At 63.7% G+C, this 55,360-nt stretch carries 57 protein-coding genes and 1 pseudogene (1 of these 58 cut by a window edge); 17 read left to right on the top strand and 41 right to left on the bottom strand.

What is annotated here, in order from left to right; translation table 11 throughout:
- Positions 1-538: the 3' end of a Rieske 2Fe-2S domain-containing protein gene (locus HYH08_RS09180; protein ID WP_228747689.1), read on the top strand. It extends 569 nt beyond the left edge of the window; only the last 538 of its 1,107 coding nucleotides appear in the window; its start codon lies beyond the left edge, outside the window; it ends in the stop codon at positions 536-538.
- Between the two features lie 285 nt (positions 539-823).
- Here the strand turns inward: HYH08_RS09180 and HYH08_RS09175 are convergent, their stop codons facing one another.
- The 15 genes from HYH08_RS09175 to HYH08_RS09105 all read right to left on the bottom strand — a co-directional run bounded on the left by HYH08_RS09175 (position 824) and on the right by HYH08_RS09105 (position 16,529).
- Positions 824-1,891 (bottom strand): UDP-glucuronic acid decarboxylase family protein, encoded by a 1,068-nt coding sequence (locus HYH08_RS09175; RefSeq protein ID WP_220009453.1) that lies wholly within the window; start codon positions 1,889-1,891, stop codon positions 824-826.
- A gap of 11 nt (positions 1,892-1,902) precedes the next feature.
- The gene (locus HYH08_RS09170) at positions 1,903-3,027 is read right to left on the bottom strand and encodes a CgeB family protein (RefSeq protein ID WP_220009452.1); all 1,125 of its coding nucleotides are present in this window, start codon (positions 3,025-3,027) and stop codon (positions 1,903-1,905) included.
- On the bottom strand, positions 3,024-4,112 hold the full coding sequence (locus HYH08_RS09165; protein WP_220009451.1) for a CgeB family protein: 1,089 nt from the start codon (positions 4,110-4,112) through the stop codon (positions 3,024-3,026). Before HYH08_RS09165 ends, HYH08_RS09170 begins: the two co-directional genes overlap by 4 nt.
- Positions 4,109-5,239, bottom strand: coding sequence for a CgeB family protein (locus HYH08_RS09160; protein WP_220009450.1), 1,131 nt, complete (start codon positions 5,237-5,239; stop codon positions 4,109-4,111). The genes HYH08_RS09165 and HYH08_RS09160 overlap by 4 nt, the downstream gene beginning before the upstream one ends.
- Entirely contained in the window at positions 5,236-6,348 is a 1,113-nt protein-coding gene (locus HYH08_RS09155) for a glycosyltransferase family 4 protein (protein WP_220009449.1), read from the bottom strand. The genes HYH08_RS09160 and HYH08_RS09155 overlap by 4 nt, the downstream gene beginning before the upstream one ends.
- Positions 6,345-7,631 (bottom strand): TIGR04295 family B12-binding domain-containing radical SAM protein, encoded by a 1,287-nt coding sequence (locus HYH08_RS09150; RefSeq protein WP_220009448.1) that lies wholly within the window; start codon positions 7,629-7,631, stop codon positions 6,345-6,347. Before HYH08_RS09150 ends, HYH08_RS09155 begins: the two co-directional genes overlap by 4 nt.
- Complete coding sequence (locus tag HYH08_RS09145; protein ID WP_220009447.1) at positions 7,628-8,692, bottom strand: NAD-dependent epimerase/dehydratase family protein; 1,065 nt, start codon at positions 8,690-8,692, stop codon at positions 7,628-7,630. The genes HYH08_RS09150 and HYH08_RS09145 overlap by 4 nt, the downstream gene beginning before the upstream one ends.
- On the bottom strand, positions 8,692-9,804 hold the full coding sequence (locus HYH08_RS09140; RefSeq protein ID WP_220009446.1) for an NAD-dependent epimerase/dehydratase family protein: 1,113 nt from the start codon (positions 9,802-9,804) through the stop codon (positions 8,692-8,694). The genes HYH08_RS09145 and HYH08_RS09140 overlap by 1 nt, the downstream gene beginning before the upstream one ends.
- A gap of 210 nt (positions 9,805-10,014) precedes the next feature.
- Positions 10,015-11,220: a phosphopentomutase gene (locus HYH08_RS09135; RefSeq protein ID WP_220009445.1), complete on the bottom strand. Its 1,206-nt coding sequence runs from the start codon at positions 11,218-11,220 to the stop codon at positions 10,015-10,017.
- Positions 11,208-12,161: a glycoside hydrolase 5 family protein gene (locus HYH08_RS09130; RefSeq protein ID WP_220009444.1), complete on the bottom strand. Its 954-nt coding sequence runs from the start codon at positions 12,159-12,161 to the stop codon at positions 11,208-11,210. The genes HYH08_RS09135 and HYH08_RS09130 overlap by 13 nt, the downstream gene beginning before the upstream one ends.
- A complete protein-coding gene (locus HYH08_RS09125) occupies positions 12,161-12,925 on the bottom strand; it encodes a TIGR04290 family methyltransferase (protein WP_220009443.1) in 765 nt (254 codons plus the stop codon). The genes HYH08_RS09130 and HYH08_RS09125 overlap by 1 nt, the downstream gene beginning before the upstream one ends.
- On the bottom strand, positions 12,922-13,731 hold the full coding sequence (locus HYH08_RS09120; protein ID WP_220009442.1) for a nucleotidyltransferase family protein: 810 nt from the start codon (positions 13,729-13,731) through the stop codon (positions 12,922-12,924). The genes HYH08_RS09125 and HYH08_RS09120 overlap by 4 nt, the downstream gene beginning before the upstream one ends.
- A 1-nt stretch (position 13,732) precedes the next feature.
- Entirely contained in the window at positions 13,733-14,836 is a 1,104-nt protein-coding gene (locus HYH08_RS09115) for a CgeB family protein (RefSeq protein WP_220009441.1), read from the bottom strand.
- Complete coding sequence (locus HYH08_RS09110; protein ID WP_220009440.1) at positions 14,833-15,429, bottom strand: histidine phosphatase family protein; 597 nt, start codon at positions 15,427-15,429, stop codon at positions 14,833-14,835. Before HYH08_RS09110 ends, HYH08_RS09115 begins: the two co-directional genes overlap by 4 nt.
- On the bottom strand, positions 15,429-16,529 hold the full coding sequence (locus tag HYH08_RS09105; RefSeq protein WP_220009439.1) for an inositol-3-phosphate synthase: 1,101 nt from the start codon (positions 16,527-16,529) through the stop codon (positions 15,429-15,431). The genes HYH08_RS09110 and HYH08_RS09105 overlap by 1 nt, the downstream gene beginning before the upstream one ends.
- A 333-nt stretch (positions 16,530-16,862) precedes the next feature.
- Between HYH08_RS09105 and HYH08_RS09100 the strand changes: the two genes are divergently transcribed.
- Positions 16,863-17,150 (top strand): hypothetical protein, encoded by a 288-nt coding sequence (locus HYH08_RS09100; protein ID WP_220009438.1) that lies wholly within the window; start codon positions 16,863-16,865, stop codon positions 17,148-17,150.
- Positions 17,151-17,164: 14 nt separating this feature from the next.
- Positions 17,165-18,079 (top strand): glycosyltransferase family 9 protein, encoded by a 915-nt coding sequence (locus HYH08_RS09095; protein WP_349631408.1) that lies wholly within the window; start codon positions 17,165-17,167, stop codon positions 18,077-18,079.
- A gap of 6 nt (positions 18,080-18,085) precedes the next feature.
- Here the strand turns inward: HYH08_RS09095 and HYH08_RS09090 are convergent, their stop codons facing one another.
- The 3 genes from HYH08_RS09090 to HYH08_RS09080 form a co-directional block, all read right to left on the bottom strand.
- The gene (locus HYH08_RS09090; protein WP_220009437.1) at positions 18,086-18,868 is read right to left on the bottom strand and encodes a Crp/Fnr family transcriptional regulator; all 783 of its coding nucleotides are present in this window, start codon (positions 18,866-18,868) and stop codon (positions 18,086-18,088) included.
- A gap of 179 nt (positions 18,869-19,047) precedes the next feature.
- Positions 19,048-19,215: a CsbD family protein gene (locus HYH08_RS09085; protein ID WP_228747686.1), complete on the bottom strand. Its 168-nt coding sequence runs from the start codon at positions 19,213-19,215 to the stop codon at positions 19,048-19,050.
- A gap of 143 nt (positions 19,216-19,358) precedes the next feature.
- Positions 19,359-20,993 carry an alpha-amylase family glycosyl hydrolase gene (locus HYH08_RS09080; RefSeq protein ID WP_502787592.1) on the bottom strand — a complete coding sequence of 545 codons (1,635 nt, stop codon included), beginning with the start codon at positions 20,991-20,993 and terminating at the stop codon, positions 19,359-19,361.
- A 484-nt stretch (positions 20,994-21,477) separates the two neighbouring features.
- Between HYH08_RS09080 and HYH08_RS09075 the strand changes: the two genes are divergently transcribed.
- Together HYH08_RS09075 and HYH08_RS09070 are read left to right on the top strand one after the other, a co-directional pair.
- Positions 21,478-21,693 (top strand): hypothetical protein, encoded by a 216-nt coding sequence (locus tag HYH08_RS09075; RefSeq protein WP_220009436.1) that lies wholly within the window; start codon positions 21,478-21,480, stop codon positions 21,691-21,693.
- Positions 21,694-21,789: 96 nt separating this feature from the next.
- The gene (locus tag HYH08_RS09070; RefSeq protein WP_220009435.1) at positions 21,790-23,556 is read left to right on the top strand and encodes an SDR family oxidoreductase; all 1,767 of its coding nucleotides are present in this window, start codon (positions 21,790-21,792) and stop codon (positions 23,554-23,556) included.
- A gap of 20 nt (positions 23,557-23,576) precedes the next feature.
- Here the strand turns inward: HYH08_RS09070 and HYH08_RS09065 are convergent, their stop codons facing one another.
- From HYH08_RS09065 to HYH08_RS09010, 13 genes are all read right to left on the bottom strand, one after another.
- A complete protein-coding gene (locus tag HYH08_RS09065; RefSeq protein WP_220009434.1) occupies positions 23,577-25,967 on the bottom strand; it encodes a membrane-bound PQQ-dependent dehydrogenase, glucose/quinate/shikimate family in 2,391 nt (796 codons plus the stop codon).
- Positions 25,968-25,972: 5 nt separating this feature from the next.
- On the bottom strand, positions 25,973-26,350 hold the full coding sequence (locus HYH08_RS09060; protein ID WP_220009433.1) for a c-type cytochrome: 378 nt from the start codon (positions 26,348-26,350) through the stop codon (positions 25,973-25,975).
- A gap of 18 nt (positions 26,351-26,368) precedes the next feature.
- Entirely contained in the window at positions 26,369-27,007 is a 639-nt protein-coding gene (locus tag HYH08_RS09055; protein WP_228747684.1) for a c-type cytochrome, read from the bottom strand.
- Entirely contained in the window at positions 27,004-27,843 is an 840-nt protein-coding gene (locus tag HYH08_RS09050; protein WP_220009432.1) for a substrate-binding domain-containing protein, read from the bottom strand. The genes HYH08_RS09055 and HYH08_RS09050 overlap by 4 nt, the downstream gene beginning before the upstream one ends.
- Complete coding sequence (locus tag HYH08_RS09045) at positions 27,827-29,674, bottom strand: methanol/ethanol family PQQ-dependent dehydrogenase (RefSeq protein ID WP_220009431.1); 1,848 nt, start codon at positions 29,672-29,674, stop codon at positions 27,827-27,829. The genes HYH08_RS09050 and HYH08_RS09045 overlap by 17 nt, the downstream gene beginning before the upstream one ends.
- A 107-nt stretch (positions 29,675-29,781) precedes the next feature.
- Entirely contained in the window at positions 29,782-30,570 is a 789-nt protein-coding gene (locus tag HYH08_RS09040; protein ID WP_502787587.1) for a heme-binding protein, read from the bottom strand.
- A 57-nt stretch (positions 30,571-30,627) separates the two neighbouring features.
- Entirely contained in the window at positions 30,628-31,557 is a 930-nt protein-coding gene (locus HYH08_RS09035) for a cytochrome c oxidase assembly protein (RefSeq protein WP_220009430.1), read from the bottom strand.
- Positions 31,545-31,898, bottom strand: coding sequence for a hypothetical protein (locus tag HYH08_RS09030; protein ID WP_220009429.1), 354 nt, complete (start codon positions 31,896-31,898; stop codon positions 31,545-31,547). The genes HYH08_RS09035 and HYH08_RS09030 overlap by 13 nt, the downstream gene beginning before the upstream one ends.
- Positions 31,895-32,494: a cytochrome c oxidase subunit 3 gene (locus tag HYH08_RS09025; RefSeq protein ID WP_220009428.1), complete on the bottom strand. Its 600-nt coding sequence runs from the start codon at positions 32,492-32,494 to the stop codon at positions 31,895-31,897. The genes HYH08_RS09030 and HYH08_RS09025 overlap by 4 nt, the downstream gene beginning before the upstream one ends.
- Positions 32,491-34,395: a cytochrome c oxidase subunit I gene (ctaD, locus tag HYH08_RS09020; protein ID WP_220009427.1), complete on the bottom strand. Its 1,905-nt coding sequence runs from the start codon at positions 34,393-34,395 to the stop codon at positions 32,491-32,493. The genes HYH08_RS09025 and ctaD overlap by 4 nt, the downstream gene beginning before the upstream one ends.
- 5 nt (positions 34,396-34,400) lie before the next feature.
- Positions 34,401-35,399 carry a cytochrome c oxidase subunit II gene (gene coxB, locus HYH08_RS09015; RefSeq protein ID WP_228747680.1) on the bottom strand — a complete coding sequence of 333 codons (999 nt, stop codon included), beginning with the start codon at positions 35,397-35,399 and terminating at the stop codon, positions 34,401-34,403.
- Positions 35,400-35,501: 102 nt separating this feature from the next.
- On the bottom strand, positions 35,502-35,624 hold the full coding sequence (locus HYH08_RS37665; protein WP_283844111.1) for a hypothetical protein: 123 nt from the start codon (positions 35,622-35,624) through the stop codon (positions 35,502-35,504).
- 25 nt (positions 35,625-35,649) lie between these two features.
- Complete coding sequence (locus HYH08_RS09010) at positions 35,650-35,859, bottom strand: hypothetical protein (RefSeq protein ID WP_220009425.1); 210 nt, start codon at positions 35,857-35,859, stop codon at positions 35,650-35,652.
- Between the two features lie 89 nt (positions 35,860-35,948).
- Between HYH08_RS09010 and HYH08_RS09005 the strand changes: the two genes are divergently transcribed.
- Both HYH08_RS09005 and HYH08_RS09000 read left to right on the top strand, forming a co-directional pair.
- Positions 35,949-36,407, top strand: coding sequence for a metallophosphoesterase family protein (locus HYH08_RS09005; protein WP_349631407.1), 459 nt, complete (start codon positions 35,949-35,951; stop codon positions 36,405-36,407).
- A 225-nt stretch (positions 36,408-36,632) separates the two neighbouring features.
- Positions 36,633-37,361 carry a Crp/Fnr family transcriptional regulator gene (locus HYH08_RS09000; RefSeq protein WP_220009423.1) on the top strand — a complete coding sequence of 243 codons (729 nt, stop codon included), beginning with the start codon at positions 36,633-36,635 and terminating at the stop codon, positions 37,359-37,361.
- Here the strand turns inward: HYH08_RS09000 and HYH08_RS08995 are convergent.
- Positions 37,358-37,570: a DUF6894 family protein gene (locus HYH08_RS08995; protein ID WP_220009422.1), complete on the bottom strand. Its 213-nt coding sequence runs from the start codon at positions 37,568-37,570 to the stop codon at positions 37,358-37,360. The genes HYH08_RS09000 and HYH08_RS08995 overlap by 4 nt on opposite strands.
- 164 nt (positions 37,571-37,734) lie before the next feature.
- Here HYH08_RS08995 and HYH08_RS08990 point away from each other — a divergent pair, with 164 nt between their 5' ends.
- The 4 genes from HYH08_RS08990 to HYH08_RS08975 all read left to right on the top strand — a co-directional run bounded on the left by HYH08_RS08990 (position 37,735) and on the right by HYH08_RS08975 (position 39,926).
- Positions 37,735-38,592: a glucose 1-dehydrogenase gene (locus HYH08_RS08990; RefSeq protein WP_220009421.1), complete on the top strand. Its 858-nt coding sequence runs from the start codon at positions 37,735-37,737 to the stop codon at positions 38,590-38,592.
- 206 nt (positions 38,593-38,798) lie between these two features.
- Positions 38,799-38,996: a hypothetical protein gene (locus HYH08_RS08985; RefSeq protein WP_220009420.1), complete on the top strand. Its 198-nt coding sequence runs from the start codon at positions 38,799-38,801 to the stop codon at positions 38,994-38,996.
- A gap of 122 nt (positions 38,997-39,118) precedes the next feature.
- A complete protein-coding gene (locus HYH08_RS08980; RefSeq protein ID WP_220009419.1) occupies positions 39,119-39,616 on the top strand; it encodes a ferritin-like domain-containing protein in 498 nt (165 codons plus the stop codon).
- Between the two features lie 76 nt (positions 39,617-39,692).
- A complete protein-coding gene (locus tag HYH08_RS08975) occupies positions 39,693-39,926 on the top strand; it encodes a hypothetical protein (protein WP_220009418.1) in 234 nt (77 codons plus the stop codon).
- 50 nt (positions 39,927-39,976) lie between these two features.
- Here HYH08_RS08975 and HYH08_RS08970 read toward each other — a convergent pair whose 3' ends face one another.
- The 3 genes from HYH08_RS08970 to HYH08_RS08960 are packed head-to-tail and all read right to left on the bottom strand — an operon-like array spanning position 39,977 to position 42,831.
- On the bottom strand, positions 39,977-41,113 hold the full coding sequence (locus HYH08_RS08970; RefSeq protein WP_220009417.1) for a DUF305 domain-containing protein: 1,137 nt from the start codon (positions 41,111-41,113) through the stop codon (positions 39,977-39,979).
- On the bottom strand, positions 41,100-41,645 hold the full coding sequence (locus HYH08_RS08965) for a hypothetical protein (protein WP_220009416.1): 546 nt from the start codon (positions 41,643-41,645) through the stop codon (positions 41,100-41,102). Before HYH08_RS08965 ends, HYH08_RS08970 begins: the two co-directional genes overlap by 14 nt.
- A gap of 10 nt (positions 41,646-41,655) precedes the next feature.
- Entirely contained in the window at positions 41,656-42,831 is a 1,176-nt protein-coding gene (locus HYH08_RS08960) for a zinc-dependent alcohol dehydrogenase (protein ID WP_220009415.1), read from the bottom strand.
- A gap of 157 nt (positions 42,832-42,988) precedes the next feature.
- On the opposite strand from HYH08_RS08960, the gene HYH08_RS08955 reads away from it, so the two are divergent.
- Together HYH08_RS08955 and dusA are read left to right on the top strand one after the other, a co-directional pair.
- Positions 42,989-43,786, top strand: a complete 798-nt coding sequence (locus tag HYH08_RS08955) for an SDR family NAD(P)-dependent oxidoreductase (RefSeq protein WP_220009414.1) — start codon at positions 42,989-42,991, stop codon at positions 43,784-43,786.
- 299 nt (positions 43,787-44,085) lie between these two features.
- Positions 44,086-45,081: a tRNA dihydrouridine(20/20a) synthase DusA gene (dusA, locus tag HYH08_RS08950; protein WP_220009413.1), complete on the top strand. Its 996-nt coding sequence runs from the start codon at positions 44,086-44,088 to the stop codon at positions 45,079-45,081.
- 32 nt (positions 45,082-45,113) lie between these two features.
- Here the strand turns inward: dusA and HYH08_RS08945 are convergent, their stop codons facing one another.
- On the bottom strand, positions 45,114-46,052 hold the full coding sequence (locus HYH08_RS08945) for a polysaccharide deacetylase family protein (protein ID WP_220009412.1): 939 nt from the start codon (positions 46,050-46,052) through the stop codon (positions 45,114-45,116).
- A 166-nt stretch (positions 46,053-46,218) separates the two neighbouring features.
- On the opposite strand from HYH08_RS08945, the gene speB reads away from it, so the two are divergent.
- On the top strand, positions 46,219-47,181 hold the full coding sequence (speB, locus tag HYH08_RS08940; protein ID WP_220009411.1) for an agmatinase: 963 nt from the start codon (positions 46,219-46,221) through the stop codon (positions 47,179-47,181).
- A 4-nt stretch (positions 47,182-47,185) separates the two neighbouring features.
- Here speB and HYH08_RS08935 read toward each other — a convergent pair whose 3' ends face one another.
- The 5 genes and pseudogenes from HYH08_RS08935 to HYH08_RS08915 form a co-directional block, all read right to left on the bottom strand.
- Entirely contained in the window at positions 47,186-47,740 is a 555-nt protein-coding gene (locus HYH08_RS08935; protein WP_220009410.1) for a TIGR02281 family clan AA aspartic protease, read from the bottom strand.
- Between the two features lie 28 nt (positions 47,741-47,768).
- The gene (locus HYH08_RS08930; protein WP_220009409.1) at positions 47,769-47,972 is read right to left on the bottom strand and encodes a DUF1289 domain-containing protein; all 204 of its coding nucleotides are present in this window, start codon (positions 47,970-47,972) and stop codon (positions 47,769-47,771) included.
- A 45-nt stretch (positions 47,973-48,017) separates the two neighbouring features.
- A complete protein-coding gene (locus HYH08_RS08925) occupies positions 48,018-49,604 on the bottom strand; it encodes a sensor histidine kinase (protein WP_220009408.1) in 1,587 nt (528 codons plus the stop codon).
- Positions 49,605-49,737: 133 nt separating this feature from the next.
- Complete coding sequence (gene nhaD / locus HYH08_RS08920; RefSeq protein ID WP_220009407.1) at positions 49,738-51,015, bottom strand: sodium:proton antiporter NhaD; 1,278 nt, start codon at positions 51,013-51,015, stop codon at positions 49,738-49,740.
- 21 nt (positions 51,016-51,036) lie between these two features.
- Positions 51,037-51,933 (bottom strand): annotated as a pseudogene (locus tag HYH08_RS08915) (NAD(P)-dependent oxidoreductase); the annotation flags it as partial.
- A gap of 165 nt (positions 51,934-52,098) precedes the next feature.
- Here HYH08_RS08915 and HYH08_RS08910 point away from each other — a divergent pair.
- The 3 genes from HYH08_RS08910 to HYH08_RS08900 all read left to right on the top strand — a co-directional run bounded on the left by HYH08_RS08910 (position 52,099) and on the right by HYH08_RS08900 (position 55,083).
- Positions 52,099-52,536: a VOC family protein gene (locus HYH08_RS08910; protein WP_220009405.1), complete on the top strand. Its 438-nt coding sequence runs from the start codon at positions 52,099-52,101 to the stop codon at positions 52,534-52,536.
- Positions 52,537-52,644: 108 nt separating this feature from the next.
- Positions 52,645-53,787, top strand: coding sequence for an Mrp/NBP35 family ATP-binding protein (locus HYH08_RS08905; RefSeq protein ID WP_220009404.1), 1,143 nt, complete (start codon positions 52,645-52,647; stop codon positions 53,785-53,787).
- A 204-nt stretch (positions 53,788-53,991) separates the two neighbouring features.
- The gene (locus HYH08_RS08900; RefSeq protein WP_220009403.1) at positions 53,992-55,083 is read left to right on the top strand and encodes a TRAP transporter substrate-binding protein; all 1,092 of its coding nucleotides are present in this window, start codon (positions 53,992-53,994) and stop codon (positions 55,081-55,083) included.
- Positions 55,084-55,360: the final 277 nt, after the last annotated feature.

Genomic DNA, 55,360 nt, shown 5'->3' with positions numbered 1-55,360 from the left:
CTTCCCGTTCGTGCACGCCAATCTCAATGGCAACCCGGATGATCCCGACGAACTCGTCGATTACGATGTCGTGTTGACGGATGAAGGCCTGCGCACGAGCGAGATCAACTTGTTTCAGCCCTACGGCGACCATCGCGGCATTCCCATCAATGCGGTCTATCGCTATTACTGCTTCCGTCCCACGACGGCCTATTTCAACAAGGAGACCGGCGAAGTCGAGCGCTTCTGCACGTTCATGGCCGTCACGCCGGTCGATCTGGAAAATTGCGTGCTGCATCTGACCGCGGCCATCAACTATGGCTTTGAAGTCCCCGTCGAGCAGATCGTGACACGCCTGGACAAGGTGTACGAGCAGGACCGCGTGATCGTCGAGTCGCAACGCCCGAAAACCCTGCCGCTTCATCCCAAGGACGAGATACATCTGAGAAGCGATCTTCTCGGCGTGGAGTATCGCCGTTGGATTCGTGCATTGGCAGGTGACGGACCGATGCCGGATCGTGCGCAGGACTCGGCCGCCGAGGACGCGGTCGCAAACTGAGGGACGGGGACAAAACGCGGCGCGCGCTCAACGCTCGTTGCGCCTTGTGGCTGTGAGGGTCGCGCCCATTGCCGCGCCGAACCGGCGTGACGCCCGTGGCTATCGCGCAACCTGCGGCTTCCAGGGAAGCTGACCGAAGTCGATTGCGATGTATGCATCGACGCCTCGTCCGGCTTGACGAGCAGTCTCATTTTTGAATGTTGCGGCGCGGATGAATTCGCGGTGCAACAGTGAAAGATCAATCCAGCGGGACGAATTGAGCAGCTCCCGCGTCCGGTTGCTACGTCATCCGCCCGGATCGGTTGCTTTCAACCGGCTTCGGGTCGAATGCCCCGTCCGGCGTGATGCAATAGCTGGCACCAGCGTCGGAGACTCACCTGCGATCCGCAACGCGAAATAGGCGATCGTGGCCTGAAGACCGTCCTGCAGTGCGACGCGAGGGCGCCATCCCAACAGGCACGCGGCGGTGTCGATCACCGGCTTGCGGCGTTTCGGATCGTCCTTCGGCAGCGCCTCGAAGCGGAGAGGCGAGGCCGATTCCGTGTACGACAGGACCTCGCGGGCTATGGTCTCGATGGTGACCTCGTGCGGATTACCGAGGTTGCAGGGACCGGTCACCGAGGCTGGACTCTCCATCAGCAGCTGGAGGCCCCGCACGAGATCATCGACGAAGCAGAAGCTCCTCGTCTGTGTTCCCCTGCCGTATATCGTGACCGGCTTGCCGCGGAGCGCCTGCACGATGAAATTCGACACGACGCGGCCGTCGTTCTCCAGCATGCGCGGGCCGTAGGTGTTGAAGATTCGCGCAACCTTGATCTCTGTGCCGTACATGCGATGGTAATCGAACATCAGCGTCTCGGCGGCGCGCTTGCCCTCGTCGTAGCAGGCACGGGGCCCAATCGGGTTGACGTTGCCGAGATAGGATTCCGGCTGCGGATGCACCTCCGGATCGCCGTAGACTTCGCTCGTGGAAGCCTGCAGGACGCGGGCGCCCTTCCGGCACGCGAGTTCGAGCAGGTTGATGGTGCCGACCACGCACGTCTTCATCGTGCCGACCGGATCCGTCTGGTAGTGCGAGGGCGAGGCGGGGCATGCCAGGTTGTAGATCCGGTCGATCTCGCCGCCGATCTCGATCTCCTCGCGCACATCGTGCTCGATAAAGCGGAAATTCGGATGATTCAGCAGCGGCCTGATATTGTCGATGCGGCCCGTGAACAGGTTGTCGAGACAGATCACCGCGTTGCCGCGCTGCAGGAGCGAATCGCAGAGGTGAGAACCGATGAAGCCGGCGCCGCCGGCGATCAGCACGGTCGGCGGGCGGTGAAGCGTGGGGATGCGAGTCTGCAGTGTCATGGCATGCACCTTCAGAGTTCGGCGACCTGAACCGGGCGGCCGGCGGGAAGCCGCGCGGATTTCCGGCGGCGTCGCGCGGTGGCTTCGGCGTAGTAGGTCTCCAGCTGGCGAGCCCGGTGATCGGCGGTGTGATCCGTCAGAACCCGCCGACGCGCGCGCTCCGCGATCGAACGTCGGCGTTCCTCGGGCATGTCGCGCAGGATCTCGATAACGTCGCGCGCCGTTGAGGCCAGCAGGATTTCCTGCGTCGGCTCGAAGATCGTCTCGATGCCCGGCCATCGGTCGGAAATCACGGGCGTGCCACAGGCGGCTGCTTCGAACAGTCGGACGCTCGGTGAGAAGCCCAGCGCGCGCATGTCGGCGCGAGTCGCATTCAACGCGAACCTCTGCTCCGCGTAGAACGTCGGATGCTGATGGGGCGCGAGATGCTCGATCCGCATGACATTGTCAGGCCAGCCGATATAGTCGGGATATTGCGCGCCGGCGACAGCGAACTGCTCGGACGACAATGTCCGTGCCGGGGATAGCAGCAATTGTTCGAGGACGGGTTGCCGGTCCTCGCTGTAGGTTCCGAGATAGCCGAGCGCCCATTTTGTCTGCGCCTGTTGCGGCGCGTATGTGCCGGCGTCGGCGCTGCAATAGAGAACTCGCGCCAGCGGGCTGCCGTAGCGCTGCTCGATCATTTCCGGCACCGGACCGCCGGCGAAGGACAGATAGAGGTCGAAACGCGGGATCATCGCGGCGGACAAATAATCGAGGCCCTGGTCGATCCGGGCCAGGGTCACCGGCGTGTCGATGTCGTAGAAGGCGGTGACCCCTCGCGCTTGGCTCGTGATCCATTCGGAGATGGCGATACCGTCAGGCACATAGGAGCCGATGATGACGAGGTCGGCGTCCCGGATCAGCTTTCCGAAGCGGCGAGGGACATCCTTCAGCGACTGATAGAGCTCGACCCTCCACTCTGACGGCTTGGTGAGATCGCGATGCTCGCGATACCAGGCGACGTCGCGCTCCAGGAACGTAATTTGGTGGCCTCGTCGCGCCAGGCCCTCGATCAGGGCGCGATAGGTCGTGGCGTGACCGTTGCCCCATGACGATGTGACCGAGAGACCGACGATGACGATGCTGAGGTTCATTCTGCTGCCTCGATGCGCGAGCTGCTTCCGACGAAGATTTGGTTGAACTGGTTGGCGCGATGCCGATAGGTATGGTGGCTCAGGATGCGAGCGCGGGCACGGCTCGCAATCGCTGCGGCGCGATCAATGCTGAGGGCGTCGAGGTGGCTGGCAGCCTCCGCTCCATTTGCCGCCACCAGCACTTCGCGACCCGGCTCGAGGAAGTGGTCGATACCGTCCCACTGGTCGGTGATCAGACAGGCGCCGGCGCCGATCGCTTCGAACACCCGCGTCGGCGGCGAGAAGCCGTAGCGCGCCATGCTGTCGCGATTGACGTTGAGCGTGGCAAGGCCTGAGCCGAAGAATGCATTGTGCTCGCCGGTTCCGACATGCCCGATCTTGCGGATATTGCTCGCAGTGTCCTTGGTCTCCCAGCCGGAGCCGCCGAGGACGAAGGTCTTGTCCGGCAGTTCGCGCGCGACGTCGAGAAAGAAGCGTTCGACGCGCTGTTCACGATCGGGCAGACGATTTGCCAGCAGGCTGAGATCGCAGGCGAAGCCCGGTTTGGGCGGGGACGGAAAATGCGTCTCGGGATCGAGCGCGTTGTAGATCGGCACGCAATCGCGGGCACCAATCGCGCGGTATGCCGATACGACGCCATCGCCGCCGCCGTAGGTCAGGACCATGTCGTAGGAGGAAATCGCGCGCCGGAGATGGTGCTCGGGGTCTCCTGCCATCGCTTCCAGCGTGGCGGGAGCATCGACATCCCAGTAGATCCGCACGGTCCGGGAGGGCAGAGCCGCCACTGCGAGCTCCAGCTCGGAATCGAAGACGCCGACGCCGCTGGCCTTGATCAGCATATCGGCCGATCGCGCGGCGACATCGAGCGCGCCGCGCCAGCCCTCGGTCGTCGCGGGGTAGACGACCACCCTGGCCCAGTCGGGATCGGCAATGTCGCGATGGGCCTGCCGCTCGAAGGCGTCGGGCTCGAAGAATGTAATGTCGTGCCCGAGCGCCGCAATCTGCTTGAGCATGCCGCGATAGTAGGTGGCGGCACCGTTCCAGTAGGACGAGACGAGACTGGATCCGAAGAAGCAGATCTTCATGCGGAAGCTCCGATGTATCGCGGCAGTGGCGACGATGAGCATGTCGCACGGATGTCCTCCGCGATGCCGACAAGCTGTTGTGCGCGATGACGACAGGTATGACGCTCGCGGATTGTCCGGAGGCCGGTCTCGATCATTGCGGAAGACAGCGCTTGATCGTCGAGAACGTCTCGGAGCACGCGCTTCATCTCAGTGCCATTCGCAGCCTGGAGATAAGCGCCATCCGGAAACAGCCTTTCCGCATCGGACCAGGGGGCCGATACCAGGGGAATGCCGCAGGCGAGCGCCTCGAACACGCGGATGGTGGGAATTCCCGGAAGCAACCGCACATAGGGCCCACGCGGAACATGGATGGTCGCGCGGGCGCCGGCGAAGGCGACCGGTGCCCAATGTGCCGGCAGCCAGCCGCCGTAGCGGATGCCCGCGGCTCGAATGGTCTCGAGCGCCGCACCGGAATAGCGCACGCCATATATGCTTGTGCGCAGCTTCAGCTCGGCGACGGGGTCGACGAGAAATTCGCTCAGCTCGGCGCTGCGTTCGCCGTCACCCCAATTGCCGATCCAGACCAGATCGTCGGTACGTTCGACATTCGGCAGAGGGCGGTACATCGCGACATCGGCACCCTCGTGCCATGTGTAGGCCCGATTGCCCCAACCGAGCTTCGCGTAGATTTGGCGAAGCACCTCGCCGAAGGCCAGCACGCCGTCGAATGCGTCGAGGTCGAACTGTGCGAGCTCGTCCGGGGCGGTAACCGCGCGGTGATGGGTGTCGTGGAACAGCAGTGTGAAGGGGGCACCGTGCGCGCGCCTTTGTCCGATCTTCTCGATCACGTCAGGCGAATTCCACTCATGCACGACGACGATATCGGCGCCATCCAGCGCTTCGTCGAAATCGAGCGAGGCGTCATAGCGACGAATGGAGATGCCAGGGAATAGCTGGCCGACGTCTTGCAACGCCTGACTGCCGGCCTCCCGGATGGCATTCAGGCGGCTCCAGCCGTCGATCGGCTCGAACACCACGACCTCGTGTCCGAGTGCGTGCAACTCGCGGGCATAGCCGCGCAGGAAATGCGCATTGCCGTTGTTCCAGCAGGAGGTGAACGCGTGATAGAACAGGACGCATTTCATGCGCGCACCTCGATCTGGCCCAGTGGTGATTTTGCGCGATTGGGCGCGAGGAGCCCCTCGTAGAGCTTCAGATAAGCGCTGGTTGTGCGCGCCAGCGAATAGGTCAGGGAGTGCTCATAGGCGGCGTGTTGCAGACTGGCTCGTCCGGTCTCATCGGCGCAGAGCGCGGTGAGGGTTTGGTGCAACGCTTGACCGTCGCGCGGATCGAAGAACAGCGCGGCGCCGGTCCACAACTCTCTGAACGTCGGAATGTCTGACAGCACGAGCGCGCACCCGGCGGCGGCGGCCTCCAAAACCGTGAGGCCGAACGGCTCGTACAGCGCCGGGCTGACGAAGATCGCTGCGTGCGCGAGATGTCCGCGCAACGCGCTGTGCGGCAATTGTCCAAGCCAGGTGACGTCTGTCGATGCATCCGCATTGGCAGGGCCTGCGACCTGAACCGGCCAATCCAGGCCCCGTGCAGCCGCGGACAGAACTTCGATGTTCTTGGCACGATCCCAGAGCCGGCCGGCTGCGAAGATGACCTCCCGCTTACGACTTGGCAGAGTCCCAGCGGAAGTGCCGTTCCAGATCACCGCTCCGGGCGAGCGGGGATGATAGATCTCCATGATGTCGTCGTGGAAGGACTGGCTCGGGCACACCCAGACCTGCGTGCCGTCGAGCGCTGCGGCAACCCGTTCGGTATATCGGGCCCAACGGGGCTCGCCGAGCCAGGCTGTATCCCGGCAGGCCAGCGCCCACGAGTTGACGCAGGAGTGTGCCACGACAACGGTCGGCGCGCGCCACGGCAGGGTCGCTTCGCGGAAGCTATTGAGATGGACGATATCGGGCTTGAGGCGCGCTTCGAGGCTCGGGAGGACGCGTCTTGCCTTGGGCAGGTCGCGGCCCTCCGGGTCTTGCCATTCGAGAGCGAGGTCGGTCTCGATGAGGTCGACTTGCGAGTCGCTCAGCATCTCGCGCTGGTCGGCGCGCGCGGGCGGCCCTATCGTCACAAGAGTAACGTCGGCGCCCGACGCGGCTAGGCTCGAAGCGAGGGCGCAGGAATAGGTCCACACGCCGCCGACGGTGTCGGTCGTCATCAATACCCTGATATTCGCATCTCTGCTCATAACGCCACCGGATGTTCGAGGGCATCAAGCGGGACAGGACGATCGTTCTGCACGTCGCTGAACTGATCGAACATCCCGAGGTAATGCCGGTGCGCGCGCTCCCAGGCGAAATCGTCCGCCTCGCCCCACAGTTTTCGGTAGTCAGGCGAGCCGGGATAGGGGTAGAGCGGAACCGGATCGTTCGCCCAGATGCCGGCATCCTGCATCTTGCGCCGCCAGCGCTGAACGACGGGATCATCGTCCTCGGGCACCTCGATCAGATTGGCCTGCACGAAGGGGACGTGGCGGCGGGCTTCGACCAGCCGGTCGGCAAGCTGGTCGGTGGTCATCCGGCAGTTCTTGGCGAGCGCGGCGCGACCCTCCACGGTGAGACTTTCGATCCCGGCCTCGATCGAGACGCAGCCGGCGCGGCCAAGCAAAGCGAGCATGTCCGGCTTCCACAGATCGATGCGCGTCTGCACGCCGAACTTGAGGCCCCGCGTGCTCAGCCCGGTCAACAGCTCGGGGTTCGGCAGGAAGATTTCGTCGATGAAGTAGACATATTCGACGCCTTGTCCACGCAGCCGATCGATCTCGTCAAGAATGACCGCCGGTGGACGCTTGCGATAGCTATTACGAAAATTCTCCTTGGCGCAGAACGTACAGTTATAGGGGCATCCCCGCGACGCCTCGACCTCTGCGCCGGGTCCTGCCGGCTCGGCCTCGAAACGGTGATGATGATGATGATGACGCCGGATCATCTCATCCGGCCAGTCGAGGGCCGGCTGATCCCTGAAGTCGACAGCCTGCGGACCGCCATTGATCCGGACCGAGTCGCCGTCCGCAAAGCACAGGCCGGAAAAATCGCGCTCCCCGTTTGCAAGGCGCAGCAGGGATGCCTCGCACTCGCCCATCACGATGATGTCGACGGCAAGCTTCTTGAGAGCCGCCCGCGGCGTCGTCGAGCCGTGCGGGCCGATAGCGATCAGGGTCGGTGCAAGATCCCGCACCGCCAGTGCAAGCTCCTGCGGAACGCGCAGTTCAGGCGGTGCACAGCGCCAGAACAGATAGGTCGGCGCTGTCGTGATGACGATCAGATCGGGTCCGAACGCGCGCAGCTCGGCTGCGATGTCCCGAAACGACAGATCGAACATGTGTGCGTCGAGCAGCAGCGACCGATGCCCGGCCGCCTTGAGGTAATGCTCGGAGATCCCGAGCTCGAGCGGAAGGTGGGGGGACCGGCAGCCGAAATAGATGCTGCCGCCGAAATCCCAATTCGGGTTGATCAGGGCGACGCGCGTCATGCGAGAGCCTCGCGGCTGCCGTGAGCTGCTCCGAAGCGAGTGTCCAGCCAGGTGTGAAGAGAGCGGAGGCCCTCGGCGAAGGGAACCTGCGGTGACCATCCGAGCGCGGTTGACAGCGCGCGCGTGTCGGTGACGTACCAGGGCTGATCGCCAGGTCGCCAATCGGCAAAGCGGCAATTGACTTCGCGGCCGGTCAATCGTGCAATGTGGTCGATGAGCTCGCGAAGGCTGACCGCATTTGCGGGGCCGCCACCGAGATTGAACACGCGTCCGCGCGCGAGTGCGATCCGATCAAGCACTGCGAGCCACGCAGCCGTCGCATCCGACACGTGCAGGGCGTCGCGAACCTGATGGCCGTCGCCGTAGATCGTCAGCGGCGTGCCGCGGAGCGCGCTCAGCAGGAAATGCGCGATCCAGCCCTGGTCCTCGGTGCCGAACTGGCGCGGCCCGTAGATGCAGCTCATGCGCATCACCACGGTCTGAAGGCCGTAGACCCGTGCATAGTCGTGGACGTACTGGTCGGCGGTTCCCTTGGAGCAGCCATACGGACTGTAGAAATCGAGCGGAGCGTTCTCGGAGATGCCATCCGCCAGCAGGGGGCTGGTGGGCGTATAACGGCGGCCGGTGAGCACGATCTCGCTGTCCTCGATCAGGCGGCCATAAACCTTGTTGGTGGAGGCGAACACGACCGGTGCGGTGCTGTTGTGCAGCCGGACCGCTTCGAGCACGTTGAGGGTCCCGCGTGCGTTGATCTCGAAATCGGCCGCCGGGTCGCTGACGCTGTCGGTGACGGCGACCTGGGCAGCCAGATGCAGTACGGCGCGAGCCTCGCGCACGGCATCGATCACGGGAATGGGCTCGCGAATGTCGGCCACCGTGATGGTGATCAGATCGCCATGTCTGGATTTCAGCCATTGTGCGTTCTCGCGCACGCCGGCACGGGACAGATTGTCCATCACCAGGACGCGCTCGCCGCGGTTTGCCAGCCGGTCGGCCAGATTGCAGCCGATGAAGCCGCAGCCACCGGTGATCAGGACGGGCCTGTTGTCTCGCTCGTTCATCACGCAACCAATCCTCGCTGCAGCAATTCCTGGGTCGCCCGCTCGGCCTGATCGTCCGCGATCTGGTCTGCGAGATAGTCCGCGAGTTCCTCAAGACCGTCCCTGAAGGCGACGTGCGGCTCGAAACCGAGCAGATCGCGTGATTTGCCGATATCGGCGAAGCAGTGCCTGATATCGCCGGCGCGATATTTCCGCGTGACTTCGGGCGCGATATCACTGCGTCCCATGACCTCGGCGAGGTCCTCGGCGACCGACAGGATGGACCGGCTTTGGCCCGAGCCGACGTTGAAGACGTCTTGCGCATGCCCCGCCTCCAGCGCGATGCGACAGGCGCGGGCGACGTCGTGCACGTGAACGAAGTCGCGCCGCTGCTCGCCGTCCTCGAACACGAGCGGCGGCCGCCCGTTGAGCAGCCGTGCGGCAAAGATCGCGAGCACGCCGGTGTAAGGATTTGACAGCGCCTGGCGCGGGCCGAACACGTTGAAGAAGCGCAGCGCCACGGTGGGAATGCCGTAGGCCTTGCCTGTGATCAGGCACATGCGCTCCTGCGCAAACTTGTTCAGTGCATACACAGAGCTGAGTGAGGGCAGTTTGCTCTCCGGCGTGGCCACGGGCGCGAGGGGATGGCCAGCCGTGTCGTGAAGTTCCCATTCGCCTCGGCGAAGCTGCTCGATCGACCGTTCGTCGCAGGCGACGACGCTCTGGTCGGCCCGGCGATAGAGACCTTCACCGTAGATGCTCATGGAGGAGGCGACCACCAGGCGCGCGACCGGGCGCCTGGACAGCGCCTGGAGGAGGACGGCGGTGCCGAGTTCGTTCGTCCGCACGTAGGGCTCGATGTCGTACATGCTCTGGCCGACGCCGACCGCGGACGCAAGGTGCAGGACCATGTCGGCGCCGCGCAGCGCATGCTCGACGGCGAGGCCGTCAGTGACGTCACCGACGATGAGTTCGGCATCGTCGGCGAGATAGGAGGGGCGTTGCCGGTTGCCGCCGTGGACCTGCGGCGAAAGGTTGTCGAGCAGACGAACCTCGTAGCCCGCGGCGAGCAGCACATCCGCCGCATGAGAGCCGATGAAGCCCGCGCCCCCTGTAATCAATACCCGCGTCATTCACCGCTCCGTACAGCCGCAAGACCGATCCAGTCCGGATCGGTCGATGATGTCTGGTGAAGCGCGCTTTCTGGGTGGTCGGACGACCCGCGCGCCGGTCACGTTTGGAGTCAGAAGCGATGCAAGGAATGTTCGTTCCTCCAAATTGTACAAACGAATATTTCTCTAACCTGGATCAATAACCCATGTGAATCGGCGCACCGTCGGCGACTAGAAGGACGCGCCGTGGATGGGTTCTGGCAGGCCAAGATGCCGGATCGCGGTTGCGCCAATATCGGCGAAGCCGGCGCGACGGCCGATGGAGGAAGATGATTGCGTCGACCAGGTCAGGATCGGTACCTGCTCGCGGGTGTGGTCGGTGCCGCTCCAGGTCGGATCGCAGCCGTGATCCGCGGTGAGGATCAGAAGATCATTGCTGCGCAGGCGGGACAATAACTCCGGGAGGCGATCGTCGAAGGCTTCGAGTGCCGCGGCATAACCGGCGACATCACGGCGATGACCATAGAGCGTGTCGAAATCGATGAAGTTGGCGAACAGCAATCCTCCGTCCGCCAGGCTCGCCAGCCCTTTCAGTGTGGCATCGAACAACGCCATATTGCCGTCGCCGCGCATGTTTCGCCCGGTCGCGCGATGGGCGAAGATGTCGTCGATCTTGCCGACCGTCACGATGTCGCGACCGCCGCTTGCGGCGAGGTCAAGTATTGTGCTCCCGGGCGGCGGGACCGAAAAATCGCGGCGGTGAGCAGTCCGCTTGAAATCGCGCGCGTTTGTGCCGGCAAATGGCCTGGCGATGACGCGGCCGATATTGAGGGGATCGATCAGCCGCCTCGCAGTCGCGCAGATGCCATAGAGACGTTCGAGCCCGAAGGTCTCCTCATGTGCCGCGATCTGGAACACGCTGTCGGCGGACGTGTAGCAGATCGGCATTCCGGTCTGCATGTGACGCTCGCCGAGCTCGGCGATGATCTCGGTCCCCGAGGCGTGGCAATCTCCGAGGATGCCGGGTACGCCGGCTTGCTCGCAGAAGTCTCTTGTCAATTCTGCGGGAAAGCACGGCCGCGTGCGCGGGAAATAGCCCCAGTCGAACGGGACGGGGACCCCGGCGATCTCCCAATGGCCCGAAGGCGTGTCCTTGCCCTTCGAAATTTCGCTGGCGCATCCGAATTGCCCGTGCTGCGGCTGACCTTCCAGGCCGGGCGGCAGGCGCCCCGTGGCGAGGCGGCAGGCTTCGCCGAGGCCGAGCGCCACGAGATTGGGAATCCGGAGCGGCCCCTCTCGGACGTTGCTGTCGGCGTGTCCGGCCGTGCAGGCTTCCGCGATGTGACCGACAGTGTCGGCGCCTTCGTCACCGTAGCGGGCGGCGTCCGGCGCGCCGCCGATGCCGACCGAATCCATCACCAGGATCAGGGCACGCATGTTGGCTCTCTAATGGGAGGATCGGCCGAGGCCGGAAGGGAGGCCAGACCGGTTCTGCTGCAGTAGCGATCGGTCATCGCTGCGCAAAAGTCGGCGAATTCATTGACGTCGAGCGGCGGGCTGGTGTGATGCGGCTCGACGCCCCGATGTTCGGGCGTGAAGCAGAACGTCACTGTAACCTGGAATTCTGCCAACGCCTCCATTTGCCGGTCAAACCAGTCGAGCGCATTGGGACGGAAGCTGTCGGCCCATGACAGACCGGTCCGCAAGCAAGTCACGCCGAGACGGCGCATCCAATGCACCGAGTCGTGCAAGCGGTGATCCTCGAAATGGAACCACTGGCACAGGCCCATGGCGGGCGCATAGGCGCCGAACAGATCGGCGGCTGCCTTCGGCGTGCCGTCCTCGCGCAGCAGGCCCATATGGAAATGCCTGTAATAGGATGAGCCTTCGGCCTCCTTGTGCCGTGTCGTTGCTTCCCAGGCCGAGGGCAGGTCGTACAGGCTGTACCAATGGATACGCGGAGCCCGGCCAATCAGCAGTTCGGCGGTGCGCGACAGGCCCCAGGCTTGTACCTCTTCGGCGCCGAACGAGGAGACGCCGACCTCCGTCACCCACACGGGCAGGGTGGTGACCGCCTTGATCTCCTCGAGCTTGGCCGGCCACTCGCCGATCTGCCACAGGTTCCAGTCGAGCGGAAAGCCGTGCACGGCGACCGCATCGAAATGGTCGAGCACGCCGCGGCTCTGCATATTGCGCATGAAGGACGGATCGATCGGCGAGATGCCGCCGAGAACGACGGGAAGTTGGGGCTGCGTACTGCGGATCGCCTTGCCCGCTGCAGTCGCAAGGTTTGCGAACATGGCCCAGTCCGGATCGATCAGCAGATCCCAATGCGATTTGTTGTTCGGTTCGTTCCAGATCTTGGCCGCCTCGATCATCAGCTTGTGCTCCGGGATGGATAGACGGGACCGTCAACCTGCGGTCGCTCCGTTCGCTTGCAGAGATAGACTTCCTCTTCCGGATGCGCGGCGATGGCAAAGCCGGCGCTGCGCAGCATGGCCTCGACGCAGGCCCGGTTCGGCACCCACCAATTGGTGGGATCGTCGGCATATTTGTGCTCGATGAAGTGCAGCCTGGGATAGCCGGCAGAATCGAACTGGTCGGTGGTCCAGAAGTCGTAGTTCTTCTCGACCGCGTCGACATGGCTGGCGCCGCGCTGCATCGACTGGAACAGCAGGAGATCCCTGGCGACGTGCTCGTGGATGAGATCCAACGCCAGCAGAGGATGGCGCAGGTGATAGAGCACGCCCATGAAGATCACGAGATCGAACTTCTCGCGGAGCTGTCCGACATCATAGGCCGACATCTTGTGGAATTCGATCCTAAGACCGTTCACCTCGCTGGCAAAGCGCGCCTGCGCCAGGTATTCCTCGTCGGTATCGAGCCCAAGCACGCGCTCGGCGCCCCGCCGCTTCATCTCCATGGCATAGAAGCCGGCGTTGCAGCCGATATCGAGCACGGTCTTGCCTTCGAGGCGGTCCGGGATGATTCCCGAGAAGCGCCGCCATTTCACATTGGGATAGTCGCCGAGAAAGTGGGTCGGTGCGGTCGGCACGCCGTTGAGGTCGAGGTTGTGAAACCACGGGCCGAGCGCATCGACGCGCCTGCGGATCTCCTCACGCGTGAGCAGCGCTCCAGTCATGCAGTCGCTCCATTGTTCATTGCATGGGTCGGCCGAGCCTCGTCGGCCGAGGCGCCGGACCACAGCCGCGACCGGCTGTCGGTGCCGGTGCTCTCGGCCAGCAGAGCCATCGCGGTGCGATAGCCATCGACGGTCCCGACATCGACATAGGATTCGCCTGCCTTGATCCCGATGCCGAGGCCGCCGGCCTGGAGATAGGCGTTGACGAGCGTCCCAAAATACTCGTCGCGTCGGTCCCGTTCGTTCCAGAGCGCGTGCAATTCGCGAAAGCCGGTGGCCGACATTCGGAATGCACCCCAGATCCACCGCGATGTCGGATTCGGCTGCTTGACCTGGATCTCCCGCACGTTGTCGCCTTCGAGCACGACGGCGTCGAAGAATTCCGGACGCTCGACGGGAAAGAGCAGGAATGAGAGGTCCGCATCGGGCAACGCCTGCAAAGCGGCCTTTGGAAACCAGACGGTGTCGGGGAGGCCGACGATGACGTCTTCATCGTGGCCCACGACGGTGCCGGCCCTGAAGACGGCGTCGCACAGGCCTGAGGCGTCGGGCTGGACGACATAGGCGAGCTGGGCGCTGCCGTAATGATCGCCGAAATATTCGAGAATGTCCGATTTGCCCGGCGAGATCACGAAGCAGATCTTGTCCGCGCCGCCGAGGATCAAGCGTTCCAGCAGATACTCGGAGACCGCGCAGGGACGCTCGGTGCCGTCGTCGCGCCGGCTGCCGACGGGCAACAGCTCCTTGGAAAAAGCCAGTGGCTGGATACGACTGCCGCGGCCCGCAGCCGGAACGATGCCCCACATGTCAGGCCTCCTCGGATTGCTGGTGACGCGCGCCGCTGGATACCGCCTGCTCGAGCAGCGCCACCAGCTCGCGCGCGCGTTTGTCGGATGTGTGCTGATCCATCGTCCGCTCATAGGCGCGCCTCGCGATGGACTGCAGGTCGGGGCTCGACATCGCCAACGCGCCCAAAGTGTCCTGCGCATCGTGGGCGATCAGGATCTCGCTGCCGGGCGTGAAGAACTCCTCGATGCCCGGCCAGTCGTCGCTCAGGAGCGGAACGCCGCAGGCCGCCGCCTCGAACAGGCGGCCGGAAGGGCACCAGCCCATCTCCGCCATGGCCTTGCGCGTCACGTTGAGGGTCAGGCGAGAGGACGCAAAGAAAGGCGCATGTTCCGACGGCGGCAGATGCCGTACAAAATAGATGTTGGGCGACCACGGAAAGTCGTCGGGATATTGCGCTCCGCCGATCAGGAAACGCAGGTCTTGCCGCGCTCGCGCAGGTTCGACGAACAGCGCTTCGAGCCCGCGCTGGCGATCTTCGGAATAGGTGCCGAGATAGGACAGCTCCGCGCGATAATGCGGCTCGGGCGGCACCGGGCGATGAATGTCGCTGTCGACGTGCCCATAAAGAGGGCGGATATCGCGGGCGCCGAGCCGATCGCGAAATTCCTGAACGACGCGAGGTCCGCCGGTGAAGCTGAGGACGAGCGCGAAGTCGCGCAGGCCTCGCGGGCCGATATAGGGAACGGAGTCTCCCGCCATGAGCCGCGCCAGCGTGATCGGAGTATCCAGATCGTAGAAGATGGGAACGGCGCGCCGTTCGGACATGATCAGGTCGGTTGCCGCAATGGCGTCGGGACAGTAGGACGTCACGATCGCAACATCCGCATCCGCGATGTCATTGCGGGCGAGGGGGCGGGCCTCCTCCCAATTGGCAAAAAGCCTCAGCTGCCCACCGGGCAATTCATGGAAGTCCCGGGCGCCGGCATAATAGGGCACGTCGCGCTCGTAGAAGACTACGGTGTGGCCGAGACGCGTCAGATGCTTGCACAGGCCGCGCCAGAGCGTCGCGTGGCCATTGCCCCAGGATGAGGAGATGGTCAGTCCGAAAATGACGATCTTCACGCCGGCACCCGCTGGTTGATCCCGGTGATCCTGAAGCCGCGTTGATCCGCACTGAGGGTGCTGACGCTTGAGGGATCGATCGTAATCGAAAGAAAGTCGTCAAGCTTCATGCGCGCGTAATGCAGCAGCGCCGCACGAATGGGTTCGGCGTGGCTGATTGCGATGACCGACTCTGCAAGATGGTCAGATCGCAGCTGCTCCAGATGTCGGACGACCCGCGTCTGAAGCGACCGCATGCTCTCGCCTCCGGGTGGGCGCGTGCTGCCGCGATGACTGTTCCAACGCGACCATTGCGGATCCTCGCTGAGCTCCTCGAAAGACCTGCCGGTCCATTCACCATAGTCGAGTTCGTCCAGAGCAGGAACGATCTCGACAGGCAATCCGAAGCGCGCAGCCAGAATGCTGGCGGATTGCATGCAGCGCCTCTGCGGGCTCGACTGGATCAGCGATGGCCGGGGGCCGACGGCGGCTGCACAACGGATGATCTCCCCGCAGCCGATGTCGTCGAGCGTGACGCCGCCCATCCGGCCGCACAGCGTGCGGCCGAGCAGGGCATGATGGCCGTGACGCACGAGATGAATGATCCGCGCCATCAGCTGCATACCTTGTCGTCGATGAAGGCACGCGTCCGCCGTCCGGCCTCCTCGTCGGTGAACTGCTGCGGCGGCGATTTCATGAAATAGCTGGAGGGACCGGTCAGGGCGCCGCCCTGACCGCGATCCATCGCAAGTTTTGCGCAGCGAACGGCATCGATCACTACGCCCGCCGAGTTCGGGGAGTCCCAGACCTCGAGCTTGACCTCGGCGCTCAACGGCACGCCGCCGAACGTCGTGCCTTCGAGCCGGATGAAGGCGAGCTTGCGGTCGGTCAGCCATGGGACATGGTCGCTTGGGCCGACGTGAATGTTGTCGGGGTCCATCGGGACGTCGAACTGGCTGGTGACGGCCTGCGTCTTGGAGATTTTCTTGGAGGTCAATCGCTCGCGTTCGAGCATATTCTTGAAGTCGGTGTTGCCGCCGACATTGAGCTGATAGGTGCGGTCCAGCCGCACGCCGCGGTCGCGAAACAGATTGGCGAGCACGCGGTGCAGGATGGTGGCGCCGACCTGGCTCTTGATGTCGTCGCCGACGATCGGAAGGCCCGCGTCCTCGAACCGCCGCCGCCAGTCCGGGTTGGAGGCGATGAAGACGGGAATGCAATTGACATAGCCGCAGCCGGCTTCGATCGCACGCGCCGCATACCATTCGCTTGCGCGCTGCGAGCCGACGGGCAGGTAGGAGACCAGCACGTCCGTTCGTGACGTCGCCAGCACTTGCGAAACGTCCGCCTCGGGGACGTCGGCGACGGGGACGTCATCCTCGAGATAGTGCCCGATGCCGTCCATGACCGGGCCGCGCTGCACGATGACGCCGGTCTGATCCACGTCTGCGAAGCGATGCGTGTTGTTTGGCGTGGCAAAGATGGCGTCGGCGACATCGCGCCCGACCTTGCTTGCATTGACGTCGAAAGCCGATGCGATCTGGATGTCGCTGATGTGATACCCGCCGAGATCGACGTTCATCAGGCCGGGCACGGGCTCGTTCGATTTGGCGTTCCGGTAATAGGTGAGACCCTGGACGAAGGAGCTTGCGCAATTGCCGACGCCGACGATGCCGACGCGCACGCGGCGCCTGTCCTGAAGACGGGAATGCATGGACGAAAACCTCCGGGGAAGACGCAGGGCGTCACGTAAGTAGCTCGGCGAACGTGCCGGAAGGTATGTTCGTTCCTGTACTGGAGGCGCCGTGCCGGCGGCGTTGATCCGATTCCCGGCAGAAAATGCAGTAGGCTTAACCTGGGATAGAATCTGCCGCTGCACGAACGGAACGAAGATCATCCAGGATGAAGATGAAGAAGATGATCCTGGTCGCCTCGCGTCGGCCGCGTCTTGCGCGCAAAGAACAAATCTTGCCGACCCGCGTTTCACGGCAGATAGTCCGATGCGATGTCGTCACATTGCCGGGCCTGCCAACGAGCGAGGTGCCACATGACGTCCAAAGCCCAGAACAGCGAAGCCGAGCAGACCACCGATCACGCCGCGATCCGCAAATGGGTAGAGACGCGCGACGGGCAGCCGGCGACGGTCGCGGCAACCGAAGAGGACGGGCATGCCGGCATCCTGAGGATCGATTTCGATCCGCCGGACGAGGGGCTTGAGCGCATCGGTTGGGACGAGTTCTTCGACAAGTTCGACGAGGCCGGTCTTGCCTTTCTGCATCAGGATCGGACGAAGGACGGGAAGGTCAGCCGCTTCCACAAGTTCGTCCGCCGCTAGCCGGGTCGCCGGCGGTGGCGAACGACTGGGTGGAGGCGATGCGTGCCGGCGATTTCGCGCGCGCCTGGGCCATCAACGCCCGCGATTTCGCGGCGGCGTCGCATCCGCCCAAGCACACCGGTCCGCGGCATCTCCAGCGGATCTGGCGTGGGGAGCCTCTGGCGGACAAGCATGTGCTCGTCCGGTGCTATCACGGGCTCGGCGACACGCTCCAGTGCCTGCGTTTCATGCGGCCTCTCCGTGACGTCGCGCGCAGCGTCACCGTCTGGTGCCAGGCCGGACTGTTGCCGATGGTGGAGTGCACGGCAGGCGTCGATCGCGCGCTTGCGCTCCACGAGGGGACGCCCGGAGCGGATTTTGAGGTGGATATCGAGATCATGGAGGTGCCGCAGGCGCTGAGAGTCGGGCGAGAGCAGATCGAGATGCGTACGCCTTATTTGACGCTGCCGCCGCGAAGCGCTTCTGCCTCGGTCGACTGCGAAAGCCTGGCCGTCGGCCTGGTCTGGAAGGTCGGTCAATGGGACAAGCGGCGCGAGATTTCGACTGACTTATTGAGCCATCTTGCCGCTCCCGGCGTCGAGCTCTACTCGCTCCAGGAAGACGCCGCTCTCGAAGAGCTCACACAGATCGGCGCGCGGGACATCAGCACGCCCGACATTGCGACGCTCGGCCATCTGCTCCGTCGGCTCGACCTCGTCATTTGCGTCGATACCATGGTCGCGCATCTCGCAGGGGCACTCGGATGCGAGGCCTGGGTGCTGTTGCACGCGGATTGCGACTGGCGGTGGCCCTCATCCGGGGGCCGCTCGTTGTGGTATCCGAGCCTGCGGCTGTTTCGTCAAAAGACGGCCGGCGATTGGAGCGCTGTCATCCCGGAGCTGCGCGAGGCCCTGGACCTGCGCGCCAGAGCCCTGCAATGGTTCGCATGAACGTCGTCAGGCCGGCGCAACGGCGCCTTTAGCCGGTTGCAATTGCATTGATCTGGCACCTTGGTCGCGCGAGCGGAAGCCAAGATAGGCGGGATCGAAGCGCGCCAGCCGGACCAATCCCGGCCAGTCGGAGATCGTCAACGTCTTGCCATGCCATTGCACCAGGTTGCAGCGGCGGAGCTCCTGTATGGTGCGGTTGGCGTGGACCGGGGAGATGCTGCAGGTCGCAGCCAGGTCGGATTGGGTGAACGGCAAAGATAATCTGAAATCCTTGGAAAGCCCGACATTTTGCAGGCGCGTCGTGATCTCGCAGAGCAGGTGTGCCACGCGCGTCAGGGCGTCTCGGCTGCCGAGGTTTATCGTCCAGTTGCGCTGCATGGCGTGGTCGCCAAGCAGCATCAGCAGCAGGGTACGCGATATCGCGGGCGAGCGCACCGACAATTCGCGAAAGAAGCGATGCGGCACCAGCGCGACCACAGCGGGGCCGAGCGCAACGAGATTGCCGTGGATGCGGGGCCGGTACAACGTCTGGAGATCGGCGATGTCGCCAGGCACCGAGATCGAGGTGATCTGCCCGTCTGTTCCCTCGGCATCCTGCCAGGACAGGTAACCCTGGAGCAGCAGGCAGCATTGATGGCCCTCGTCGCCGTGCCGCAGGATAGCCTGATGCGAACTGAAGTGCGCAATCGTGCTCGGCATCTCTGCCAGGATATCGAGGTCATCGACAGTGACATCACCAAGGCTCGCCAGATGATCGGCGAGCTTGGAGAAAGTAAATCCGGTCTGCATTGGTCATCCGATCGCCCGCCCGAGGGCACTTTGGGGCAAGTCGTAAGAGGCAGGCATTAACCTCTGATACATCCGTGCGAATTGTGAGGATGGATCATTGGATGCAAGTCGACGTCTGTCCGGGTTCAATGTTCCCGAGATCGAACCGAGCCGCGTGGCGAGGGAGCTAAGTTAGCTTTTTAAGCCTTTTGAGCGGATTGAGTTCTTTTGGGCCTGTCCTGCTCATCGCGACTGCGCGCCGCGTCGGCCTTGCCGTCATCGTGCAGCGCCTGGTCGCCGATGATTTCGCCGGCGGCCTGCTTGGCCTTTCCGATGATCAGTTGCTTGATATCTTTCGCTCTGCCCATTGCTGATCTCCGAAGTCGCCGCTGCCCCGGCGCCCGAAGGGGGAAACGCCGGGGGCGCGGTTTCGTCCAAGAATGCTTCCGGTGATGGGGGCACGTCGGAAGCCAGGATGAGACTCTCCGTGGAGTGAATGGTTCCTGGGCCCTTATCGCGGCTCCAGGGTGATGATCATGCCTTCATTGCCACGAAGCAGGATCGAGGCTTCGGGCAGCGATCTCGGTGCTTGGTCAAGATGGGTCGACATCAGCAAGTGGCCGCTCCCTTGCCAGTGCCACTTGCGCGGCTCGGCCGCGATGTTGAGAGCGATCAGCATCTCCTGTCTATCCGCGACGCGCCTGAAGGCAAGCACGTCGCTCCGCGATCGCAGTGGTTCGTAGCGACCTCGACGAAGGCACGCATGTTCGTGCCGCACGGCCATCAATGCGCGAAACAATGCCAACGTCGACCGCTCATCGTTTTGCTGATCGGTGACATTGGCCGAACCTTCCGGATCGAGCGGCAGCCAGGGCTGACCGCTGGTGAATCCGCCATTGACGCTGTCGTCCCATCGCAGCGGCGCGCGCTCGGGATCGCGGCACAGGTCGAAGCCTGGCACGAGCTTTTCGAAGGGATCGCGAACGCGGTCGGACGGTATGGAGACGCGCTTGCGGCCGATCTCGTCGCCCATGTAGAGGAATGGCGTTCCCTTCAGGGTCATTAGGAGCATTGCGAGCACGCGCATCTGGGCTTCCCCGATCTTGCTCGCGATCCGCTGTTTGTCGTGGCCGCCGATCACCCACACCGGCCATGCTTGCCCGGGCAGGGCGTTGAAATAGGCGTCGATCGCCGCCTGCAGCGACAGTGCATTCCAGGGCGTGTCCAGCAATGCAAAGTTGAGGGGGAGGTGCAGACGCGGCCGCTCCGTGCCGTAGAAATGCCCGATCCGATCGGTCTTGCCCTGGACTTCACCGCACAGCAATCGCCCGGGATATTCGTCGATCACGCCGCGGATGAACTCGATGCACTGCATGGTCTCTGGCCGGTCGTCGGTGAACACCGGCGTCTGCCGTTGCGGCGGTGGCTTGTCCTCAGCTTCGGGATTCGGAGGATTGTCACGCAGATGCGCATCCTTGATCAGGACTGCACTGGCATCGACGCGAAAGCCGTCGACCCCCCGATCCAGCCAGAAGCGCATGACGTCGGCCATGGCCGCGCGGACCTCGGCATTACGCCAGTTGAGGTCGGGCTGCTCGACCAGGAATGAATGATAGTAGTACTGCCGCCGAGCTTCGCACCACTCCCATGCGCTGCCGCCAAAGCGGCTCAGCCAATTGTTTGGCGGGCCGCCGTTCTCGGCGGCTTCGGCCCAGATGTACCAGTCGGCTTTCGCGCTGTTGCGTGAACTACGGCTTCCGACAAACCATTCATGATCGTCCGCGGTGTGGTTTGGCACGAGATCGAGGACGAGCCGGATGCCGGCCTCGTGCAGGGCGGTGAGGAGCTCATCGAAGGTGCCGAGATTGCCGAAGGCTGGATCAATCGCGCGATAGTCGGAAATGTCGTAGCCGAGATCGCGGAACGGGCTCTTGTAGATCGGGGTGAGCCAGACCGCATCGACGCCCAGCCATTTCAGGTAGTCGATACGCGATATCAGACCGGCAAGGTCTCCCTTGCCGTCGCCGTCGGAATCCTGAAACGAGATCAGCGCGATTTCGTAGATGACCGCGGATTGCCACCACGGGCTTTCGTCGTTCGACCCGGCCGTCATTGCGTCGTTCACCTCATACGGCGGCGCATGCATGCCGCCCTCAGCCTCGCGTTACGAGACATCCAAGTCCAGGAGGGAACAATGGTTGCTATGGCTGTCCCAAATCGGCGCCACGCGCACGGGATGAATCTTTGCTTGGGGGCAAGAAAATTCGAGGTTTTTAACTTTTTGAAGTGCGGGAACCCGACTTCGGCTGCAGCCTATCAACAAGCCGGTCAGGGCCGCCCCGATCCGGCGTATATCGGCCCCGGCGCCATACCTCCCGCCGGGGCCATTTTCCCTCGGACACGCCAACCCCGATAACGCCGATGACTGCCAAACGTAACCGCAGGAAACAGACAGAACCGCTACAGCAACGCTTGATATCATTCGTCGAGGTCGCCCGGGACCGGGCGCACCGTATGCCCCCGGGCAAGGAACGCGAGATGCTATTGCGACGTGCCAAGCAAAACGAGGTGACTTCGGAACTGGCCGACCTATTGAGCGCTCCTGGCCATCGACGACATGGAGGATGACGATGACCGCCTTCAAGCACTATCGCGCATTCCAGATCGATCCCGATGGTCATGTTTTCGGCTGCATCAATCTGGTGTGTGATGACGACGAACAGGCCAGACGCGAAGCGGCCGCGCTCGTGCTGATCCATCGCATCGAGCTGTGGCGGTTGGACAAGCGGATTGCGCAATTCGAGCTCCCTCGAGAGGCCACGCATCAAGCGGCGGCCGGCCATTAGGGGCGCGGGCGCTTGTGCGTCGGTCATGCAGCTATAGTCACGAGGAACGAGCGTCATGTCCGGGGACTTGGATAAGATCCGAACCGGACAACGCGCATGCAAAGATCTGGCACTGACCTATCGACTTTCCCCCTCACGAGGGTGACGGATGACGTCTGGATTGCGGACGACGCGCCGATCAGCGCGGCGGGGCTGGTTCTCCCCATTCGCATGACGGTCATTCGGCTGTCGAATGGCGACCTCGTGCTGCACTCGCCGGTGCGATATTCGCCCGCTCTGCGCGACGAGCTGGAGAGTCTAGGCTCGATCAGATATCTGCTGGCGCCGAATGTTGCGCACTGGACGTTTCTGCCCGAATGGCAAAGGCAGTTGCCGCAGGCAACGACCTTCGCAGCACGTGGCCTCTCGGCGAGGAAGCAGGTGCGAGAGGCAGGCTTGCGCATCGACCGGGAGCTTGGCGGCACCACTCCCCAGGAATGGTCTCAAGAGCTCGAGACCATCGTGGTGACTGCGCCGATGTTTTCCGAAGTGGAGATATTCGACAAACGAAGCCGTACATTGATCCTGACGGATCTCGTGCAGAATCTCGACTCCCGTCATCTTCCGGTTTCAAATCAGGCAGCTGTAAGCCTGCTTGGCAACGCCAGGCCGGACGGCAAGGCGCCGATTTATCTGCGGCTGCTGTTGCGGCTCGGCGGCCGGTCGGTCCAGGCGGCGGCCGAGCGGCTGGTAAGCCTTAAGCCCGAACGGGTCATTTTTGCGCATGGCGACTGGTTCGACTCCGCAGCGACCAAGCAACTGCGGCAGTCACTGCGATGGCTGCTCCCCCTGGATGCCTCGGGAGCTGCGCCGCGGCCAATGGCAGGCACGCGCGTCGTGATCACGGGCGCCTCCAGCGGAATCGGCCACGCCGCGGCGCTGGCGTTTGCGCGGGAAGGTGCGAGCGTCGTTCTCGCGGCGCGGCGCGGGGGGATCCTGACCAGCCTTGCGGCGCAGTGCGAGGCGCTGGGTGGTCGTGCCCTGGCGGTCCCGACCGATGTCACCGATGCCGAGGCGGTGCAGCGATTGGCCCGGCAGGCCGAAGATGCATTCGGCGGGATCGACGTCTGGATCAACAATGCCGGCACCGGTGTGTTCGGCGCCTATCAGGACGCCGATCTCGCGCTGCATCGCCGGACCGTCGAGGTCAACCTGCTCGGAACCATGAATGGTGCGTTCGCGGTGCTTCCGATCTTCCTGCGCCAGAACCGGGGCATCCTGATCAACAATATCTCGCTCGGCGGCTGGGCCCCGACGCCATTTGCGGCGGCATATACCGCAAGCAAGTTCGGCCTGCGCGGGTTCACGGCGAGCCTGCGCCAGGAGCTCGGCGCACATCCCGATATCCACGTCTGCGGCGTCTTCCCGGCAATGGTGGATACGCCAGGCTTCGTCCACGGCGCCAACATGTCCGGCAAGAACCTCGACCCTGGCCCGCTGCTGTACCAGTCCGAGGATGTCGCCCAGGCATTCCTGAGCCTTGTTCGTGCACCCCGTGACGAAGTGGCCGTTGGCTGGCCCGCGCGCGCCGGCCAGGTCGCCTATGCGATCGCGCCAAAATTGACCGAGAATCTGGTGGGAGGCGCATTCCGGTTTCTGCTGTCGCGCGCGCGTCGCGCGGCGGTCAGCGAAGGAAGCATGATCGAGCCGTCTGCACCCGGCAGATCGGTCGATGGCGGCTGGTTGGCAAGGAAACAGCTTCCGCCGGCCGGGGTCATCAGCCAGGGTCTTGCGGTGCTAGGGCTGGCTGCGGGCCTGGCTCTCCTGGCCTCGGCAGTCACGCGTCCCCGTCGGCAGATCAGGACGAGGCGTCACCGCGCATAGACAGGCCGTGCCGACGCACATCACGGCAGCGCGTACGCCCGCACGTAATCGCCAAGCTTGGTTCCGAATGACCCGTGGCCGCCGTCGACCGTGACGACATATTGCCTGCCGCCGGCCTCATACGTCATGGGTGTCGATTGGCCGCCTGCGGGGAGACGATCCTGCCAGAGCTGCTGGCCGTCACTGACGTCAAAGGCTCTGATGTAATCATCCATCGTCCCCGTGATGAAGATGACGCCGCCTGCGGTCACGATCGGCCCGCCCAGCATGGGAACGCCGAGCTTGAACGGCAGCGGGAGCGGGGCCTGATCGCGGATCGTGCCGATGCGGTGTTGCCAGACAATCCTGTGCGTCCTGAGATCGATGGCCGCTATATTGCCCCAAGGCGGGGCAAGGCAGGGGATGCCGAGCGGCGACAGGAAAATGCCGAGGTCGACACCGTAGGGCGCGCCATACATCGGCTGCACGCCGAGTTCGGTGCCGGGCGGATGCGCCGCGTTCGGCGCGGTCGGATTATCCTTTCCGCGGGGCACGAGACGGGACACGAAGGGGATGGATTGCGGGTTCGCGATCGCGATCTGGCGCTGCGGATCGACCGCGATGCCGCCCCACTCGAACATGCCGAAATCGCCTGGGAAGACCAGCGTGCCTTGCTCCGAGGGCGGCGTGAACGGCCCTTCGTAGCGCAGGCGCTTGAACTTGATGCGGCAGGCGAGCTGGTCGAACATCGTGCTGCCCCACATCTGCGCGTCGGTCAGCATGCCAGGAGGTCGGAAGCTCAATTCCGAGAAGGGCTGCGTCGGCGAAAGCCGGTCGCCGGCCGCAGGACCCTGCGGCACCGGTTTCTCCGGCGCGGGCACCAGCTGATGCCCGTCGCGGCGGTCGAGCACGAAGATGTCACCGGTCTTCGCCGGAATGTAGATCGCCGGCGTGACCGCTCCATTCGCGCGCAGATCGACGAGGCTCGGCTGCGACGGCATGTCCATGTCCCAGAGGTCGTGGTGCACGTTCTGGAACGACCAGCGCAGCTTGCCGCTCGCGATATCCAGTGCGATCAGCGCGGAATCGTATCGCTCCTTCTCCTGCGAGCGGCCGCCACCCCAGATATCGGGTGAGCTCGAACCGAGTGGCAGGTAGACCAGCCCCAGATTTTCGTCGACCGCGGAAATGCTCCAGGAATTGGGCGAACCGGCCGTGAAATGATGCGTGGCCGACGGAATCTCGTTCGGATCGGGATTGCCGGCATCGAACGCCCAGATCAGTCGCCCTGAATAGACGTCGAAGCCGCGGATCACGCCTGAAGGCACCCGGTCGGAATAGTTGTCGATGACGGCACCGCCGACAATCAGGACCTTGTCCGTGACCACGGGCGGTGAGGTGCCCTCGTAGAAGCCGAGCGTCTGGATCTCGCTGCCTTGCTTGAGGTCGATCTGCCCCTGATTGCCGAAGCCGGCGCAAGGCATTCCGGATTGGGCATCCAGCGCAAACATCCGGCCGTCATTGGTCGGCACGAAGATGCGTTCCGGACAATCGCCCGGGGCCGGCGCACCGTCGGCCGTAACCGCGCCTGGCTTTGTCGCGTGATAGGACACGCCGCGGCAGGTCATGTGCTGAAAGGCCTTGTTGTGCTGGACCTGCGGGTCGTACTTCCAGCGCAATTTTCCGGTCGCCGCCTCGAGCGCGAATACGATCTGGTGCGGCGAGCAGGTGTAGAGCAGGTCGCCGATCTTGAGCGGCGTCGCCTGGTTGGTGATCTCGTCGGGATCGTCGGGTCCCTTGTGATCGCCGGTGCGGAATTCCCAGGCGAGCTTGAGGTTCTTCACATTGTCTTTGGTGATCTGGCCGAGCGAGGAATAGCGCGTCCCGAAGCCGGAGCCGCCATACGCCGTCCAGTTCTCGCCGGCGGATGGAGCGGTTGCGGCAGCGGCGCCGGTCGTCTGGCTCTGCGGTATCGTGCCGGCGAGATCGTGCCGGTCCTTCGCCACGGAAACGCCGAGCACGACGACGGCAACGATCAGCACGAGCCCGAGCGCCCATCGCGAGGCCCGCAGCCGCGGCGCCAGGCGATCCGCGATGAAGGGCAACAGCAGCCAGACGCCGAGAGGCGCAAGCACGTCACCCCGCGGCGCCAGCGACCAGAAATCGAATCCGGCTTCCCAGACCGCCCACGCCATCGTCGCGAGCAGCAGCACGGCATAGACCCCGAGCGCCTCGGCGCGCCGACGCGCGAGCAGCGAGCTCGTGAGCAGAAGCATCATCCCGGCGAGCAAATAATAGATGGAGCCGCCAAGCACCGCGAGCCAGACGCCGCCGGCCGTCAGGCCCAATCCCATGATGGCGACGATCACAGCTGTGATGGCCAGCAGCGGCGCGTCGCGGAACAGGTTTGCCGGGCGTTGTGAGGAGTTCATATGACCTACTTCAGCGTAAAGAGGAACGCCGCGATGTCGCGCGCGTCCTTCTGCGGGATTCCCATTCTGGGCATCGCATTGCCCGGCAACGCTCGCTGCGGATCTTCGATCCAGTCAGCCATGTTGTCCGGCGAGTTGTGGATGTAGCCGGCGATGTAGGTCCGCGTGCCGATCCTATGCAGGGGCGGTCCGACATTGCCGTCGGCACCGGCGATGCCGGGAATGTCGTGACAGACGCCGCACTGGTATTGCTTGACGAGATCAGTGCCGCGGCGGGCATCGCCGACGAAATTGTCCGGGCCGGCAGCCTTGCCGGGCTCGCAGGCCGCACCTGTGATGGCGATCAGCGCGGCGATGAGCAAGCGTGTTGCCGGACGCATCATCGGCGGCTCCCTTTCCGATCAGGGCTTCTGGCCGAAGTTGAAAGACTTGGTGGCGGACCACGGATCGGTGGTCGAGACCTGTTCGCTCGGGACTTGCTCGATCGCGGGCGATGTTGGATTTGCCGAGAAGGTGCGGCCCCATTGCCGGCTCGGCTCGTTGCTGATCCTGCCGATATAGGTGACGAGGTCCCAGATCACGCTGTCGGGCAGCACGCCGCCCCAGGCCGGCATGCCATTGGGCCGCCCCTGATAGATCGAGAGATAGATGTTCTCGGGCTGGGACCCGTAGGTGAAGAGGTTGTTGCTCAGCGCCGGTCCCATGCCGCCGCCGCCGTTCGGCGCGTGACAGCCGACGCAGTTGAAGTTGACGAAATAGGTCATGCCGCGCTGCTCCGCATTCGGATCGCCCTGGACCGGATTCTTGATCTGCGGCGGATCGGGCTGCGCACCCGGGAAGAGTGTCGTCACGGGGACCTGCATGAATACGCCGGGCCGGCCATTGCCGACCGAGCCGCCGAAATTCGGCCGCGGCGCCAAAGGCGGCATTGTTGCTTCCTGCGACTGGGGCAGGCTTTGCTGGGCGGTCACGACCTCGCTCGGAGCGGCCGCCAGAAGGAGCGCGATCATGCCCGCGCGCAGCGCCATGGCAGGTATCATTCATGTCCTCCCGATGCCGTCACCGGCGCCTCGACCAGAGGCACGCCGTAGCTTCGCAGCAGAGAGTTGATCTCGGTTCGATGCTCTTCGATGAACGCGTTGAGCTGGTCGCGCAACGCGCGATCGCCCTTGCGCACGCCCATCGAAATGGCGAACTGGAATTGCTGAGGTGCAAAGCGTTCGCCATCCCGGATCGGTGTGACCGTCAGCGGCACCCCGGAGAGCCCGGCAAAGTATCCGGCAAGCGGTCCCCACGCAGCGGCCACATCAATATCGCCGTGCGCAACCGCTTCGATCAGGTGGGCCGGTGGATCGGCCTGGCGGTAGTCGCCGTAGATCGAGTAGCCGCGGACATTGTCGACGATGCCGAGCTCGCCGAGCGCCTGCGCCGGCGGCGGATTGTTGCCGTCGTCGCCGACGAGATGCACGCCGATCGCCAGGCGATGCAAACGCGGGTCGAGCAGCGACGACAGATCGAGATGCGCATCCTGACGGCTGACGAAAACGTAAGTCGAGCGATAATAGGGCCTCGTGGTCTCCACCAGATCGTAGCCGGACGGGACGCCCATCACGACGTCGCATTTTTCAGCTTTCAGCGTGTTGCGGATGAAGCCGCGACGCTGCGCCCACCAGGTGTAGGACAGGGTTCGTCCGAGGGACTCGGCTACCATCGATGCGAGCTTGTTCTCGAAGCCGGCCTCGGTGCTGTTGGAAAACGGCAGATTGTTCGGATCTGCGCAGACACGCAGCTCGCCATTCGGCGCGGCCGACGCGGGCAGCGCAATCCCGACCAAGCATGCAAGGACGGCAGCTACGCATTCACTGCGGTGGCGCATGGCTACTGTCCTGACCGTTGGTGCCGCCGAGCTTGAACACCAGAAGTTCGCTGCCCCCGGCCGTATAGAACGGCAGATCCTGCATCGCGCCGGTGAAGCCGAGCGCGCCATTGCGCACGCGCTGGTCGACCTCCGCGTTCGCCACTACGCCGGGCCAGCCGCCGACGCCCGAGAGAATCGCGATGTATTGCTGTCCGTCCGAGCCGCGATAGGAGATCGGCTGGCCGATGAAGCCGGATCCCGCGCGGAACTGCCAGAGCACGTTTCCGGTCTTGGCATCGACCGCCTTGAACAGGCGGTCCATCGTTCCATAGAACGCGACATCGCCCGCCGTCACCAGCGCACCGCTCCAGACCGGCAACTTCTCGTGAATCTCCCAGACCTTCTTGCGTGCAACCGGGTCCCACGCCATGAATTCGCCGCGGTATCCGCCGGGGCCGGCATACATATCGACATCGGCGCCGACATAGGGCGTGCCGGCGATATAACCGACCTGCGACGCCTTGAAGTCCATGCACAGATGCTGATGCGGGACGTAGAGCAATTTCGTACGCGGTGACCAGGCGGAGGGCTGCCAGTCCTTCGCCCCGGGCGCGGTCGGGCAGATGTTCTCGACGGTCTTGCCGACCAGCGGGGTCTTCTCCTCGTTGGGAATGATCTTGCCGGTCTTGAGATCGACGCCCTTATACGCGTTCACGAACTCATAGGCGTCCGCCGAGATCACTTCGCCGGTGGCGCGGTCCATCACGTACATGTAGCCGTTGCGGCCCGGATGGATCAGCACCTTGCGCGGCTGACCATTCAGTTCGAGGTCGACCAATACGTTCTCGTTGATCTCGTCATGGTCGAACAGGTCGTGCGGGTTGAGCTGATAGGCCCATTTTGCATGCCCGTTGTCAGGATCACGGGCGAAGATCGTGGTGCTCCAGAGATTGTCGCCGCTGCGCTGGTTCGCATTCCAGGGGCTGGGATTGGCGGTGCCGTAATAGATCAAGTTGAGGTCGGGATCGTAGGAGATCCATCCCCACATGGTGCCGCCGCCGACCTGCCAGCGGTCGGCAGGCCAGCTCTTGACGCCGAGGTCCTTGCCCCTCAGGTTGTCGTAGAACGGCTTGAAGTCGTCGCCGATCAGCACGTCCTTGTCGGGGCCTGTGGCGTAGGCGCGCCAGGCGATCGCGCCGGTGTTCTCGTCGAGCGCGGTGACCCAGCCGCGCACGCCCATCTCGCCGCCGCTGTTGCCGATAAGCACTTTGCCCTTGACGATGACGGGCGCCATCGTGATGGTCTCGCCCTTGTTGATCTCGCCGAGCTTGGTGTGCCAGAGCTCCTTGCCTGTCTTGGCGTCGATGGCGACCGAGTGATTGTCCAGCGTGTTGAGAAAGATCTTACCGTTGTCGAAGGCGAGCCCGCGATTGACGACGTCGCAACAGGCAACGCCCGCCGCGGCCGGCTCCGGTTTCGGCGCATACGACCATTTCAACTCGCCCGTGGTCGCGTCCAGCGCGAAGACTCGGTTCGGGTAGGGGCCGGCATAGGGACTGACCACATACATGGTCCCGTCGACCACGAGCGGCGCAGCCTCCTGGCCCCGGTCGACGCCGACCGAGAAGGTCCAGGCGAGTTGCAGGCGCGATGCGTTATTGACGTTGATCTGGTCGAGATCGCTATAGCGGGTGTTGGCGTAGTCGCGCGCCGCCATCGGCCATTGACCAGGATCTTTCATGCGTGCAGCAAGATCGGTCTGGGCGAAACCGGGCGAAACCGTTGCAGAGCACGCGGAGAGCGCGGTGAGCGTTCCCCACAGCACCTGCCTGAGGCCGGGCATTAACATAAGTGAAGATCTCCACGGCATTGACGAGGCCGTGCCGCGTTGCAGGCCGGTTTGCGAACGTACAAACGTTGTGCGCTGGCTTGGTTCCTAAGCCTCGGCCTGTCCGGCTATCTCACCACGCTTCCGGCGACGCCGGCACCGAGATCGACGGCGATCTGGTCTTCCTTGCCGTCGCATTTGGGATGGCCAAAACCCGACGGGCTTTTGCCGTCCTGCCCGATATCGTAGATGATCGCATCCTTCATGTTCGGGCTGACGCCGGCCGGCACGTGATCGAGGCCGAGGAAGTGACGCACGCGCCAGGCGACATTGTGATCTGCGCAGGAGCTGTCGCCGCTGACGCCGAGCGCGCCGGCGATGCCGTTGCCGTCATAGAGTGCCAGCCCGCCGCCGAAGACGATGACGCCGCCGACGGGTTTGCCGACCATCGGATCACGCGCTGTTCCGAATTCATCCGGCGTGCCGGCGTAAAGAACGTCCGGTGCGGGCGGATTGCTGAGCGCCGCGCCGAACAGGAAGCCGCCGGGCTGGGCGCCTGCGTAGAGATTGGCGGTCGCCATCGCCTTGTTCTTCAGGCTGAACGCATTGGCGGTGTTGGCTTTCTCGGCGGCGATCGCGCGACTGCCGGGCCACTGGTCATCGACCTTGCTGCCGCTATAGGCGATCGCGCAGACGACGCCCTGCCGGTTCACGACGGCGGCCCATTCGTTGTTGTCGAGGCCGCCATTGCTCGGGCCGCCGCCGGGCTTGACGCTTTTCTTGAGAATGTCGGCGAGCTGGTCGTGGTCGACCGGGCACGACATTCCCGGGCGCGGTTGGTCCTGAGCGATCGAACGATCGGGCGTCGCAAACATCGCGGCGAGAATGACGGCCGTCATGGCGGTGCGCTTGCTCATCTGACCTCCAAGGAGATTTCAGCCAGCATGGCGAACGTTGTGCTGCACTAGCGGTTCCTATGGTCCTCGCGAGCCGGCGTGCCGAACCGCGGGCAGGCGGACATCGAACTCGGTCAGCCACCGATAAGCGAAGAACAGGGCTGCAGCGGTATAGAGCACGCCCATGGGCACCCACATCAAGATGCCGGCGAGTTGCTGATCCTCCAGCGGCGACAGACCAAATTCACCGGCGAGGGCGCCCTGGCCGGGAATCCATACGCGCGTTGACAGCGTCAACAACGCTCCCAGCACGCCGGAATGAAGCACAGTGACGAACAGGCACGCAATCGCGATGCCGTCCCGAAGCCGCACGCTGCGCCCAACACCGCGGCCATGGAGAAGCACCCACCAGAACAACAGCGCAGTGGCAAAGAAGCTGATGTGCTGCAGGCGATGGACGGCGGTATTTTCCAGCGCCCACGCATAGAGCGGCGGCGCATGCCAGGCCCAGAGTGCCAGGCCATGCAAGGCGGTTGCGCTGACGGGATGGCCAAGGAGAGCCCATGGCCGCGCGATGATCGGCCAATTCAGGAATCGGCCGGCGGATGGACGAAGCCCGGCCGGAAGGCTCCACATCAGCGGCCCGTTGATGCGGCCGAACGCCATCAGGGGAGCTCCTATCACCATGAGCAGCTCGTGCTCGATCATGTGAGCGGTGAACAGACGCTCGCCGAGCCAATGCAGCGGCGAGGTGAGGGCGAGCGCGACGATCAGCCATCCCGTCCAGAACGCGCCGACCTGGCGGAAGCTGACGCCTCTACCGCCGCCCGCATGGTGCCAGAGCCGCTGTGTGCCGATGTAGAAGCCGATGCCGACCGCATAAAGCGGTGCCAGAAGCCAGGGATCGAAGCTCCAGAGCGAACCCGGATCGACATCCGAGATGCCGTGCGCCGTTGCCGGCGCCGCAACCAGGCCAAGCAGAAGGGCCAACAGGCTCAGCGCAGGCATGGGCTGATCATCAGCGATGCCGCGAGCTGATTCACGATGACGAGCGCGAACAGCACGCCGGACCCGACACCGAGCCAGGCCATGAACGTCCGGGGACCGCCGCCTTCCGCATCGGCCCATTCCGCGCCGGCCCCGCGCCGAACCGCACGGGCCGATATCGCCGTGCCCGCGAGAGCGACGATGGCCAGGACGGCGCTCATGATCGTGCCGGTGAGCTTTGTCGTCTCGCAGGAGAAATGGGCGAGCGCATAGACGCCTTGCAGGTTGATGCCCCACGCCAGCGGTCCGAGCGCGACGCCAGCCCAATAGAACAGTTTTGGATGTCGTTCAGCAGCGGTCATAGGCGGGGCACCCAGTCGAGCAGCACATAGAGCGGCAGCCAGGCCAGTACGACAAAGTTCCAGTAGAACACGTTGTCGGTGACGTCGCTGAACCGGCGCGGCCTGGCGTGGCGTGTGAACATCAACACCGTCAGAACGACGGTGTCGCCGACGTCGGTGGCGAGATGGGTCGTGTGCAGGCCCAGGATCAACCAGACGATCGATCCGTAGGCCGAGTTGTCCCAGCGCGTGTTGAGATGGGCGAACTCGAAGCCGCGCAGGATCAGCAAAGCAATTCCGATCAGCGACATCACGATGAGGCCCGTACGGACTTTCGCAAGGTCCTGTCGATGAGCGGCGCGATTGGTCATCTCGTTCGGAATGACGCTCAGGAGATAGACGATGGTCTCGGCCGTCCCGGGCCAGAGATCGGGCGGTGTAGCCCCAATCGGCCAGTTCGGGTTGACGGCGTAGAGATAGAGGTAGCCCCCGATCGCTATGGCAAATCCCATGCCCTCGAGCGCCATGAAGCCCATGGCGCCCCACCAGGGGCCGCTACGCGGGCCGTAACCATAGGTTGGCAGTTCCGCGACATTGCGGACGATGGTTTGCCTCACTCCTCGTCCTCCTTGCTGCCGCCCGGCCAAAACCAGCCGATCAAGGTGACCGCCATCGGCGGCGTGCCCCAAAGCACCGCCCAGGGCGTGAAGATCGAGCCGATGAAGAACACCGTGGTTGCAATGGCCGTCAGCAGCGGCCAGATGCTCGGTTCGGGCGACGCCTCGCGGATCTGCGGCTCTGCTTCGGCCAGCGACGTTAGAAGCACTTCGCGGCGCTCCAGGCTGAGGCCGGCCACGACGGGCAGGCTCGCATGGTCGAGCCACAGCGGATCGCGGTGCTTGACCACGGGAATGCGGTCGAAATTCTGCGGCGGCGGCGGCGAAGACGTCGCCCATTCCAGCGTCGAAGCATCCCAGGGATTGTCGCCTGCGAGCGCACCGCTGCGGAGACTGATGACCACGTTGACGAGCAGCAGCGCAAAGCTGAGCGCGAAAATGGCGGCCCCGCCGCTGGACAGCAGGTTGAGGTGCGCCCAATCCATATCGGCGGTGTAGGTATAGACGCGCCGCGGCATCCCGATCAGCCCGAGGATGTGCATCGGGAAGAACGCGACATTGAAGCCGACAAAGGCCAGCCAGAAATTCCAGCGGCCGAGCCGCTCGCTCAGCATCCGGCCGGTGATCTTGGGAAACCAGTAATAGACGGCGCCGATGAGCGGGAACACCGCTCCGCCAATCAGGACGTAGTGGAAGTGCGCGACGACGAAATAGGTATCGTGCACCTGTGTGTCGATCGGCACCGATGCGACCATCACGCCGGAGAGGCCGCCGAGCACGAAGATCACGATGAAGCCGATCACGAACAGGAGCGGGGTGCGGTAGACCGGACGGCCGTCCCAGAGCGTCGCCAGCCAGCAGAAGATCTGTAATCCGCTCGGCACCGCGATCAGCATGCTGGAGGCGGTGAACAGGCCGGCGCCGAGCTGGGGCAGGCCTGTCACGAACATATGGTGGACCCACAGGCCGAACGACAGGAAGCCGGTCGCGATCAGCGAAAGGATGACGACCGGATAGCCGATCACCGGCCGGCGCGCGAACGTTGCGAGGATGGCCGAGACCATGCCCGTGCCGGGGATGAAGATGATGTAGACCTCGGGATGGCCGAAGAACCAGAACAGGTGCTGCCAGAGCAGGGGATGTCCGCCCGAGGAGGAATCGTAGAAGCGCGTGTTGACGAGACGATCCAGGATCAGCGAGGTCGATGCGACCATGATCGAAGGCATCGCGAACATTACCAGGAAGCTGGTGACCAGCATCGCCCAGACGAAAAGGGGAATGCGATCGAGCGTCATGCCGGGCGCGCGCAGCTTGAACACGGTGACGACGATCTCGACCGAAACCGCGAGCGCCGCGACCTCGGTGAAGGTGATCATCTGCGCCCAGACGTCGGGCCGCTTCGTCGGCGTATACTGCAGCGACGACAGCGGAACATAGGCGAACCAGCCGACATCCGGACCGACATTGAGTGCAAAGGAAATCCAGAGGAAGCAGCCTCCGAATAGAAACATCCAGTAGCTGAACGCATTCAGGCGCGGGAAGGCGATATTCCGCGTTCCGACCATCAGGGGCACGAGGTAGACGGCGAATGCCTCCATCACCGGGACGGCGAACAGGAACATCATCGTCGAGCCGTGCATGGTGAAGATCTGGTTGTATTTGTCGGCTGACAGGAACGTCTGCTCGGGGCCGGCGAGCTGAATGCGCATCAGGATCGCAAGGAGGCCGCCGAGCAGCAGGAACGCGAACGCCGTGACGATGTAGCGGCGCCCGACGACCTTGTGGTCGACCGACATCAGGGCGCCGAGCAGTCCCGACGGCGTACGCCAGATCCTGTCGAGTCGCGTGGAGAGCTCGAGGCCGTTCAGCGCGTCGTCGCGCAGCTCGCGTTCGTCAGCCATCACGGTCACTTGAGCTGCTCCAGATAGTTGAGGATCGCGATGAGCTCGTCCGATTGCAGCGGCATCTTCGGCATGAAGTTGCCGGGCTTGATGTGCTGTGGATCGGCGATCCAGGCGCCGAGCGTGGCCGGCGTGCGCGGCAGCGTTCCGGCGGCGATCGTCGTTCGGCTGCCGACGTGGGTCAGATCGGGACCCAATTGCCCGCCAGCGAGGGTGCCGCGCACGGTGTGGCAGAGCGCGCAGCCTCTTGCACGGAACAGCCGCTCGCCCTGCTTGCCGAGAGGGTCGGTCGGGCTGTTCGCGCTCCGGTTCTCGTGGTCGCGCCAGCGGCCGTACTCATCGGGCGATAGCGCGAGCACGGCAAAAGCCATGTGCGCATGCTGAAGTCCGCAGAACTCGGCGCACTGGCCGCGATAGACGCCGGCGTTCTTGGCAGTGAACTGCAGCTCGTTCTTCTGCCCGGTGATGAGATCCATCTTGCCGGTCAGGCTCGGCACCCAGAAGCTGTGGATCACGTCGGCGGATTCCAACTCGACCTTCACCGGTTGACCGGTCGGAATCCGGATCTCGTTGGCGGTCACGAAGCTCTTGTCGGGACTGTCGTCCTCGTAGCGAACCTCCCACCACCATTGATGGCCGATGATCTTGAGGGTGAGGGCGTGCTCGTCCTTGGCGAAGACGGTGCGTTGGCCGGCATAGCTGACGATGGAGAGACCCAGAACGATGACGAGTGTTGCGAGCCCCAGGACGAAGACGACGCGACCGGCCGTCCTTTCAAAGGGCTGGTGCAGGGCGAGTGGCTGGTCGGCTGCACGCTTTCGGCGCAGCATGCCGACAGCAAGCACGATCGTCACGGCGATCCAGACGACGGCCGCGACGCTCAGGAAGACGAAGAAGGTATTGAGGATCTGGTTCGACTGAAGCCCTTGCGGGTCGAGCGCCGACTGCCGGCCGGCACAAGCGGCCAGCGGCAACGTCGCAAATGGCACCAGAGCCGTTCGCATCCGGACAGGCATCGATGTTTGCCGTGCTCCCCTGTTGGTAGGGCGAACCGGTCAATCCTATGAAGGTTCCTATTGCACCGAACGCCCCGGTTCACAGACGCCTTAGAACGGCCATCCCCTGGCCGCGACGAAGATCGCTGCGTCGGCCGCAGCCATGAGCAGCAGGACGAGGACAACGGCAATCACTGCGCCGGGCTGAGTGATTGCGCGAAGGTCTTCAAACATCACGCATCCCCGTCTGCAAGGCTGCTCATCTTGTCATGGGCTTTTGCGGGTCGTCGCGGCGCTGGGCGGCTTCCGTGTTCCGGTCCAGCTGCGCGCGCTCGCTGCGACGCAAATGGCCGGATCGCCTGACGCCATACCAGATCACAGCGCCAAGGATGAAGGCGCCGATGAACCACAGCCACAACGCGGTGGCCGAGACGTCTCCCAAAAGCATGCCTACGCCGCTATTGCCCATTTCTGCGCTCCGGTTAGATATCCGGCAATGCGAGCATGCTGCCGTGGTTCCTAGGCGCCGCGCCTGGGCATAAAGTCAGGAGAAGCGCTGTGATCAGGGTGGGCGTGATTTCGGATACGCACGGGCTGCTGCGGCCGGAAGCGGTGCACCATCTGGTCGGGGTTGCGCATATCATTCACGCCGGCGATATCGGCACCGAGGATGTGCTCGAGGAGTTGCGCAGGATTGCGCCGGTCTCGGCCATCCGGGGGAATGTCGATACCGGCGATTGGGCGCGGAACTATCGGGATACGGAAACCGTGCATCTCGGCGGGCACGAGTTTTACATCCTGCATGATCTGAATGAGCTGGGGAGCAAACCTGCCCCCGTCAGCGTTGACGCCGTGATCTGCGGTCATTCGCACCGGGCAAGCGTCAAGACGATCGACGGGGTGCTTTATCTCAATCCCGGGAGCGCCGGGCCGCGGCGGTTCAAGCTCCCGATCACGCTGGCGACGCTCGATCTCGACGAGAGCGGCGAGATTCGACCGATCGTGCACACGCTCTGAGGTCCTGGACGTGCTCGAAGCCCACCGGTTCCTTTCACTCAAAGTGAGCCAGGTTAAGAATTTACCTGCAAACTTGCTCAATGATAAGTTTTGGAACGATCTTGTAGCTTGGCGTTGTCGTCCATCATCGGCTGATACTCATGGGCGTCGATGCTGAGAGTGTTGTGCTCCCGCCTGACAGGCCGGAGTGGTTTGTATCATTCGGGTCTCGAGATGGAGCACCCGATGCCGGCAAACCTAGCCTCCGCCCTGATTACAAAGCTGACCGTGTCCAACAATCTGGACGCTGCTGACATCCGCGCCATTCACGGTCTTCGGATCCGCGAGCGGCATCTCAATGCCGGCGAGGTCATTGTTGCCGATGGGGACCGGCCAAGTGACTGCTGCCTGATTGTGGAAGGATTTGCGTTCCGCTCGAAGACGACCTCGGACGGCGAACGACAGGTTCTCTCGATCCACATACCGGGAGAAATCCCGGACCTTCAAAGCCTCCATCTCAAGGTCATGGACCATGACCTTGTCACCGTCACGCGGTGTAGGCTGGGTTTCATCGCCCACGACGAGCTCAGGGAAGCCAACCGCCAGCACCCGAACCTGGCATCGGCACTATGGCGCGAAACACTCATCGATGGGGCGATCTTCAGGGAATGGATCGTCAATGTCGGGCGACGCGAGGCGACGCCCAGAATGGCTCACCTCCTGATAGAGCTGCATCGGCGTCTGAAGGCCATCGGGCACACGAACGATGGAGAGTTCGGCTTGCCCATCACTCAAACCGACCTGGGCGATTGCCTTGGCCTCTCGGTGGTGCACACCAACCGGGTCCTCCAGAACCTCCGGAAGGAAGGGCTGGTCTCGGTGAGCAGGTCGGAGTTTCACATCCTCAAGCCCGAGGAGATGGAGAGATTGGCAGGCTTCGACCCCACCTACCTGCATCTCAGCCCGAGCACTTAGGATAGTCGTTGAGCCCGCACGTCGATGCGGTAGAGCGGATTGCCGTCCCTGTGAACCACCAGAGACCAGTCGCCGCCGGTGGAACTGAGGGTGGATTCGATGTCCCTGACGGTGCGGAGAGCCTGGTACCAGGCTGCTTCGTCGTCCGGCAGCTCTTCGCTGTCAGAGAAATCATCGCCGTCCGTGATCTTGAAGGAGTATCTGGTCATTCAGCTGAACTGCGGGAACGCGCGTCTCGTTCCTAACCGCCAGTTCAGATCCGCTGGCTCTTGCCGAGCGAGATCATCGTGCGATTGCGGAGAGAGGTGTGATCGGCGGGCGAGGAACGCTAACGCCCGCCTTCCGTTACTGGAGCAAATTCCGGAGCAACGCCATGACCGAATATCCCAAGCCTCCTTATCCTGCCCAGCAGCAACCGATGCCCGGTTCGACCCGCGCGATGAAGCCGCGGCCGGATCATGGCGAGGAGAGTTACAAGGGGGCGGGCCGCCTTGCCGGCAAGCGGGCTATCATTACAGGCGGCGACAGCGGCATCGGCCGCGCTGTCGCGATTGCCTATGCCCGCGAGGGCGCGGACCTCATCATCGCCTATCTGAACGAGGATGAGGATGCGGCCGAGGTCAAGGCGCTGGTCGAACGGGAAGGGCGCAAGGCCGTCCTGATTGCCGGCGACATCAGCAATCCCGATCATTGCCGTTCCATTGTCCGTCGCGCGGTCGCGGAACTCGGGGGTATCGACATCCTCGTCAACAACGCGGCCCATCAGGCGACGTTCAAGGACATCGGCGACATCAGCGACGAGGAATGGCAACGAACATTCGAAGTGAACATCCACGCCATGTTCTATCTGGCCAAGGCGGCCGTTCCGCACATGCGGCCGGGCGCGGCGATCGTGAATACGGCTTCCGTGAACTCGGACATGCCCAACCCAAGCCTGCTCGCCTATGCCACGACCAAGGGGGCCATTCAGAACTTTACCGGCGGGCTCGCGCAGATGCTCGCTGCCAAGGGTATTCGGGTCAACGCGGTTGCCCCGGGACCGATCTGGACGCCCCTTATCCCGTCGACCATGCCCGAGGAGTCCGTCAAGAATTTCGGCAAGCAGGTGCCAATGCAGCGCGCCGGGCAACCGGCCGAGCTTGCGACGGCCTACGTGATGCTGGCAGATCCGCTCTCGAGCTACACCTCGGGAGCCACGCTCGCCGTGACCGGCGGGAAGCCGTTCATTTGAGCGTGTTTTGCCCGACGAGTCAGCTCCAGTTCGCAACCAGACGTTCATTGCCGCCAAGCCATTGATCTCATTGGCACGGGCTACTGTGCATGGGGTTGTTTTCGCTTTTGTCTCGATTGGCGTAATCGCGGGGCGGCGGCGTAGCAACCCGAATTAGGAACGCCTCTTCCGGCGACAGGTTTTCGAGGCAGTCACGGGAGAACAGCATGGATCAAAACGACCCCGCCAATGTCAGGCCCCGACAGAACAGCGCAGTCGGCTGGATCGTCGGCGCCATCTTCGTCATAGCCGTCGTCGCGGCCGTCTTCCTCTACGACGGGCGCGATGTCGGTCAGCAGGCCACCACCACGGCTCCGACCAACGCCCCGAGCGTCACCACCGGTTCGACCTCATCAAACAAGTAGGTGATGTTCGGCTATCGCAGGTTAGCCCTGGGCCCTGTTCCAGAAGGCAGAAGCTAGCAGGCAGGAACGATCGCCGTGGGCCGCGGTTGCGGCATGGAAGCTAGTCAAAAGGAGCACAGCACATGGCGAATGCCGCACGCGACACATTCGTGGTTGGACTACGCAATGCACATGCGATGGAAGTGCAGGCGAGGGAGTTGATGGAACGCCAGTCGGAAAGACTGGACGAGTATCCGGAAGTCAAGGCAAAGGTCGCAGCTCACCTTCAGGAGACCAACGAGCAACTGAAACGGCTCGAGCGGTGTCTGGAAGCCTGTGGCGAGAGCACGTCCAGTCTCAAGGACACCGCGCAGTCCGTGATGGCCAACATCCAGGCGATGGCGCACTCGGCGGCCAATGACGAGATCCTGAAGAACACCTTCGCCAACAATGCATTCGAGAACTTCGAGATCGCGGCCTACAAGTCCCTCATTGCCCTCTGCGGCGCCGCCGGCGTCACCGGGGCCAAGGCAGAGCTGGAGGCTTCTTTGGGGGAAGAGCAGCGTATGGCTGCGTGGATCGACTCCAACGTCGAAAAGGTGACGATGGAGTTTCTGGCGCATCAGCGGCAGGCGGCATAACGGACTGTCAGGGCCTGCTGCGGCATGGTGCTGGCCCGCCCTGTGCCGCACAGACCGTGCAGCTCACTGCGATCCGATGACACACCTCATCTTCAGTGACTATCGCAATCCGGCTGCCGAGCAAGCCTACGAGATCGCCTGGGACTATCTCGCACGTGCCGGCACGATCCGTGATGAATTCAAGGCCTGCGTGTTCCTTGCGCAGCGAGTCGCTGTGATGGTCGACCAGGGGCAGACGAACCGCATCCGGATGGCCAACCGGGCGATCACCGAATATCAGCGCTATATTGACGAAAGCGACGATCCCTAGGATGCGCTGGGGTGGGGCAACGCTCCAGGCGGCGGAGACGGGCCCGGCGGTCAATTGACGTTGTCGTCCAGCATGTTCCGGGTTGCGGTCAGCACTGCGGCAAAGCCGCTCGCGCCGTGCATCAACGCGATCGTGCCCTGCTGCTCATGACGAATGGCATGGGCCATGACCCGCAGGCGGAGATCGCCGCGGCTGTGCCACATCTGATCCGCCATTTTGACCGCTCCCTTGTGGTGCCGGCTCATCATCTCGACGAAGACGGCGTCGAATTGGTCGGCTGGCGCGAGGGCGACCAGCCGCATCTCGGCCGATGTGAGGAACCCTGGCATGGCGGCGCGCTCGTCGGAGCTGCAATCAGGCATCGTGATGTCGAACCAACTCAGCCACCAATTTTCAAGAAGTCTGCTTTCGCCGGTCTGGCTTGCCACCAGGAGCTGGGCGAGTTTTTGCAGATGCGGATCTTGCGCACGCCGGACGGCAATGCGCGCCAGCGCGATGCCCTGGGCGTGATGCGTCGTCATATGACGCATGTAGGTCTGGTCTGCATCCTTGTCTCGTCCGACCCACGGCAGTTCATAGCCATGGCTGCCGAACATGGCGACGATTCCAAGCGTTGCCACGATGGCAAGTGCACCCGCGAGCCAAGCGTCGGTGAACCGCAAATCTCGCTCGGCAGCCGCGCCGCGTTCCCACCGGAGCCGCGCGAACAGGGGGTACATCAGGGCCGACGAAGCATGGACGAGAAGCCCGATCCAGTATGGCTGCTGGAGCGTGAACAGCGGCTGCCAGAATGGGAAGAGAGGCACCAGCACGAACCATTCCATGCCGGACGAAAAGATCGCCCACGGCAACGCCAGAAGCAGGATCGCCAACGGCCGCAGGGTAGCGGTCCAGCGTCCAAGGACACCAAAGAAGACGACCGCCCAGGAAAAGTCCGCCCATTGATGAAAGGCAATGCCGATAAGAATTGCGCTCCACGACGGCTCCGAGCCGAGCGCCCAGTCGCGAACCGGAATGGCCGCGACCGTCGTCCAGTCCACCGCCGCGTCTCGGCCAATCCGCGCTGCGAACAACTGGCTGACGATGGTGGAGAAGGTACTGCTGATCAGCCCAAGCTCGACGGCGGCAATCCAGCGTGAGCGCCGCCGTCGCTCGTTTGCAATCCCGGCTTGGTCAGGAGGTGACACCGGCCGTCGCGTGCTGGATCATGTCCTTCGCTCGACCTTTCGCTGCCTGAAGCCCCTTGGGGAAGCCGCTGCGATTAGGATACAGCTTGCGCCGCGCATTCGGCGAGGGCCGCTGCGGCTTGGTTTCCTGAGCGGCGCGGTAGTCCAGCACGGCAATGCCGCCGACCATGAGGAGCGCAAGCACGATGTTGCCCTTCTTTGGATTATCGGACGCCAGGCCCGAAAGAAGGGCAGCCGCATCCAGACCGTCTCCACCAACGCGGGCCCATAGTCCCGCGTTCTTGTCGACCGAGAGCGACATCACGCCGGCGAGGATCTCACGCACGCCAAAAGCACGGACCATCGTCTCGTGTCCCTCCATCCCGAGCGTTTCCGTGACGCGCCGAGGCGCGAGGAACTCGACGATGCCGAGACCGATGCTGAACCAGCCGAGGGCGCGTGCGAGTTGGTCTTGCGGCCGCTTCAGGCTCGGTCCCCCCTCGACGATCTTGGGATCGCCGTTGGAGCGTACGATATTGGAGAAATGAAACATGGTTGCTCCTTCAGGGCTTCAACACGACCTTGACACAGGAATCGCGCTTGTCGCGGAACACCTGGTACATTTCGGGACCTTGCGCGAGCGGCACAGTGTGGGTGATGACGAATGAGGGATCGATCTCGCCTTGCTCGATGCGGTGAAGCAGATCGTCGGTCCAGCGATTGACGTGGGTCTGCCCGGTGCGCATCGTCAGACCCTTATTCATGAACGCACCCATCGGAAGCTTGTCGGAGAAACCGCTGTAGACGCCCGGAACAGAGATGATGCCGCCGGGCCGGCAGACGTAGATCATCTCCCGCAGCACGTGGGGCCGGTCACTTTCCAGCATGACCATCTGCTTGGCGCGGTCGAGCAAGGTGTCCGGCCAGGCCGCCATCACATGCGATTCCATCCCGACGCAATCAATGCACTTTTCCGGACCTTTGCCGTCAGTGAGCTCCTTGAGCCGCTCCAGGACGCTCTCATTCTCGAAATTGATCGTGGTCGCGCCAGCGGCTTCCGCCATGCTGATCCGCTCGGGCAGGCAGTCGATGGCGACAACTTGATTGGCGCCGAGCAGGATGGCGCTCCGGATCGCCATTTGTCCGACTGGACCACAGCCCCAGATCGCAACCGTATCCGTCGGTACGATGTCACATTGTACGGCGGCCTGCCAGCCGGTGGGGAAGATGTCGCTGAGAAACAGCAGCTGTTCGTCTGGGATGCCCGCGGGAACCTTGATATGCGTGGCATCTGCGAAAGGCACGCGCAGATATTCCGCCTGTCCGCCGGGATAGCCGCCGGTCAAATGGGTGTAGCCGAACAGACCTGCCGTCGAATGTCCGAACACCTTATCGGCCAGGTGCTTCTTACGGTTGGTGGTCTCGCACACGGAGAAATTGCCGCGCTTGCATTGATCGCATTCGCCGCAAATGATCGTGAAGGGGACGACTATGCGGTCGCCCTTCTTCAATTTGCCATCGACGCCGGAGCCGACTTCGACGACTTCCCCCATGGTCTCGTGGCCCATGATGTCGCCGGGCATCATGCCGGGAATGAAATTGTGGAAGAGGTGCAGGTCTGATCCGCAGATCGCGCAGCTCGTGACCTTGATGATCGCGTCGCGCGAGTCCTGGATTTCCGGATCGGTGACGGTATCACACCGGATATCCTCCTTGCCGTGCCAAACCAACGCCTTCATTTTTGTTCTCCACCTGAACTACGAGGCATCCAAGTCCAGAATAGAACGATAGTTTCTATTGCTGCCGGAAATCTTCGCGTTCGATTGCGAAGGTCCGATAGGAACGAGCGGCATGCGCAACGATTGGCCGTCATCAAGGTCAGCGCGAGGATACGTCATGTCTGCCGATCAATTGTCTGCCAGCAAACTCGCCGTCGTAACCGGAGCCTCCACTGGAATAGGTCTGGAACTCGCAAGGTGTTGTGCCGAAGACGGGTTTGATCTCGTCATTGTCGCGAACGAGCCCGCAATCGAGACGGCTGCCGCCGAGTTGCGCAGGCTCGGCGGAAGCGTCAAAGTCGTGCAGGCCGATCTCGCCACCACCGAAGGCGTCGACGAATTATGTGCCGCGGTCGGCGACCGCCCGATCGATGCGCTGCTCGCCAATGCCGGCGTCGGCCTCGGCCAAGCTTTTCTTGATCAGGATTTCGCCCGGATCAGGCGCGTCGTCGACACCAATATCACCGGAACTCTCTATCTCATCCATCGCGCCGGCAATGAGATGCTCCGGCGGAACTCTGGGCGTATTCTCATCACGGGCTCGATCGCAGGCTTCATGCCCGGCAGCTTTCAGGCCGTCTATAACGGCACCAAGGCGTTCCTCGATTCGTTCTCCTTCGCACTGCGCGAGGAGCTGCGCGACAGCGGCGTGACTGTCACCTGCCTGATGCCTGGTGCGACCGAGACCGAATTTTTCCGGCGCGCCGACATGATGGACACCAAGGTGGGCACCGAAAAGAAGGATGACGCGCGCGAGGTCGCGAAGGCCGGCTTCGACGCGATGCTGCGGGGAGAGTCAGACATCGTCACAGGAATGAAGAACAAGATCCAGACGACGTTGGCGAACGTCACCCCGAACGAGATGCTGGCCAAGCAGCACCGCAAGATGGCGGAGCCGGGTACGGCAAAGTCGTAACGCGGCGCGCAGCATTCGGGCGGTTGGGAATTCGATCGGAAGTGGTCGACGATCGCACAAGCGCGGCACAAAGCCTATACGCGGAGGGGGTATAGGCCGGTGCTGATTCGTGAGCCCCAATCTCCGATGCACGCCTTACGGGTAATACGTGCATTCCTCCCCGCGCCTGCGTGACGTGCCCAGGGATAATCCGAAGAAGTAATTTCGGCTTCCAATTCATGCATATATGGTCCTACAAACTGCGGGAGCTTGCTCAAACAGTGACCCTAGGGCTCGATCAGAGTCGAAATATAAGTAGAATGAATGGCTTAAGGCGAAAATTTACCGTGGCGCCCATGATGGATTGGACCGATCGGCATTGCCGGGTGTTCCACCGACATCTGACCGGCCGGGCGCTGCTTTATACCGAGATGCTGACGACCGGCGCCATCATTCATGGCGACCGGGAGCGGCTGCTTGGGTTCGATGAGGTGGAGCATCCGGTCGCGCTTCAGCTGGGCGGGTCGGATCCGCGCGAGCTCGCGCGGGCCGCGCGGATCGGCGAAGAGTTCGGCTACGACGAGGTCAATCTCAATGTCGGCTGCCCGTCCGATCGTGTGAAGGATGGGCGCTTCGGCGCCTGCCTGATGGCGGAGCCGGAGCTGGTGGCGCGATGCGTCGCGGCGATGAAGGCTGCGGTCTCCGTTCCGGTCACAGTAAAATGCCGCATCGGCATTGACGATCAGGATCCGGACGTGGCGCTCGATACGCTGGCGCGCGCGGTGGTCGCTGCCGGCTGCGATGCGCTGATCGTGCATGCGCGAAAGGCCTGGCTCAACGGCCTGTCTCCGAAGGAGAACCGCGACATCCCGCCGCTCGACTACGATCGGGTCTATCGCCTCAAGCGCGCGATGCCTGAGGTGCCCGTCATCATCAATGGCGGCATCCTGAGCATCGACGAAGCGAAAGCGCATCTTGCGCATGTCGACGGCGTGATGCTCGGTCGCGCCGCCTATCAGGAGCCGTGGCGGCTGCTCTCGGTCGATGCCGATATCTTCGGCGAGACGGCGCCGCATGCGACCATGCAGGACGCGTTCGAAGCGATGATGCCCTATATCGAGCAGCAGCTTGCGCGGGGCACACGGCTGCACGCCATCACGCGACATTTCGTCGGCGCATTCCATGCCGTCCCTGGCGCGCGCGCCTTTCGACGCCATCTCGCCGAGAATGGGGTGAAGCCGGGCGCAGGTGTGGACGTGTTGCGCGATGCGATCGCGCGTGTCGGAGCGCGTGCGCTGGCGGAGGAGGCGGCCTAGGCGCACTTAGCGGAACAGATCGAAGTGATAGTTCACTTCGACGCGGAAGGCGTGGAATTGCGCGGAAGTCGCGGAAAGATTCGGCCGACCGGTTCGGGATATTGCGGGAGCAGCTCGACGCGAGGCAGGTGGCGCCCCGCGTCGATCTCGCCGCGGACATGCGCCGCGATCTGCTCCATGGGCGCAAACCAGACGTCGCCTTGCGCGACCACTTGCTCGAGGAAGCCGGCGAACACATGCCAGCGCGCGAGCCGTCCCGTCGCGAAGGGGTGCAGCGTCGGGATCCACAACCCGCCATAGGCGTAGGCGGCCTGGAACTCCTCGCGGAAGGCGGCAAAGCCGTTGCTGGGGCTGCGGATGGGCATGAAATAGTCGAGGTCAAAGGACTGGACGTATTGCGGCCAGTCGTCGAGCCCCCAATGCGTCGGCAGCTCGATCAGCTCGCCGCCATTGGCACGGCTCTTGATGACATAGGGCACGTCATCGCCCATCAGCGAAGCATCATAGGTGAAGCCTCGCGCCAGCAGCAGGTCGAGCGAGCGATGCGAGAAATTGTAGAGCGGCGCCCGCCAGCCACGCGGCGCCTGTCCGGTCGCCTTGCGGATGATGTCGATGCCGAGATCGAGCCAATGGGCCTCTTCGTCCAGAGTCTGGTTGAGCGGGTTCTCGTGAATATAGCTGTGATGCCCGATCTCATGTCCGCCGGCGAGCATGGCCTCGATGGCCGAGGGATATTGCTCGATGCACCAGGCGGGAACGAAGAAGGTCTGTTTGATTCCGAGCCGCCGATAGGTCTCAACGATGCGCGGGACCGCGACGGTCGGACCATAGCGCAGCATGGAAATGCCCGAGACGCGCTGATGGCCGTCACCGGGATGCTCGACATGGATCAGGCTGTCGGCATCCATGTCGAATGTCAGGCAGCAGGCGCACTTCGCGCCGTTCGGCCAGCGGACGGGATTGGCGATCATGCGTGGCGTCTCCGGATTCAGGCTTCCGCGCAAGCGCTCGGCGGCGGTGGTTTTGAGGCCATGCATCGGCTGTGCCATCGCGCGTGGGCGCTATCGCGAAATCGTCATATCAACTGGAACGGAATCTGCTTCTGCCAGCACTGACAACTCGGCGATCGGGGGAAGCATGGCACATGGGTATGAAGGCGGCAGACTGGACCTGCCATTTGTCGGGCACTGCACCTTCGGCAAGCGGCCCGTTTGCCTCGACTGGGACAAGCTCGCCGCCGATGTCGCGGTGCTCGGCGTGCCCTTCGACATGGGCACGCAATATCGCTCGGGCGCAAGGTTCGGGCCGCGCGCCATCCGCGAAGCCTCGACCCTGTTTTCGTTCGGCCATGGTGGCGCCTACGATCATGAGGACGACGTCACCTATCTGCCACTCGAAAAGGTACGCATTGTCGACGTCGGCGACGTCGACATCGTCCACACCGACACGTCCCGGAGCCATGCCAATGCGGAAGCGGCGGTCCGCAAGATCCTGGAACGCGGCGCGCTGCCGGTGGTCCTTGGCGGCGACCACGCCGTCAACATTCCCTGCGTCAGGGCCTTCAGCGCACATGGCCCGATCCACATCGTTCAGATCGATGCGCATCTCGATTTCGTTGACGTCAGGCACGGCGTGCGCGAGGGCCACGGCAATCCGATGCGCCGCGCGGCCGAGCAGGACCATGTCACGGGCCTGACCCAGATCGGCATCCGCAACGTGTCGTCGACCGCCCGCGAGGGCTATGAGGATGCCCGTGCGCGCGGCTCCACCATCCTCTCGGTCCGGCAGGCCCGCAAGCTCGGCACAGAGGGCGTCCTCGACCGGATTCCGCACGGCGCCCGCTATTACGTGACGATCGACATCGACGGCTTCGACCCCTCGATTGCACCGGGAACGGGAACGCCGAGCCACGGCGGCTTTCAATATTATGAGGTGATGGAAATCCTTCAGGGCCTGACTAGGCGCGGCGATGTCGTCGGGGTCGATCTCGTCGAGGTCGCTCCCGCCTACGATCCTGCCGGCGTGACCAGCATTCTTGCGGCACAGGTGCTGATGAACTTCCTCGGCTACATCTTCGAACAGCGTTCGCAGCGATCGTGATGCTCTAATCTACCGCCGTGCGCGCGCGGCGGTGGCTGCCCGGGGGCTCCGGATAGCCGGTAAGCATCAACGTGTCGGAGCGAACGCCCCAGCTTTCGAGGCGGTCGAGGAAGCTCATGCCGAGCAGGTTGGTCTTCATCTGGCCGCGCTGCACGACGAGCGCCGGCACCGATTTCTCGACCAGATGACCGACTGAGAGACGATCGAGCGTGAGGCGCGCGGCCTTGGTATGGCCGCCGGCGGTCTCGAGATCGACGTTGTATTCGAGCATCTCGAGCGGCAGCCCGATCGCTTTGGCGGTCTCCCAGGTCAGCACCACCGAGGTCGCACCGGTGTCGATCACCATCGGTGCGGCGACGCCGTTGATCTTCGCGCGCAGCGCGAACTCGCCGCCCTGGCCGCGCTGGATCTGTACGGCGGGGGCAGGCGATGCAGTCTGTCCGCGGAAGATGTGCGAGACCTTGTGGCTTGCGCGGGCGATCTGATCAGGGTCGCCATAGGCGACGACGGCGCCGGCCGTGCCGGCGAGCATGACGAGGACGAGCAGGAAACGGATCATGGCGCGCCCCCGTGCTGACGCAGTCCGGTCAGGCGCGTTTCGGCGATCCCGCGATCGGCTGCAAACCAGCCTCCGCCATACGCCCGGGCAACAGCGCCATGACCGAAAGACGTTCCGCGCTCTCCATGGCGTGCCAGCGTGCGATCTCCGGCAAGGTGCGGCCGCAGCCGAAGCACAGCTTGCTCTTGGGATCGATCATGCAGACGGCGACGCACGGCGTTTCTTTGCTCATACGGACATAGTGGAGGATGGTCGGGCATTTCTGCAAGCATCTCGTTTAGGAGCCCGTGCCTGCGCTCATGATCGGCTTGTGGCGCGGCCGGCGCTTCTCATCGGGAACCTCCGGCTGCAGGGGCGGAGAATCATCCGACATCGGCGCCAGCGCGCTCATCACGCGCTCCGGCGGGAAGGTGACGATCACCTCGGTGCCGATGCGCAGCTTCGATTTCAGCGTGAAGGTGCCGCCATGCAGGTCGATCAGATTCTTGGCGATCGGCAGGCCGAGGCCTGCGCCCTGTTCGGCCGATTTGATCGAGTTGGAGCCCTGGCCGAAGGACGCAAGCACGACCGGGATCTCGTCCTCGGGAATGCCGGAGCCGGAATCCTTCACCGACAGATATTGTCCGCCCGACGCCGTCCAGCCGGCCTTAAGCCAGATCTCGCCGCCTTGCGGGGTGAACTTGATCGAGTTGGAGAGCAGATTGAGCACGACCTGGCGGATCGCGCGCTCGTCTGCCCAGAGCCGCGGCATCGCCTGTTCGAACACCTCGTGGATGGTGATGCCGCGGCTCGAGGCGCGCAGCTTCATCAAGTGATGACAGTCGGCGACGATGCCGACCAGCGACACCGCTTCCTCGTTCAGCTCGTAGCGGCCGGCCTCGATCCGCGACAGGTCGAGGATCTCGTTGATGAGGTTGAGCAGGTGCACACCGGAATTATGGATGTCGGCGGAATATTCCTTGTAGACCGGCACCGCATGCGCGCCGAAGATCTCGCTCTTCATCACCTCGGAGAAACCGAGGATCGCGTTCAGCGGCGTGCGCAGCTCGTGGCTCATCTGCGCGAGGAAGCGCGATTTGGCGACGTTGGCGGATTCGGCGCGGTGACGCGCTTCGTCGGAGATGGCTTTGGCCTGTTCCAGCTCGCCGATCAGCGCGTCCTTCTCGGCGCGCGCTTCCAGCGTTGCGAAGGTCGAGGAGTGCAGGCGATGCGCCAGCAGCACGAAATAGCCTTCGGCGGCGAGCGCGAGCGCGGCAAGGATGTAATTGTCCAGCGAGCCGGTCATCGCGAAGCTCAGCGCCATGGCAACGGCGACCGGGGCGGTGGCGGCAAGAGCCGCAATCGGCAAGTTCGCCGCGAGCATGCTCGATACTGCGATCACCAGCAGCATCAGGAACATCATCAGCGTTTCCGTGACCATGTCGAGCACGGGATGGATCAGGATCGCCATCCAGCACAGGCCATAGAGCAGGTCGAGCACAACGAAGCGCGTCCGCCAGGCGCGCGTTGCGGCAGGCGAAGTGGGCTCGGCCAGGAAGCGGTGGCAGCTGCGGATCAGCGCGGCGTGGATGCAGAGCATGCCGGCGGTCCAGGCCGCGGCTGGAATCGGCTGCATCCACAGCCCGAACAGCACACCGGTTGCGACCACCAGCAGCATCACAACGTAGGAGGCAGACAGCCGTGTCTGCGCATATTGGCGCAGCATCTCGGCATCGAAGGCCGGGCGGGTTCCGCTGGTCGACGTTAACTTATCGCGCGCCTCGCGCACCCGCTGCGAGGCAGCCCTGCGGCTGCTCGCCGATGGTGCGCTCACCGGCTCGGCCGGAAGCTGCACGACCTCAGGCTTTTCAGCGGGTTTACTCATCGACACAACAACGATTCCTGCCCGCGCGAGGCGGGCCTTCTGCATTCTCTATCTCTGGCAAGAAATCCTTAAGAGGTGACTTAAGGAGCTAAAGAATTACGTTAACCGGGCGTTAATTCTGGGCGCGCGCGGCTCAGTGCAACCACGCGTGCTGCGCGATGTAGACCACCGCGCCCGCCAGATAGCCCGCCAGCGCAGGGCCGGCGATGCGGCGGGCGTACCAGAGAAACTCGATCCGCTCGAGCCCCATGGCGGCGACGCCCGCGGCCGAACCGATGATCAGGATCGAGCCGCCGGTTCCGGCGCAATAGGCGATGAACTCCCAGAGGAAGCTGTCGGCCGGGTAATGCGCGAGGTCGTACATGCCCATGGTCGCGGCGACCAGCGGCACGTTGTCGATGACGGCGCTGAGCAGGCCGAGCACGACTACGATGACGTCCTGTCGTCCGATTGTGGCATCAAGCCACTTGGCCAGCATCGAGAGCAGCCCGGCATGTTCGAGGCTGGCGACCGCGAGCAGGATGCCGACGAAGAACACGATCGAGCCCATGTCGATCCGGGTCAGCGCGTGCGCCAGCGTGAGCGGCTGGCGGACATGCTCGTCCTTGTCGCGATGGACGATCTCGCCGACCAGCCAGACGATGCCGAGCCCGAGCAGTACGCCCATGAAGGGCGGCAGATGGGTCAGCGTCTTGAAGGCGGGCACCGCGATCAGCACGCCGAGGCCGAGATAGAACATCACGTTGCGTTCGAACGGATCGACGCCCTGCAATCCGCCGTCCCTTGACGGCGCCGCGATGGTCTTGCCGCGCAGCGCCAGGCTAATGAACACCAGCGGCACCAGCAGATTGAGCAGCGAGGGCAGGAACACCGAGCTCATGATCTTCAAGGGCGTGATTTGCCCGCCAATCCACAGCATGGTCGTGGTGACGTCGCCGATCACGGTCCAGGCGCCGCCGGCATTGGCGGCGATGACGATCAGCGAGGCGAACAGCAGGCGGTCGTCGCGCCGGGCGATTAGCCGCTGGATCAGCGAGACCATCACGATGGTGGTGGTCAGATTGTCGAGGATCGCGCTGAGGAAGAAGGTCACGAAGCCGATCAGCCAGATCAGACGAAGCTGGCTGGCCGTGCCGATGCGGGAGGTGATGACCTCGAAACCGTCATGGGCATCGATGACCTCGACGATAGTCATCGCGCCGATCAGGAAGAACACGATCTGCGCGGTGGAGGCGACGGACTCGTCGAGCTGACGGCCGACCAGCGCATGATCGCCCGTCATCATGGCGTAGATGGTCCAGAGCACGCCCGCACCGAGCAGCGCGGACGCACTCTTGTTGACCCCGATCGGATGCTCGAGCGCGATCGCCGCGTAGGCTACAACGAAGATGGCGGCGAGCGCGATCAGCAAGGCGGGTCAGTTCGTCTGGTGTCAGCGGTTGAGGCGCGCGAGCAGGCTCGACGTATCCCAACGCTTGCCGCCCATCTTCTCGACCTCGGCGTAGAATTGGTCGACCAGCGCGGTGACCGGGAGATTGGCGCCGTTGCGGCGGGCCTCGGCGAGAGCGATCGAGAGGTCCTTGCGCATCCATTCGACCGCGAAGCCGAAATCGTATTTGTCCTCGTTCATGGTCTTGTAGCGGTTTTCCATCTGCCAGGACTGCGCGGCGCCCTTGGAGATGGTCTCGATCACTGCGGGGACATCGAGGCCGCTCTTCTTGGCGAAGTGGATGCCCTCGGAGAGACCCTGCACGAGGCCTGCGATGCAGATCTGGTTGACCATCTTGGTCAGCTGGCCGCTTCCGGCGGGCCCCAGTAGTTTGCACATCCGCGCATAGGACCCCATGATGATCGGCTCGGCACCGGCATAGACATCCTGCGCGCCGCCGCACATCACGGTCAGCACGCCGTTCTCGGCACCGGCCTGACCGCCGGAGACGGGCGCGTCGATGAACTTGAAGCCGGCCTTGGTCGCGGCCGCATCGAGCTCGCGCGCGACTTCGGCAGAGGCGGTGGTGTGGTCGACGAAAGTGGCGCCCTTCTTCATGCCGGCGAAGGCACCGTCGGCGCCGATCGTGACCGCGCGGAGGTCGTTGTCGTTGCCGACGCAGCACATCACAAAGTCCTGGCCCTCGGCGGCGGCTTTCGGGGTCGCCGCGGTCCTGCCGCCGAACTTGTCCGCCCACTCCTTCGCCTTGGCCGCGGTGCGGTTGTAGACGGTGACCTCATGGCCCCCTTTTTTCACGAGGTGTCCGGCCATAGGGAAGCCCATCACGCCGAGACCGAGGAAAGCGACTTTAGCCATGTGTGTGTCCGTAGCTTGAGTTTTACGGTTGCAGCCGGGCGAGGGGCGCCAGCCGGGGTCCTTGGGGTTCCGCGTGAGGGCGGGCCGGGTGCACCATAAACCGTATGGGGCGGAGGGCAACGGCTTCGTTTGGCGGTCCCCTGTGCTAGGATGGCAGGACTAAGGACTTCAAAACAAGGGAGCGAGGCTATGGGCGGCGTGAGCGTTGGCGTCCTCGATCATTTCAACATCCGGACCCGGAATCTGGCCGAGACCGTACGCTTCTACGAGGACGTGCTGGGCCTGGAAAAAGGCGCCCGGCCGAACTTCGCCTTCCCCGGGGCCTGGATGTACAGCGAGGGCAAGGCGGTGGTGCACCTGGTCGATATTTCTCCGACCTCCGAGCCACAAAAGCCGGATTCCGGCGTTGTCCACCATGTCGCCTTCGTCAGCCGCGGGTTTGACGGCATGAAGCAGCGGCTGGCCTCCAAGGGCGTGAAATTCGACTTCCGCCAGGTGCCCGGCGGCGACCTCTGGCAGATCTTCGTCCACGACCCCAACGGGGTCATGATCGAGCTGAATTACGAGGCGGCCCTGGAGCAGGGGGCAGCCCCCGCCGAGATGGCGGACGATATTGGCAGGCAGTAGCCTTTTGGCTGTTTCCGCTCTAATGGGGCATCCTCAAGCCTTGAGCATGATCTTATCGGAAAAGCGCCCACACTTTTCCGGATCATGCTCTACTCTAGGAGATGCGCTTTGAGCGTGACGCAACAACAGGTTCTCGACAGCCTTGCCCGGATCAAATCGCCGCGCGGGGTTGCGCTCACCAATGCCAACGTGCTGAGCGCGATCAGCGCATCTGACGGCAAGGTGTTCTTCTCGATTAATGTCGATGCCACCGAGGCGCGGGCCTGGGAATCCGTCCGCGCCGAAGCCGAGGCTGCGGTGCGCGCCATTCCCGGCGTCACCACCGTGATGGTGGCACTGACGGCCGAGCGCAAGGCAGGCTCCGCACCGCCGCCGCCCCCGCAGCCGAGCCGCGGCGCGCCCGGCGTGCAGCCGGTCCATGCCCACAAGCCGGCGCCGCAGGGCGGCGCCCAGTCGCCGATGGCGCGGCAGTCGGAAATTCCGGGCGTTGCCGCCGTGATCGCGGTCGCCTCCGGCAAGGGCGGCGTCGGCAAGTCGACCACCGCCCTCAATCTCGCGCTCGGCCTGCGCGACCTCGGCCTCAGGGTCGGGCTGCTCGATGCCGATATCTACGGCCCCTCGGTGCCGCGCCTGACGGGCCTGCACGAGAAGCCGGAGCTCAACGACGAGCGCAAGATGATTCCGCTCCGGCGTTTTGGTCTGGCCATCATGTCGATCGGCTTCCTCGTGGAGGAAGAGACCGCGATGATCTGGCGCGGGCCGATGGTGATGTCGGCGGTGACGCAGATGCTGCGCGACGTCGCCTGGGGCACACTTGACGTGCTCGTCGTCGACATGCCGCCGGGCACCGGTGACGCCCAGCTCACGCTGGCGCAGAACGTGCCACTGAAGGGCGCGGTGATCGTCTCGACCCCGCAGGACCTGTCCCTGATCGACGCGCGCCGTGGCCTTGCCATGTTCAAGAAGGTCAACGTGCCCGTGCTCGGTATCGTCGAGAACATGAGCTATTTCCAGTGCCCGCATTGCGGCACGAAATCCGACATTTTCGGCCATGGCGGCGCGCGCCACGAGGCCGAGAAGCTCGCCGTCCCGTTCCTGGGCGAGATCCCCCTGCACATGGCGATTCGCGCCTCGTCGGATGCCGGTAGCCCGGTGGTCGACAGCGAGCCGGACGGGCCTCATGCGGCGATCTACCGCGCCATTGCCGGACAGGTCCGCGACCAGCTCAAGGGCGTCATCGCGGCGGCCTGAGCGGGTCCAAGCCAATCCTTTGGGGACATGCGACTTTCGTAGCGCCCCGTCATGCCAATGTCGCGTTCCGAAACGGGGCCGTCCGTGTTAAAGGCCCACGGCAGTCAAGCCCCTTCGGTTCGACGCGGCCCAAAACGCGTCGCCGGAATGAGCGGCAGCAAAGAGGAAGTTAGGGGAAACGCCCCAGCAAGGAGAGACCTGAAGATGAAGCGTCGTGATTTCCTGAAAGTGTCGGCAGCAGGCGCGGCGGCGACCGCCGCGGTGGCCTCGCCAGCGATCGCGCAGTCCTCGCCCGAGATCAAGTGGCGCTTGACGTCGAGCTTCCCGAAGTCGCTCGACACCATCTATGGCGGCGGCGAGCAGGTGGCCAAGTACGTCGCCGAGATGACCGACAACAAGTTCCAGATCCAGGTGTTCGCCGCCGGCGAAATCGTCCCGGGCCTGCAGGCGCTCGATGCGACCTCAAACGGCACCGTCGAGATGTGCCACACCGTTTCCTACTACTATGTCGGCAAGGACCCGACCTGGGCGATCTACGCCTCGGTGCCGTTCGGCCTCAACGCCCGCCAGCAGAACTCCTGGTGGTATCAGGGCGGCGGCGAGCAGCTCGGCAACGAGTTCTTCAAGAAGTCGAACGTGATCGGCTTCCCCTGCGGCAACACCGGCACCCAGATGGGCGGCTGGTTCCGCAAGGAGATCAAGACCGTTGCGGACCTCTCGGGCCTGAAGATGCGCATCGGCGGCATCGCCGGCCAGGTGCTGCAGAAGGTCGGCGTCGTGCCGCAGCAGCTCGCCGGCGGCGACATCTACCCGGCGCTGGAAAAGGGCACCATCGACGCGGCCGAGTGGGTCGGCCCCTATGATGACGAGAAGCTCGGCTTCGCCAAGGTCGCCAAGTACTACTACTACCCGGGCTTCTGGGAGGGCGGTCCGACCGTCCACGCCTTCACCAACCTCGACAAGTGGAATTCGCTGCCGAAGAACTACCAGGCGATCCTCACCAACGCGATGGCCAACGCCAACAGCTGGATGGCCGCGCGCTACGACATGCAGAACCCGGCGGCGCTGAAGCGTCTGGTCGCCGGCGGCACCCAGCTCCGTCCGTTCACCAACGAGGTGCTGGAAGCCTGCCTCAAGGCGACCAACGAGCTGTGGGGCGAGATCTCGGCCAAGAACCCCGACTTCAAGAAGTCGATCGACGCCATGCAGGCCTACCGCTCCGACGAATATCTGTGGTGGCAGGTCGCCGAATACACCTACGACAGCTTCATGATCCGCTCGCGCACCCGCGGCTGATCTTCGAACGCGTCGCAAGACGACAGGGCCCGGCCTCGTTCGCGAGGCCGGGTTTTTTGTTTGCGGCGCATGCGTTCGGGATGCCGAAACAAAAAATGTGAAAACAACCCCATGCACAGTAGAACCGGGGTGAGGGCGCGTGGCTCGATAGATGCTGTTAAGAGCCTGACACGACGGAGCAAATCGGCGGGACGGAGTAATCATGGCACGTCTGCCGCCACATCGTCATTGCTGTGCATGTTCACTAATTCGCTGATCGAATTCATCCTGTTGAGGG

It is taken from the genome of Bradyrhizobium sp. BR 10289, from assembly GCF_019455385.1.
In the GTDB taxonomy this organism is placed as follows: domain Bacteria; phylum Pseudomonadota; class Alphaproteobacteria; order Rhizobiales; family Xanthobacteraceae; genus Bradyrhizobium.
Note: the sequence above shows the minus strand (reverse complement) of the source record. Positions and strands in the feature narration are given on the sequence as shown.

Bases quoted from the DNA above. Each gene is read 5' to 3' on its own strand.
- HYH08_RS09120 (WP_220009442.1), bottom strand. From the start codon at position 13,731: ATGTGGGGCATCGTTCCGGCTGCGGGCCGCGGCAGTCGTATCCAGCCA.
- HYH08_RS09060 (WP_220009433.1), bottom strand. From the start codon at position 26,350: ATGATGCGTCCGGCAACACGCTTGCTCATCGCCGCGCTGATCGCCATC.
- ctaD (WP_220009427.1), bottom strand. From the start codon at position 34,395: ATGGCTGACGAACGCGAGCTGCGCGACGACGCGCTGAACGGCCTCGAG.
- HYH08_RS09040 (WP_502787587.1), bottom strand. From the start codon at position 30,570: ATGAGCAAGCGCACCGCCATGACGGCCGTCATTCTCGCCGCGATGTTT.
- HYH08_RS08955 (WP_220009414.1), top strand. From the start codon at position 42,989: ATGTCTGCCGATCAATTGTCTGCCAGCAAACTCGCCGTCGTAACCGGA.
- HYH08_RS09125 (WP_220009443.1), bottom strand. From the start codon at position 12,925: ATGACTGGAGCGCTGCTCACGCGTGAGGAGATCCGCAGGCGCGTCGAT.
- HYH08_RS09100 (WP_220009438.1), top strand. From the start codon at position 16,863: ATGACGTCCAAAGCCCAGAACAGCGAAGCCGAGCAGACCACCGATCAC.
- HYH08_RS08945 (WP_220009412.1), bottom strand. From the start codon at position 46,052: ATGATCGCCAATCCCGTCCGCTGGCCGAACGGCGCGAAGTGCGCCTGC.
- HYH08_RS08925 (WP_220009408.1), bottom strand. From the start codon at position 49,604: ATGAGTAAACCCGCTGAAAAGCCTGAGGTCGTGCAGCTTCCGGCCGAG.
- HYH08_RS09070 (WP_220009435.1), top strand. From the start codon at position 21,790: ATGCAAAGATCTGGCACTGACCTATCGACTTTCCCCCTCACGAGGGTG.
- HYH08_RS09165 (WP_220009451.1), bottom strand. From the start codon at position 4,112: ATGAAGATCTGCTTCTTCGGATCCAGTCTCGTCTCGTCCTACTGGAAC.
- HYH08_RS08935 (WP_220009410.1), bottom strand. From the start codon at position 47,740: ATGATCCGTTTCCTGCTCGTCCTCGTCATGCTCGCCGGCACGGCCGGC.
- HYH08_RS09030 (WP_220009429.1), bottom strand. From the start codon at position 31,898: ATGACCGCTGCTGAACGACATCCAAAACTGTTCTATTGGGCTGGCGTC.
- dusA (WP_220009413.1), top strand. From the start codon at position 44,086: ATGAATGGCTTAAGGCGAAAATTTACCGTGGCGCCCATGATGGATTGG.
- HYH08_RS08985 (WP_220009420.1), top strand. From the start codon at position 38,799: ATGGATCAAAACGACCCCGCCAATGTCAGGCCCCGACAGAACAGCGCA.
- HYH08_RS09065 (WP_220009434.1), bottom strand. From the start codon at position 25,967: ATGAACTCCTCACAACGCCCGGCAAACCTGTTCCGCGACGCGCCGCTG.
- HYH08_RS08900 (WP_220009403.1), top strand. From the start codon at position 53,992: ATGAAGCGTCGTGATTTCCTGAAAGTGTCGGCAGCAGGCGCGGCGGCG.
- HYH08_RS09140 (WP_220009446.1), bottom strand. From the start codon at position 9,804: ATGACGCGGGTATTGATTACAGGGGGCGCGGGCTTCATCGGCTCTCAT.
- HYH08_RS37665 (WP_283844111.1), bottom strand. From the start codon at position 35,624: ATGTTTGAAGACCTTCGCGCAATCACTCAGCCCGGCGCAGTGATTGCC.
- HYH08_RS09110 (WP_220009440.1), bottom strand. From the start codon at position 15,429: ATGGCGCGGATCATTCATCTCGTGCGTCACGGCCATCATGCCCTGCTC.
- HYH08_RS09130 (WP_220009444.1), bottom strand. From the start codon at position 12,161: ATGATCGAGGCGGCCAAGATCTGGAACGAACCGAACAACAAATCGCAT.
- HYH08_RS09055 (WP_228747684.1), bottom strand. From the start codon at position 27,007: ATGATACCTGCCATGGCGCTGCGCGCGGGCATGATCGCGCTCCTTCTG.
- HYH08_RS09160 (WP_220009450.1), bottom strand. From the start codon at position 5,239: ATGAAATGCGTCCTGTTCTATCACGCGTTCACCTCCTGCTGGAACAAC.
- HYH08_RS09045 (WP_220009431.1), bottom strand. From the start codon at position 29,674: ATGTTAATGCCCGGCCTCAGGCAGGTGCTGTGGGGAACGCTCACCGCG.
- HYH08_RS08990 (WP_220009421.1), top strand. From the start codon at position 37,735: ATGACCGAATATCCCAAGCCTCCTTATCCTGCCCAGCAGCAACCGATG.
- HYH08_RS09105 (WP_220009439.1), bottom strand. From the start codon at position 16,529: ATGCATTCCCGTCTTCAGGACAGGCGCCGCGTGCGCGTCGGCATCGTC.
- HYH08_RS09090 (WP_220009437.1), bottom strand. From the start codon at position 18,868: ATGCAGACCGGATTTACTTTCTCCAAGCTCGCCGATCATCTGGCGAGC.
- HYH08_RS08930 (WP_220009409.1), bottom strand. From the start codon at position 47,972: ATGAGCAAAGAAACGCCGTGCGTCGCCGTCTGCATGATCGATCCCAAG.
- HYH08_RS09080 (WP_502787592.1), bottom strand. From the start codon at position 20,993: ATGCATGCGCCGCCGTATGAGGTGAACGACGCAATGACGGCCGGGTCG.
- speB (WP_220009411.1), top strand. From the start codon at position 46,219: ATGGCACATGGGTATGAAGGCGGCAGACTGGACCTGCCATTTGTCGGG.
- HYH08_RS08995 (WP_220009422.1), bottom strand. From the start codon at position 37,570: ATGACCAGATACTCCTTCAAGATCACGGACGGCGATGATTTCTCTGAC.
- HYH08_RS09150 (WP_220009448.1), bottom strand. From the start codon at position 7,631: ATGACGCGCGTCGCCCTGATCAACCCGAATTGGGATTTCGGCGGCAGC.
- HYH08_RS09075 (WP_220009436.1), top strand. From the start codon at position 21,478: ATGACCGCCTTCAAGCACTATCGCGCATTCCAGATCGATCCCGATGGT.
- HYH08_RS09145 (WP_220009447.1), bottom strand. From the start codon at position 8,692: ATGAACGAGCGAGACAACAGGCCCGTCCTGATCACCGGTGGCTGCGGC.
- HYH08_RS09010 (WP_220009425.1), bottom strand. From the start codon at position 35,859: ATGGGCAATAGCGGCGTAGGCATGCTTTTGGGAGACGTCTCGGCCACC.
- HYH08_RS08965 (WP_220009416.1), bottom strand. From the start codon at position 41,645: ATGTTTCATTTCTCCAATATCGTACGCTCCAACGGCGATCCCAAGATC.
- HYH08_RS09155 (WP_220009449.1), bottom strand. From the start codon at position 6,348: ATGAGCAGAGATGCGAATATCAGGGTATTGATGACGACCGACACCGTC.
- HYH08_RS09085 (WP_228747686.1), bottom strand. From the start codon at position 19,215: ATGGGCAGAGCGAAAGATATCAAGCAACTGATCATCGGAAAGGCCAAG.
- HYH08_RS09135 (WP_220009445.1), bottom strand. From the start codon at position 11,220: ATGCGTGCCCTGATCCTGGTGATGGATTCGGTCGGCATCGGCGGCGCG.
- HYH08_RS08975 (WP_220009418.1), top strand. From the start codon at position 39,693: ATGACACACCTCATCTTCAGTGACTATCGCAATCCGGCTGCCGAGCAA.
- HYH08_RS09035 (WP_220009430.1), bottom strand. From the start codon at position 31,557: ATGCCTGCGCTGAGCCTGTTGGCCCTTCTGCTTGGCCTGGTTGCGGCG.
- HYH08_RS08980 (WP_220009419.1), top strand. From the start codon at position 39,119: ATGGCGAATGCCGCACGCGACACATTCGTGGTTGGACTACGCAATGCA.
- HYH08_RS09175 (WP_220009453.1), bottom strand. From the start codon at position 1,891: ATGACACTGCAGACTCGCATCCCCACGCTTCACCGCCCGCCGACCGTG.
- HYH08_RS09170 (WP_220009452.1), bottom strand. From the start codon at position 3,027: ATGAACCTCAGCATCGTCATCGTCGGTCTCTCGGTCACATCGTCATGG.
- HYH08_RS08960 (WP_220009415.1), bottom strand. From the start codon at position 42,831: ATGAAGGCGTTGGTTTGGCACGGCAAGGAGGATATCCGGTGTGATACC.
- HYH08_RS08910 (WP_220009405.1), top strand. From the start codon at position 52,099: ATGGGCGGCGTGAGCGTTGGCGTCCTCGATCATTTCAACATCCGGACC.
- HYH08_RS09050 (WP_220009432.1), bottom strand. From the start codon at position 27,843: ATGCGCCACCGCAGTGAATGCGTAGCTGCCGTCCTTGCATGCTTGGTC.
- HYH08_RS09000 (WP_220009423.1), top strand. From the start codon at position 36,633: ATGCCGGCAAACCTAGCCTCCGCCCTGATTACAAAGCTGACCGTGTCC.
- coxB (WP_228747680.1), bottom strand. From the start codon at position 35,399: ATGCGAACGGCTCTGGTGCCATTTGCGACGTTGCCGCTGGCCGCTTGT.